General features: G+C 63.7%; 52 protein-coding genes, 1 tRNA gene and 1 pseudogene (1 of these 54 only partly in view). 15 read left to right on the forward strand and 39 right to left on the reverse strand.

Features of this window, described 5'->3' with window-relative positions; genetic code table 11:
* Window positions 1-356 (forward strand): annotated as a pseudogene (locus Q6D67_RS08140) (hypothetical protein); the annotation flags it as partial.
* Window positions 357-647: 291 nt separating this feature from the next.
* On the opposite strand, the gene Q6D67_RS08145 reads toward Q6D67_RS08140, so the two are convergent.
* The 16 genes from Q6D67_RS08145 to Q6D67_RS08220 form a co-directional block, all read right to left on the reverse strand.
* Window positions 648-723: transfer RNA gene (locus tag Q6D67_RS08145), tRNA-Lys, on the reverse strand.
* Window positions 724-799: 76 nt separating this feature from the next.
* Entirely contained in the window at window positions 800-1501 is a 702-nt protein-coding gene (queC, locus tag Q6D67_RS08150) for a 7-cyano-7-deazaguanine synthase QueC (protein ID WP_304705103.1), read from the reverse strand.
* Window positions 1485-2180: a 7-carboxy-7-deazaguanine synthase QueE gene (queE, locus tag Q6D67_RS08155; protein ID WP_304705104.1), complete on the reverse strand. Its 696-nt coding sequence runs from the start codon at window positions 2178-2180 to the stop codon at window positions 1485-1487. The genes queC and queE overlap by 17 nt, the downstream gene beginning before the upstream one ends.
* Before the next feature lie 18 nt (window positions 2181-2198).
* Entirely contained in the window at window positions 2199-3116 is a 918-nt protein-coding gene (gene ybgF / locus Q6D67_RS08160) for a tol-pal system protein YbgF (RefSeq protein ID WP_304705105.1), read from the reverse strand.
* 13 nt (window positions 3117-3129) lie between these two features.
* The gene (gene pal, locus Q6D67_RS08165; RefSeq protein WP_304705106.1) at window positions 3130-3663 is read right to left on the reverse strand and encodes a peptidoglycan-associated lipoprotein Pal; all 534 of its coding nucleotides are present in this window, start codon (window positions 3661-3663) and stop codon (window positions 3130-3132) included.
* A gap of 54 nt (window positions 3664-3717) precedes the next feature.
* Complete coding sequence (tolB, locus tag Q6D67_RS08170; protein ID WP_304705107.1) at window positions 3718-5019, reverse strand: Tol-Pal system beta propeller repeat protein TolB; 1302 nt, start codon at window positions 5017-5019, stop codon at window positions 3718-3720.
* Entirely contained in the window at window positions 5019-5855 is an 837-nt protein-coding gene (tolA, locus tag Q6D67_RS08175; RefSeq protein ID WP_304705108.1) for a cell envelope integrity protein TolA, read from the reverse strand. Before tolA ends, tolB begins: the two co-directional genes overlap by 1 nt.
* Window positions 5852-6244: a protein TolR gene (tolR, locus tag Q6D67_RS08180; protein ID WP_304705274.1), complete on the reverse strand. Its 393-nt coding sequence runs from the start codon at window positions 6242-6244 to the stop codon at window positions 5852-5854. Before tolR ends, tolA begins: the two co-directional genes overlap by 4 nt.
* A 38-nt stretch (window positions 6245-6282) precedes the next feature.
* Window positions 6283-6993 carry a protein TolQ gene (gene tolQ / locus Q6D67_RS08185; RefSeq protein ID WP_304705109.1) on the reverse strand — a complete coding sequence of 237 codons (711 nt, stop codon included), beginning with the start codon at window positions 6991-6993 and terminating at the stop codon, window positions 6283-6285.
* Window positions 6994-7009: 16 nt separating this feature from the next.
* A complete protein-coding gene (gene ybgC / locus Q6D67_RS08190) occupies window positions 7010-7423 on the reverse strand; it encodes a tol-pal system-associated acyl-CoA thioesterase (RefSeq protein ID WP_304705110.1) in 414 nt (137 codons plus the stop codon).
* The gene (ruvB, locus tag Q6D67_RS08195) at window positions 7420-8478 is read right to left on the reverse strand and encodes a Holliday junction branch migration DNA helicase RuvB (RefSeq protein WP_304705111.1); all 1059 of its coding nucleotides are present in this window, start codon (window positions 8476-8478) and stop codon (window positions 7420-7422) included. The genes ybgC and ruvB overlap by 4 nt, the downstream gene beginning before the upstream one ends.
* Entirely contained in the window at window positions 8478-9092 is a 615-nt protein-coding gene (gene ruvA, locus Q6D67_RS08200) for a Holliday junction branch migration protein RuvA (protein WP_304705112.1), read from the reverse strand. Before ruvA ends, ruvB begins: the two co-directional genes overlap by 1 nt.
* A gap of 18 nt (window positions 9093-9110) precedes the next feature.
* On the reverse strand, window positions 9111-9629 hold the full coding sequence (gene ruvC, locus Q6D67_RS08205) for a crossover junction endodeoxyribonuclease RuvC (protein WP_304705113.1): 519 nt from the start codon (window positions 9627-9629) through the stop codon (window positions 9111-9113).
* 95 nt (window positions 9630-9724) lie between these two features.
* Window positions 9725-11518, reverse strand: a complete 1794-nt coding sequence (aspS, locus tag Q6D67_RS08210; protein ID WP_304705114.1) for an aspartate--tRNA ligase — start codon at window positions 11516-11518, stop codon at window positions 9725-9727.
* 59 nt (window positions 11519-11577) lie between these two features.
* A complete protein-coding gene (locus tag Q6D67_RS08215) occupies window positions 11578-11898 on the reverse strand; it encodes a zinc ribbon domain-containing protein (protein ID WP_304705115.1) in 321 nt (106 codons plus the stop codon).
* Between the two features lie 191 nt (window positions 11899-12089).
* Window positions 12090-12542 carry an HU family DNA-binding protein gene (locus tag Q6D67_RS08220; RefSeq protein ID WP_304705116.1) on the reverse strand — a complete coding sequence of 151 codons (453 nt, stop codon included), beginning with the start codon at window positions 12540-12542 and terminating at the stop codon, window positions 12090-12092.
* A gap of 293 nt (window positions 12543-12835) precedes the next feature.
* Between Q6D67_RS08220 and Q6D67_RS08225 the strand changes: the two genes are divergently transcribed.
* Together Q6D67_RS08225 and Q6D67_RS08230 are read left to right on the forward strand one after the other, a co-directional pair.
* Complete coding sequence (locus tag Q6D67_RS08225; RefSeq protein WP_304705117.1) at window positions 12836-14548, forward strand: proline--tRNA ligase; 1713 nt, start codon at window positions 12836-12838, stop codon at window positions 14546-14548.
* 33 nt (window positions 14549-14581) lie between these two features.
* Window positions 14582-15175 carry a transglycosylase SLT domain-containing protein gene (locus Q6D67_RS08230; RefSeq protein ID WP_304705118.1) on the forward strand — a complete coding sequence of 198 codons (594 nt, stop codon included), beginning with the start codon at window positions 14582-14584 and terminating at the stop codon, window positions 15173-15175.
* 16 nt (window positions 15176-15191) lie between these two features.
* Here the strand turns inward: Q6D67_RS08230 and Q6D67_RS08235 are convergent, their stop codons facing one another.
* Window positions 15192-16244 carry an AraC family transcriptional regulator gene (locus tag Q6D67_RS08235; RefSeq protein WP_304705119.1) on the reverse strand — a complete coding sequence of 351 codons (1053 nt, stop codon included), beginning with the start codon at window positions 16242-16244 and terminating at the stop codon, window positions 15192-15194.
* A gap of 123 nt (window positions 16245-16367) precedes the next feature.
* Between Q6D67_RS08235 and Q6D67_RS08240 the strand changes: the two genes are divergently transcribed.
* From Q6D67_RS08240 to Q6D67_RS08255, 4 genes are all read left to right on the forward strand, one after another.
* A complete protein-coding gene (locus tag Q6D67_RS08240; RefSeq protein ID WP_304705120.1) occupies window positions 16368-17216 on the forward strand; it encodes a response regulator transcription factor in 849 nt (282 codons plus the stop codon).
* Window positions 17217-17317: 101 nt separating this feature from the next.
* Window positions 17318-18661, forward strand: a complete 1344-nt coding sequence (locus Q6D67_RS08245) for a glutamine synthetase family protein (RefSeq protein ID WP_304705121.1) — start codon at window positions 17318-17320, stop codon at window positions 18659-18661.
* Window positions 18662-18886: 225 nt separating this feature from the next.
* The gene (locus tag Q6D67_RS08250) at window positions 18887-20071 is read left to right on the forward strand and encodes a fatty acid desaturase (RefSeq protein WP_304705122.1); all 1185 of its coding nucleotides are present in this window, start codon (window positions 18887-18889) and stop codon (window positions 20069-20071) included.
* A gap of 89 nt (window positions 20072-20160) precedes the next feature.
* Window positions 20161-20646 (forward strand): glutathione peroxidase, encoded by a 486-nt coding sequence (locus Q6D67_RS08255; RefSeq protein WP_304705123.1) that lies wholly within the window; start codon window positions 20161-20163, stop codon window positions 20644-20646.
* Window positions 20647-20658: 12 nt separating this feature from the next.
* Here Q6D67_RS08255 and Q6D67_RS08260 read toward each other — a convergent pair whose 3' ends face one another.
* Entirely contained in the window at window positions 20659-22236 is a 1578-nt protein-coding gene (locus Q6D67_RS08260) for a peptide chain release factor 3 (RefSeq protein ID WP_304705124.1), read from the reverse strand.
* Window positions 22237-22423: 187 nt separating this feature from the next.
* On the opposite strand from Q6D67_RS08260, the gene Q6D67_RS08265 reads away from it, so the two are divergent.
* The 4 genes from Q6D67_RS08265 (at window position 22424) to egtD (ending at window position 28984) form a co-directional block, all read left to right on the forward strand.
* On the forward strand, window positions 22424-23491 hold the full coding sequence (locus tag Q6D67_RS08265) for an efflux RND transporter periplasmic adaptor subunit (RefSeq protein WP_304705125.1): 1068 nt from the start codon (window positions 22424-22426) through the stop codon (window positions 23489-23491).
* The gene (locus tag Q6D67_RS08270; protein ID WP_304705126.1) at window positions 23491-26556 is read left to right on the forward strand and encodes an efflux RND transporter permease subunit; all 3066 of its coding nucleotides are present in this window, start codon (window positions 23491-23493) and stop codon (window positions 26554-26556) included. Before Q6D67_RS08265 ends, Q6D67_RS08270 begins: the two co-directional genes overlap by 1 nt.
* Before the next feature lie 191 nt (window positions 26557-26747).
* Window positions 26748-28022, forward strand: a complete 1275-nt coding sequence (egtB, locus tag Q6D67_RS08275) for an ergothioneine biosynthesis protein EgtB (RefSeq protein WP_304705127.1) — start codon at window positions 26748-26750, stop codon at window positions 28020-28022.
* Window positions 28019-28984 carry an L-histidine N(alpha)-methyltransferase gene (egtD, locus tag Q6D67_RS08280; RefSeq protein ID WP_304705128.1) on the forward strand — a complete coding sequence of 322 codons (966 nt, stop codon included), beginning with the start codon at window positions 28019-28021 and terminating at the stop codon, window positions 28982-28984. Before egtB ends, egtD begins: the two co-directional genes overlap by 4 nt.
* Before the next feature lie 14 nt (window positions 28985-28998).
* Here the strand turns inward: egtD and Q6D67_RS08285 are convergent, their stop codons facing one another.
* The 18 genes from Q6D67_RS08285 to Q6D67_RS08370 all read right to left on the reverse strand — a co-directional run bounded on the left by Q6D67_RS08285 (window position 28999) and on the right by Q6D67_RS08370 (window position 52295).
* On the reverse strand, window positions 28999-30546 hold the full coding sequence (locus Q6D67_RS08285) for a glycogen synthase (RefSeq protein ID WP_304705129.1): 1548 nt from the start codon (window positions 30544-30546) through the stop codon (window positions 28999-29001).
* Between the two features lie 2 nt (window positions 30547-30548).
* Window positions 30549-32183: an alpha-D-glucose phosphate-specific phosphoglucomutase gene (locus Q6D67_RS08290; RefSeq protein ID WP_304705130.1), complete on the reverse strand. Its 1635-nt coding sequence runs from the start codon at window positions 32181-32183 to the stop codon at window positions 30549-30551.
* Between the two features lie 23 nt (window positions 32184-32206).
* On the reverse strand, window positions 32207-33478 hold the full coding sequence (gene glgC, locus Q6D67_RS08295) for a glucose-1-phosphate adenylyltransferase (RefSeq protein ID WP_304705131.1): 1272 nt from the start codon (window positions 33476-33478) through the stop codon (window positions 32207-32209).
* 43 nt (window positions 33479-33521) lie between these two features.
* Window positions 33522-35978, reverse strand: a complete 2457-nt coding sequence (locus tag Q6D67_RS08300) for a glycogen/starch/alpha-glucan phosphorylase (protein WP_304705132.1) — start codon at window positions 35976-35978, stop codon at window positions 33522-33524.
* Between the two features lie 22 nt (window positions 35979-36000).
* Entirely contained in the window at window positions 36001-38130 is a 2130-nt protein-coding gene (gene glgX, locus Q6D67_RS08305) for a glycogen debranching protein GlgX (RefSeq protein WP_304705133.1), read from the reverse strand.
* Entirely contained in the window at window positions 38127-40364 is a 2238-nt protein-coding gene (glgB, locus tag Q6D67_RS08310; RefSeq protein ID WP_304705134.1) for a 1,4-alpha-glucan branching protein GlgB, read from the reverse strand. Before glgB ends, glgX begins: the two co-directional genes overlap by 4 nt.
* Window positions 40361-42424, reverse strand: a complete 2064-nt coding sequence (gene malQ, locus Q6D67_RS08315) for a 4-alpha-glucanotransferase (protein WP_304705135.1) — start codon at window positions 42422-42424, stop codon at window positions 40361-40363. Before malQ ends, glgB begins: the two co-directional genes overlap by 4 nt.
* A gap of 112 nt (window positions 42425-42536) precedes the next feature.
* On the reverse strand, window positions 42537-43160 hold the full coding sequence (gene lipB, locus Q6D67_RS08320; RefSeq protein ID WP_304705136.1) for a lipoyl(octanoyl) transferase LipB: 624 nt from the start codon (window positions 43158-43160) through the stop codon (window positions 42537-42539).
* Between the two features lie 4 nt (window positions 43161-43164).
* Window positions 43165-43434, reverse strand: a complete 270-nt coding sequence (locus Q6D67_RS08325) for a YbeD family protein (RefSeq protein ID WP_304705137.1) — start codon at window positions 43432-43434, stop codon at window positions 43165-43167.
* A 9-nt stretch (window positions 43435-43443) separates the two neighbouring features.
* Window positions 43444-44616, reverse strand: a complete 1173-nt coding sequence (locus tag Q6D67_RS08330) for a D-alanyl-D-alanine carboxypeptidase family protein (protein WP_304705138.1) — start codon at window positions 44614-44616, stop codon at window positions 43444-43446.
* 49 nt (window positions 44617-44665) lie between these two features.
* Window positions 44666-45481, reverse strand: coding sequence for a septal ring lytic transglycosylase RlpA family protein (locus Q6D67_RS08335; RefSeq protein ID WP_304705139.1), 816 nt, complete (start codon window positions 45479-45481; stop codon window positions 44666-44668).
* The gene (gene mltB, locus Q6D67_RS08340; RefSeq protein WP_304705140.1) at window positions 45478-46470 is read right to left on the reverse strand and encodes a lytic murein transglycosylase B; all 993 of its coding nucleotides are present in this window, start codon (window positions 46468-46470) and stop codon (window positions 45478-45480) included. The genes Q6D67_RS08335 and mltB overlap by 4 nt, the downstream gene beginning before the upstream one ends.
* 35 nt (window positions 46471-46505) lie before the next feature.
* Entirely contained in the window at window positions 46506-47651 is a 1146-nt protein-coding gene (gene rodA / locus Q6D67_RS08345) for a rod shape-determining protein RodA (protein WP_304705141.1), read from the reverse strand.
* Window positions 47644-49497: a penicillin-binding protein 2 gene (gene mrdA / locus Q6D67_RS08350; RefSeq protein ID WP_304705142.1), complete on the reverse strand. Its 1854-nt coding sequence runs from the start codon at window positions 49495-49497 to the stop codon at window positions 47644-47646. Before mrdA ends, rodA begins: the two co-directional genes overlap by 8 nt.
* A 41-nt stretch (window positions 49498-49538) precedes the next feature.
* The gene (rlmH, locus tag Q6D67_RS08355; protein ID WP_304705143.1) at window positions 49539-50009 is read right to left on the reverse strand and encodes a 23S rRNA (pseudouridine(1915)-N(3))-methyltransferase RlmH; all 471 of its coding nucleotides are present in this window, start codon (window positions 50007-50009) and stop codon (window positions 49539-49541) included.
* Window positions 50009-50344, reverse strand: coding sequence for a ribosome silencing factor (gene rsfS, locus Q6D67_RS08360; protein WP_304705144.1), 336 nt, complete (start codon window positions 50342-50344; stop codon window positions 50009-50011). The genes rlmH and rsfS overlap by 1 nt, the downstream gene beginning before the upstream one ends.
* A 23-nt stretch (window positions 50345-50367) precedes the next feature.
* A complete protein-coding gene (gene nadD / locus Q6D67_RS08365) occupies window positions 50368-51042 on the reverse strand; it encodes a nicotinate-nucleotide adenylyltransferase (RefSeq protein ID WP_304705145.1) in 675 nt (224 codons plus the stop codon).
* Entirely contained in the window at window positions 51039-52295 is a 1257-nt protein-coding gene (locus Q6D67_RS08370) for a glutamate-5-semialdehyde dehydrogenase (protein ID WP_304705146.1), read from the reverse strand. The genes nadD and Q6D67_RS08370 overlap by 4 nt, the downstream gene beginning before the upstream one ends.
* Before the next feature lie 87 nt (window positions 52296-52382).
* Here Q6D67_RS08370 and Q6D67_RS08375 point away from each other — a divergent pair, with 87 nt between their 5' ends.
* From Q6D67_RS08375 to bfr, 3 genes are all read left to right on the forward strand, one after another.
* Window positions 52383-53024: a 2-hydroxychromene-2-carboxylate isomerase gene (locus Q6D67_RS08375; RefSeq protein ID WP_304705147.1), complete on the forward strand. Its 642-nt coding sequence runs from the start codon at window positions 52383-52385 to the stop codon at window positions 53022-53024.
* Window positions 53025-53100: 76 nt separating this feature from the next.
* On the forward strand, window positions 53101-53304 hold the full coding sequence (locus tag Q6D67_RS08380) for a bacterioferritin-associated ferredoxin (RefSeq protein ID WP_304705148.1): 204 nt from the start codon (window positions 53101-53103) through the stop codon (window positions 53302-53304).
* A 97-nt stretch (window positions 53305-53401) separates the two neighbouring features.
* Complete coding sequence (bfr, locus tag Q6D67_RS08385) at window positions 53402-53884, forward strand: bacterioferritin (RefSeq protein WP_304705149.1); 483 nt, start codon at window positions 53402-53404, stop codon at window positions 53882-53884.
* Window positions 53885-53958: 74 nt separating this feature from the next.
* Here bfr and grxD read toward each other — a convergent pair whose 3' ends face one another.
* The 3 genes from grxD to Q6D67_RS08400 form a co-directional block, all read right to left on the reverse strand.
* The gene (gene grxD, locus Q6D67_RS08390) at window positions 53959-54288 is read right to left on the reverse strand and encodes a Grx4 family monothiol glutaredoxin (protein WP_304705150.1); all 330 of its coding nucleotides are present in this window, start codon (window positions 54286-54288) and stop codon (window positions 53959-53961) included.
* Window positions 54289-54394: 106 nt separating this feature from the next.
* Window positions 54395-55708 carry a tetratricopeptide repeat-containing sulfotransferase family protein gene (locus tag Q6D67_RS08395; protein WP_304705151.1) on the reverse strand — a complete coding sequence of 438 codons (1314 nt, stop codon included), beginning with the start codon at window positions 55706-55708 and terminating at the stop codon, window positions 54395-54397.
* Entirely contained in the window at window positions 55705-56595 is an 891-nt protein-coding gene (locus tag Q6D67_RS08400; RefSeq protein WP_304705152.1) for a trigger factor, read from the reverse strand. Before Q6D67_RS08400 ends, Q6D67_RS08395 begins: the two co-directional genes overlap by 4 nt.
* A gap of 330 nt (window positions 56596-56925) precedes the next feature.
* Here Q6D67_RS08400 and Q6D67_RS08405 point away from each other — a divergent pair, with 330 nt between their 5' ends.
* Window positions 56926-57405, forward strand: the 5' end (the start) of a protein-coding gene (locus tag Q6D67_RS08405; protein ID WP_304705153.1) for a TonB-dependent siderophore receptor. 1833 nt of this gene lie beyond the right edge of the window; 480 of the gene's 2313 nt are visible here — the first part of the coding sequence; it begins with the start codon at window positions 56926-56928; its stop codon lies off the right edge, out of view.

Below are 57405 nucleotides of genomic sequence, written 5' to 3' on the forward strand. Positions count from 1 at the left end.
TATTCGGCATACGGCCGGTGCGCATTTTTCGCGAGGCAGCCACGCGCTTTCTCGAGGAGAATACCCACCTGGCTACCGGCTTGACCTCGCTGGAGTCGGCGCCGCTGATCCAGTTGCTGCCGCTACACGATGCCAGGCGCCCCTACCCGCTCAGTTGGGAGGAGCAACACCGCTTGTTCAAGGCGCTGCCGGATCACCTGAGCCGGATGTGTCTGTTCAAGGTGAATACCGGCTGCCGGGATGGCGAGGTCTGCAGCCTGCAGTGGGATTGGGAGATCGACGTGCCGGAACTGGGCACCTCGGTGTTTCTTATTCCGGGAGCAAAGGTCAAGGCTCTTCAGGCTCTTCATCATTAATAGGGTTTAGTGAAAACCGGCCCATCCCTCGTCAATTTGGTAGAGCCTGCGGCACCGGACCCAAGGCGTCGGTGCCGGGTAGGCAATTGATTTTGAAGGGGAAATTGGTGGGCCGTGCTGGATTGATCACAACAGCCTTTGGGCTGTTGTGACCCCTGCGGGGCGCCTCCGCTGCGCTGCGGCGTCCAAAATGCTCCGTTGGTCGCATTTTGTCGCAGGGGTTCTCTCCAGACGAACCCAACCCCACAAACGCAAAATGCCACCCTTTTGGGGTGGCATTTTGCGTTTGTATGGTGGGCCGTGCTGGATTCGAACCAGCGACCAATTGGTTAAAAGCCAACTGCTCTACCAACTGAGCTAACGGCCCCGAAAGAGCTGCGTATAGTACGGGTCTGGGTATAAAACTCAAGTGCTTTTTTACGTCATCGCCGCCTATTGTCCCGCTATGACCGGTAACGGGTGGGATCGGTGACGCCCGCCTGCCTGAAACCCTCGCTACGCAGGCGGCAGGAGTCACACTTGCCGCAGGCGAGGCCCTGCTCGGTGGCCTGGTAGCAGGAAACGGTGAGCGCATAGTCCACCCCCAGAGCCGCGCCCGCGCGGATGATATCGCCCTTGGAGAGGCGCATCAGGGGGGTATGGATGGTGAGTTTCTGGCCTTCGACGCCGGCGCGGGTCGCCAGGTTGGCCATGGTCTCGAATGCGGCGATGTACTCGGGGCGGCAGTCGGGGTAACCGGAGTAGTCCACGGCGTTCACGCCAATAAAGATGTCGTTGGCGCCCAGCACCTCGGCCCAGCCCAGCGCTATCGACAGGAATACGGTGTTGCGGGCGGGCACGTAGGTGATGGGAATGCCGGTGGTCTCCTGCTCCGGTACGGCAATGGCCATATCCGTCAGGGCGGAGCCGCCGATGCTGTCCAGGTTGAGGGTTACCACCTTGTGTTCGACATCGCCGAGGGCGGCGGATGCCCGCGCCGCCGCCAGCAGCTCCGCCCGGTGCCGTTGGCCGTAGTCAAAGCTGAGGGTATAGCACTGGTAGCCCTGCGCCCGGGCCATGGCCAACACGGTGGTGGAGTCCAGGCCGCCGGACACGAGGATGACCGCGCGCCTGCCCGACCCCACCTGTTCAGTGCCCGGGCTCATCGTTCCACAGCAGTTTGTGTAGCTGCAGTTGCAGCCGCACCGGCAGATTATCCGCCAGGATCCACTCCGCCAGTGTGCGGCCATGGAGCTGGCCGTGGCTGGGTGAAAACAGCACATCGCTCACCCGCTCCGCGAGCCGGTGCTCATCGAGCTTGAAGCGCGCCCATTCGTAGTCGGCGCGGTCACAGATGACGAACTTGACCTGGTCGCGAGGAGTGAGGTGGGCGATATTGGCGTAGTCGTTGCGGTGGGCCTCGGCGGAAGCCGGCGTCTTCAGATCCAGCACCTTGACCACCCGCGGGTCCACATCCGCGACCGGAAGCGCGCCGGAGGTCTCCAGCGACACTTCATAGCCCGCATCGCAGAGGGCCGCGAGCAAGGGCAGGCAGTTGGGCTGGGCCAGCGGCTCACCGCCGGTGACGGTGACATAACGCGGCCGGTGGTCGGCGACCTGCGCCAGCACCTGCTGCAGGCTCCACTGCTCGCCACCGCTGAAGGCGTAGGCCGTATCGCAGTAGACACAGCGCAGGGGGCAACCGGTAAGGCGTACGAATACGGTGGGCAGGCCCACGGTACGCGCTTCACCCTGCAGGGAATAGAAGATCTCGGTGATGCGCAAGGAGGAGTTCCCCGCGCCGGTGGAGGCCGCTGCGGGGGTTCGGTCGGGAGTGCTTGGCATGGCTGAACTGACCCGCGGTCAGTAGTTCTCGCTGATGAAATCCTGTGCCAGCTTGACCGCCGCACTGTTGGTGGAGCCGTATTCGCTGATCACGCGATCCAGAAACTCCCGGGCGCGCTCGCGATTGCCCTTGGTGTAGTGGATCCGGCCCAGCTTGAACAGGGCGTCGGGCACCTTGGAGTCGTCCGGGTACATGTCCAGCAACAGCATGAAGGACTGCCGCGCAGCCTCGGCGTCCGTCGGCGAGGCCACCAGGTACAACTCACCGAGCCAGTAGTGGGCGTTGGGGGTAAAACGCCCGGATGGATAGTCCTGCAGGAACTGCTGGAAGGCCGTAACCGCCTGATTGAACTGCTGGTTGCGCACCAGGGCATAGGCGGCCTGGTAAGCCTGCGCCTCGCCGGGCTGCGCGTCGGATGTCGCGGCGGCCGGCGACGAACGCGGCGCTGCCGCCTCGTCAGTGGGAGCAGAATCGGCTGGCTCTACCGCTGTTTCAGGTGAAAGTCCGCCGCTGCCACCGGCCAGCAAACCCAGGCGGCGATCGAGATCAATGTAGCGCTCCAGGCTTTGGGCCTTGAGGGTGCGCAGCTCGTGCGCCTGCTCTTCGACCATGCCGTTGAGGCGCATCACTTCCTGCTGCAGCTGCTGCACTTTCATCAGCAATTGGCCCGCGTTGCCACTGCCACCGCCGACCGGACTTGGAGGGCTCTCACCCTGGATTGCCGGAGCTGCAGGTGCAGAGCCGATGCCATAGCTGGTGACCGGATACGACTGGGCAGGCTGTACCGCAGAGGAAGACGAGGGATTGACAGCCTGGGCGGCACGCTCCGCTTCGACGTCAATATAATCCTGGGCTTGTGCGGCTGCCAGAAAGCAGAACGGGCCGACCGCGAGGGCCAACCCGTTTGCCAACAGCGCTTTGCTGACGTAACGCATGCGCTACCGCGACCTACTTGAGCTCAACGCGGCGGTTCTGCGACCAATTGGCTTCGCCGGAACCGTAAGCGATGGGCTGTTCTTCGCCGTAGCTGACCGTCTCAATGCGGTAGCTGGGAATGCCGTTGACGACCATGTAGTCGCGTACAGTATTGCCGCGGCGCTCGCCCAGCGCCATGTTGTACTCGCGGGTGCCGCGCTCGTCAGTGTGACCTTCAAGGCGCACGCTGCGATCGTTGGTCCGGAGCAGGGCAATATGGGCGTCCAGCGCTTCCTGAGCCTGGGGCTTCAGAGTGGAGCTGTCGTAGTCAAAGTAGAACACGTTACCCACGGCGGCAACGGCGTCCTGCAGGCGCTGCTGCTGCTGTGCACCAGAAGCCTCGGCATCAGCGGCAGCGGCGCGCTCGGCGGCGGAACGGGCAGCGGCTTCGGCAGCGGCGGCAGCAGCGGCGTCATCGTCTTTGGTGTCCTTGCTGGAACAGGCGACCAGAAAAGCTGCCGCGAAGAGCAGAGTCAGTGCCTTGCCAGCAACAGTCAGTTGTTTCATTACGTTTCTTTCCTTGCGAATGATGGTTAATGACCTGGGTTACGACCGCCGGGTTCAGCGACTTAAATAGGGTGACCATGCCGGTTCACGGACGTCGCCTTCGCGCACCGGTAAACGGAATTTCACTCCACCGTCCACGGATACAGCAGCAAGAATGCCACGGTCGCCGGATTTGGTGCCATACAATACCATAGAGCCATTGGGGGCGATACTGGGACTTTCGTCAAGCTCGGTGCTGGTAAGAACCTGCAGGCGGTTGCTGACCAGGTCCTGCAACGCGATGTGGAAGCGCCCGCCGGACTGATGCACCATCACCATATTGCGCCCATCCTGGGCGATGCGCGCCCTGGCATTGTAGCTGCCTTCGAAAGTGACCCGGTCGGTAGCGCCGCTGCGCAGGTCGTAGCGGTAGATCTGCGGGCGCCCGCCCCGGTCGGAGGTGAACATCAGGGACCTGCCGTCAGGCATCCAGGCAGGCTCCGTGTCGATGGCATAGTGGCGGGTAACCTGGGTCAACTGCTTGCTGCGCAGGTCCATCAGGTAGATATCGGGGTTGCCGTCCTTGGACAACACCATCGCCATGGTACTGCCATCCGGCGACCAGGCCGGCGCGCCGTTGAGGCCGCGGAAATTGGTCAGCTGCTCGCGCGCGCCGGTAGCCAGCTCCTGACGATAGATCGCCGGGCGGCTGGTTTCGAAGGATACGTAGGCAATGTGCTTGCCGTCGGGGGACCAGGTCGGCGCCATGATCGGCTCCCGGGACTCCAGCAGCACGATCGGGCGGGCACCGTCGGCGTCGGCCAGGGTCAGCCGGTAGTAATCCTTGCCGGCCGGGTTGCGGGTCACGGAGACGTACAACAGCCGGGTGGCAAAGGCGCCGGGGATGCCGGTCAGGGTCTCATAGACCTCATCCGCCACCCGGTGGGAGAGCATCCTGGCCTCATTGACATGGCCTTCCTCGTAGCCGTGCAGCACCCGCGCCTGGCGGTTGACGTCAAACAGCTCGTACTCGATCCGCATCTGCACCTGGCCGGTGACCGACACCCGGCCGATCAGCACGTAGTCAGAGTTGATGGCGCGCCAGTCGCGGTAGAACACCTGCTCCTGGGTACTGGGCCGGGCCAGCATGTCGCCCCGATCCACCGGATCGAACTGGCCGCTCCGGGCGAGGTCCGCGTCGATGACCTGGGCTGCATCTTCCGGCGGAGCCCCGGTGCCCTGCCATGCAAAGGGCACCACGGCGATGGGCGTGGGGTTATCCATCCCCTGGGTGATTTCGATGACCAGTTGCGCCCGGGCGCTCATCGCCGCCAGGGCAATCACGGCCCCCAGTATCACTGCTGTCAGGTGTTTCATCAGTAACGTAGATCCTCTGGTCTGAATAACAGGCGAAAGCGCCGGAAGTTCTGTTCGAATTCGCGCGGCGGCAGGTTCTTGAGCTCGGGAAAGTTGCCCGCACGCTCAACCGCGGCGAGCGCGGAACGGTCAAATGCGTTATCCCCGCTGCTGCGCAGCACGCTCACACTGACCACCTCGCCAGTGGGAATCAACTGTATGGACAGCAGAACCTCCATTCCGTTGCGGGCGCTGGGCGGGCGGCTCCAGCGCCGCTCCACCGTCTGCTGGATCAGGGAGGCATAGCTGGCCGCCAACTCTGCGGATGCGGCGGCAGCGCGCGCAGCCTGTTCCTCGGCGGCCTTGCGCGCTGCCTCCTGGCGCGCCGCCTCCGCCAGCTCCTGCGGGGTGGGGCCGGGGGGCTCGGGTTTCGGCTCGGGCTTCGGTGCCGGCTTGGGTTCGGGCTTCGGCGCGGGTTTGGGCTCCGGCTTGGGTGCTGGCTTCGGTTCCGGCTTGGGAGCCGGTTTCGGTTCCGGCTTGGGTTTGGGTTTGGGCTCAGGCTTCGGCTCGGGTTTGGGCTCAGGCTTCGGCTCGGGTTTGGGCTCAGGCTTCGGCTCGGGTTTGGGCTCAGGCTTCGGCTCGGGCTTCGGTTCCGGCTTGGGTTGGACCTGACCGAGATCCACCAGGGTCGCATTGATGACCTTCGGCATGGGCTTCGGCTGCAGCACCCGCTCCTCGGAGCTGGTCCAGTTGGCCGTCAGCAGATACACGACCAGCACGTGCAGCAGCACCGTCGCCAGCGCCGGGCGCAGGACAATGCGCGGCGTCACCGGCTTGACGTAGATGGGGAAATTCACTGGGGTGGCTCTGTCACCAGTCCGACGCTGGGGGCACCCGCTTCCTGCAGGGCAGCCATCAGGGTGACCACCTCACCGTAGGGTACGGCCCGGTCGCCCCACACCAGCACCGGCTTTTTCGGGCTGCGGCGCATGACCGCGCCCACGCGCTGGGTGATGGTCGCCAGCTCCAGCGCCTGCTTCTCGTCCTCGCCCAGGTTGAGGAAAAGCTGGCCGCTGCTGTCAATGGAGATGATCAGCGGCTCGCTGTCCTGATTGTCCACCGGGTCGGCATCGGCGGTGGGGAGCTCTACCTTCACCCCCTGCATCAACATAGGCGCGGTCACCATGAAGATGATGAGCAGTACCAGCATGACGTCTATATAAGGAACGACGTTGATGTCGGCCATGGGGCGGCGCTTGGTGCGGGATCTGGGCACGGCGGCGGTTACCCCGCTTTCCTGTCGCGGGCGCGCAGGGCGTAGGCCTGGCGGTAGAGGATGCTGGAGAACTCATCGACAAAGGTGTCGTAACGATTGAGGAACATGTCCATGCGGCTGGCAAAGCGATTGTAGGCGAGTACCGCGGGAATCGCGGCGAACAGGCCCATGGCGGTGGCGATCAGGGCCTCGGAAATACCCGGCGCCACCGTGGCCAGGGTCGCCTGGGTGGCATTGGCGAGGCCGCGGAAACTGTTCATGATCCCCCAGACCGTGCCGAACAGGCCGATATAGGGGCTGGTGGAGCCGACGGAGGCGAGGAAGGACAGGTGCTTCTCCAGACGCTCTTCCTCCCGCAGCATGGCAACGCGCATGGCCCGGCGCGAGCCCTCGATGACCGCCTCGGAATCCATCTCCGACTGCTTGGCCAGACGCGAGAACTCCTTGAACCCGGCGCGAAAGATGCTCTCCATGCCGACAATAATTGCGCCATCGGCGGCGCGGTCGTTGCCCTCGCGGTACAGCTGCGACAGGTCGATACCGGACCAGAAGCGCTCCTCGAACTGGAACATCTCCTCGCGACCGTTGCGGAAATAGATAAACCGCTGGACGATCATGTACCAGGAGGCCATGGAGGCCGCCAGCAGGGTCAGCATGACCAGCTGCACGGTGAATCCGGCCTCGAGAATCAGGTCGATAATACTCAGTTGCGCTTCCAAGTGTCGGGCTCCCCCCTCAGTGAATCTGCGCGGCGCGCAGAGTGTCCAGCATATCCCGTGGCAGGCGCCGCGGACGCAGCCCGGCGCGGTCGACGCAGGCAATGGTAACCTCGGCGGATGCCAGTTCTTGTCCGCCGCGGCGAATGGCCTGACGCATTACCAGGCTGGCGCCGCCCACATCCGCCAGGGTCAAGCCCGCTTCCAGCTCATCGTCCAGCAGCGCCGGGGCCTGATAGCGGACCACCACGTCCCGCACCACGAACATCAGGTCATGGTTGAAGATGTAATCCTTGCCAAAGCCCAGGCTGCGCATGAATTCGGTGCGGGCGCGTTCCATGAATTTCAGGTAATTGACGTAGTAGACAATGCCGCCGGCATCGGTGTCCTCAATGTAGACTCGCAGCTTAATTGAAAATTCCACTGCACTCACGCGTTGTCGTCCTGATCGGGCTGCAGTGGTAATTGTGCCGCTTCCGGTGCGGGCCCGGCGGGCAGGCCGAAATGCAGATAGGCGCTGCGGGTCACCATGCGTCCGCGCGGGGTTCGCACCATATAGCCCTGCTGGATCAGATAGGGTTCCAGTACATCCTCGATGGTGCCGCGCTCCTCGGAAATGGCAGCGGCGAGGCTGTCGACACCCACCGGGCCGCCGTCGAACTTCTCGATCATGGCCAGCAGCAGGCGCCGGTCCTGCTGGTCGAAACCCTGGTGGTCCACGCTCAGCATATCCAGGGCGCGGTCCGCCACCTCGGCGGTGATGTGGCCGTCGGCCTTGACCTCGGCGTAGTCGCGCACCCGCCGCAGCAGGCGGTTGGCGATGCGCGGCGTGCCGCGGGCGCGGCGGGCAATCTCCGCGGCGCCGTGACTGTCGATGCCAATGCCCAGGATGGCCGCCGAGCGAACGACTATGGTGGCCAGGTCCGCGACCTGATAAAACTCCAGCCGCTGCACGATGCCGAAGCGGTCCCGCAGGGGCGAAGTCAACAGTCCGGCGCGGGTAGTGGCGCCAACCAGGGTAAAAGGCGGCAGGTCCAGCTTGATGGAACGGGCCGCCGGCCCCTCGCCGATCATGATATCGAGCTGGTAGTCCTCCATCGCCGGGTACAGGATTTCCTCGACCACGGGGCTCAGGCGATGGATTTCATCTATAAAGAGGACATCTCCCGGTTCCAGGTTGGTCATCAGGGCGGCTATATCGCCAGCCTTTTCCAACACCGGGCCGGAGGTGGTCTTCAGGGACACCCCCATTTCGTTGGCGATGATACTGGCGAGCGTGGTCTTGCCCAGGCCGGGAGGGCCAAAGATCAGGGTGTGGTCCAGGGGCTCGCGGCGCCCGCGCGCGGCCTGCAGGAAAATAGCCATCTGGTCGCGCACCACCGGCTGGCCGATGTACTCCTCCAACGTCTTGGGGCGGATAGCACGGTCCAGCAGTTCCTCGCGATCACCCCTGGCCTCGGGCGCTATCAGGCGGTCGGTTTCAATCATCAGCGGCTCACCACGGCTTTCAGGGCGCGGCGGATCAGGTCCTCGCTACCGGCGCTGTGTTCATCGTTGACCGCGGCAATCATGCGCGCGGCCTCGGCGGGTTTGTAACCCAGCGCTACCAGTGCGCCCTCGGCATCCGCCACCTTGTCAGTGGCCGGCACGTAGCCGGCCGCAGGTACCGAAGTGCCAGCCTCCGCCCATTGGCCCAGCCAGTTTTTGAGCTTGTCGCGCATCTCCACCAGCAGGCGCTCGGCGGTTTTCTTGCCGACTCCCGGCAATGCCACCAGCGCGGAGAGGTCGTCCCGCTGGACGCAGCGCGCAAACTCGGTGGCATCCATGCCCGAGAGAATGGTCAGCGCCAGCTTGGGGCCCACCCCGCTGACCTTCACCAGCTGCCGGAACAGGGCGCGGTCGCGCTCATCAATAAAGCCGTACAGCAGCTGCGCGTCCTCGCGCACGACGAAATGGGTCAGCAGGGTAACGTCCGCGCCCAGTTCGGGGAGCTGGAACAGAGTGCTCATCGGCACCTGAAGGTCATACCCCACCCCCGCCACGTCGACGAGAATGTCCGGAGGCTGTTTGCACACCAGGGTGCCGCGTATCCTGCCTATCATTATCCTGTCACCGTTGCGCTAGCGCATCCGCCGCCGGCGCACGGAGGTGGCGCCGACAATGTTTATCATACTGTGTTGGGTATGGGCATGACACAGGGCGGCGGCCAGGGCATCCGCGGCGTCCTCCTGCGGCTCCGCCGGCAGCTTCAGCAACACCTTGACCATGTGCTGCACCTGGCTTTTGTCCGCAGCGCCCGTACCCACCACCGCCTGCTTGATCTGGCGCGCGGAATACTCGGCAACCGCCATGTTGTGCGCCACACAGGCAACGATGGCGGCGCCCCGCGCCTGCCCCAGCTTGAGCGCGGACCCCGCGCTCCTGGCCATGAATACCTGCTCGATGGCCAGCTGGTCGGGGCAGTGCAGCAGGACCAGTTCAGTCACGCTCGCATAGATCACCCCCAGCCGCTCGGGCAGCTCCCCTGCGGGCAGGCGGATCACGCCGCTGGTCAGGTATTCGCTGCGACCAGAAACATAATTGATAATGCCAAAACCCGTTTTGCGGGAACCGGGGTCGATCCCGAGGATGACCGCCATACTGTGCTCCGAGCGCTGCCTGGAATGCCTGATCTGTATAAATCTACAGTATTATGGCGGCGGCTCCAACTGCCGACCGAGGCCCCCTGCCGGGGCTACTCGTCGGCAGCGGCCGCGGGTGCAGATTGTCTGGCCTGGCGCAGGCGGATATTGAGTTCCTTGAGCTGCGCGTCGTTGACTTCCCCCGGCGCATCGGTGAGCACACAGTGGGCGGTCTGGGTTTTCGGGAAGGCGATGACATCGCGGATGGACTGCGACCCGGTCATCAGCATCACCAGCCGGTCGAGACCGAAAGCGAGGCCGCCGTGGGGCGGGGCGCCATACTGCAGCGCCTGCAGCAGGAAGCCGAACTTCTCCTCGGCTTCCTCGTCGCTGATCCCCAGAATGCGGAACACCGCCTGCTGCATCTCGCGCTGGTGGATACGGACGCTGCCACCGCCCAGCTCGGTGCCGTTCAGCACCATGTCGTAGGCCCGGGACAGGGCGCCCGCGGGGTCCGCGACCAGCGCTTCCGGCGAGCAGGAAGGCGCGGTGAAGGGGTGGTGCAGCGGGGTCAGGCCGCCATTGCCGTTGTCCTCGAACATGGGGAAGTCCACCACCCACAGCGGCGCCCAGCCGGCACGGACCAGCCCCTGATCCTGGGCCACCTTGAGACGCAGGGCACCCAGGGACTCGTTCACCACCGCGGTGCGGTCGGCACCGAAGAAGATGATATCGCCGTTCTGCGCCTCCAGGCGCTGCATCAGTTCCCCTACCACCGCTTCCGGCATGAACTTGAGGATGGGCGACTGCAGCCCCTCCACGCCTGCGGCCAGGTCGTTGACCTTGATCCAGGCCAACCCGCGGGCGCCATAAATACTGGCGAACCGGGTATAGTCATCGATTTCCTTGCGGCTGATGCCGGCGCCGCCCGGCACCTTCAGCGCGGCGACGCGGCCACCGGGATCATCGGCCGGACCCCGGAACACCTTGAATTCCACCTGCTGCATGAGGTCGTCGATGCTGACCAGCTCCAGGTCGATGCGCAGATCCGGCTTGTCGGAGCCGTAGCGCTCCATCGCCTCGGCCCAGGGCATGCGCGGGAAGTCACCCAGCTCCACCTCCAGCACCGTGCTGAACAGCTGCCGGATCATGCGCTCGGTGATTGCCATGATCTCTTCCTCGTTGAGGAAGGAGGTCTCGATGTCGATCTGGGTGAACTCGGGCTGGCGGTCGGCGCGCAAATCCTCGTCGCGGAAGCACTTGGCGACCTGGTAGTAGCGGTCGAAGCCGGACACCATCAGCAGCTGCTTGAACAGCTGCGGGGATTGCGGCAGCGCGAAGAAGTGCCCCGGGTGCGTGCGGCTGGGGACCAGGTAATCGCGCGCGCCCTCGGGGGTGGCCCGGGTCAGGATCGGCGTTTCGATATCGAGGAAACCCTCGGCGTCGAGGAAATTGCGCACCGCGGTGGTGATCTTCGCGCGCAGGATCAGGCGGTTCTGCATCTCGGGCCGGCGCAGATCCATATAGCGGTACTGCAGCCTGACATCCTCGCCGACGTTGGTGTATTCATCCAGCTGGAACGGCGGCGTAATGGCGCTGTTGAGGATCTCCAGTTCCTTGCCCAGGACCTCGATCTGGCCGGTCGCCATCGCGGGGTTCACTGTGCTCTCGGTACGGGCGCGCACCCGGCCCTTCACCTGCAGCACGAATTCGCTGCGCACCCGATCGGCGCGCTGGAAGTGCTCTTCGGTGTCCGGGTCAAACACCACCTGCACGATGCCCGCCCGGTCACGCAGATCAAGGAAGATGACACCACCGTGGTCGCGACGGCGATCCACCCAGCCACAGAGGGTTACCGTTTCGTCGATGCTGGCTGTGTCCAGGGCGCCACAATAATGACTGCGCATAATTCCGTTTCCGTCGGTTGTCGGGTTAGCCCCGGGGGGCAGAGTCCAGTGCCATGGCACTAGCTGGCGGTCTTCGCCTCGCCGCCCTTGGCGGAGCCCTTGGAGGAGCCACCGCTGTCGGCCACCGCCGCGGGGGCTGGAGCCGCCGCAGGTGCGGAGCTCTTGTCGTCGCCGCTGGCAGCCAGGTTCTTCTTGCCGCCGGTCTTGAAATCGGTCTCATACCAGCCGGCGCCCTTGAGGCGGAAACCGGCAGCGGAAATCTTCTTGCGGAGCTGGGGGGCGCCGCAGGCGGGGCAATCCACCAACGGCGCATCACTGATTTTCTGCAGCGCTTCATGCAGATGTTTGCAGGACTGACACTGGTACTCGTATATCGGCATGGAGTGTACTCGCCAGTAAGGGATGAGGGGCAGAAAAAATTCGAGGCGAGATTTTACCCCATGGCAGGGCGCAGGCCAATAAGGAAGAAGTCGGAGAAAGTGAGGGGGTGCGTGCCCCTGCACCAGACAGTGCCGAGGCGGGAGAAGCCTGAACCCTGCCCGTAACCGCGGGCAGGGCCTGCTACCGGCGTTCAGTCGGCGGCAAAGTCCTTCATCTTCTTCAGCGGACGCACTTTCACGGCCACGCTGGCAGGCTTCGCCTTGAAGGTGGTCTCTGCTCCGGTGAAGGGGTTGATGCCCTTGCGCGCCTTTTTGGCGGGCTTCTTCACGGTGGTGATCTTCATCAGACCAGGCAGGGTGAACTCACCCACCGCACGCTTCTTGAGGCTCCGCTCCATCAGCGACTCCAGCTCGTTCATCACGTCGCCGACCTGCTTCTTGCTGAGGCTGGTGGATTCCGCGATGGAAGCCACGATTTGGGTCTTGGTGAGTTTGTCCTTGATCATGGGTGCCGCCTTCTTGGCGGGTGCCGCCTTCTTGGCGGGCGCTGCCTTCTTGGCCGGCGCTGCCTTCTTGGCCGCTACTTTTGCTGTTGCCGTTTTCTTGGCAGGTGCCTTCTTCGCTGCTGCTTTTTTCGTAGCCATAGTCTTTCAACCTTCGTTGGTATGAGTTGGGACACGCATCCAAGCCAAACTGACCGCCACCACCTCTGCCGCCACCAGGCTCAAGCACGGATATTAACGATGAAACGCTGTAATACAAGGGTTTTCCTGTACCCGACTGCAAAAAAACCCTGTTTTTGCTGCATTTTCCCGTTTTCTCCCGGCAAATTTGCCGTTAACGCCGACAGATCGCCACCTCGCTGGCAACGCTGTACCGGCGCTGTGTTCGGACGTAAACTGAAGAGCTATCAAGCCAACCCTACGGATCCGAGCACATGCGCACCAGCACCTACCTGATCAGCACCCAGAAAGAGACTCCCGCCGACGCGGAGGTCATCAGCCACCAGCTGATGCTGCGCGCCGGGCTGATACGCAAGCTGGCCGCCGGACTCTACACCTGGCTGCCAATGGGCCTGCGTGTGCTGCGCAAAGTGGAGCAGATTGTGCGCGAAGAGATGGATGCCAGTGGCGCCATCGAAGTCAGCATGCCGGTGATCCAGCCGGCGGAGCTGTGGCAGGAATCCGGTCGCTGGGAACAGTACGGCCCGGAGCTGCTGCGGATACAGGATCGGCACCAGCGCGATTTCTGCCTGGGACCCACCCACGAAGAGGTCGTCACCGACCTGGTGCGCAACGAGATCAAGAGTTACAAGCAGCTGCCTCTGAACCTGTACCAGATCCAGACCAAGGTGCGGGATGAAATCCGGCCCCGCTTTGGCATCATGCGCGGCCGTGAATTCCTGATGAAAGACGCCTACTCCTTCCACGTCGACCAGGCCTCACTGGAAGCGACCTACCAGGTCATGCACCGCACTTACACCAACATTTTCACCCGCCTGGGGCTGGAATTCCGCCCGGTGATCGCCGATACCGGCAGCATCGGCGGCAGCGCTTCCCATGAATTCCACGTGCTGGCCAGCGCCGGCGAGGACGCCATCGCCTTCAGCGACAGCAGCGACTATGCCGCCAACGTGGAAATGGCCGAGGCCCGGGCACCGGCGGAGGCGCGCCCGGCGCCAGCCGCGAACATGGCGCAAATCGCCACTCCCGGCGTGCGCAGCATCGAAGAGCTGGCGACACTGCTTGACGTCCCCGCCGCCGCCACGGTCAAGACCCTGGTAGTAGAAGGCGAAGAACCCGGCACGCTGGTCGCCCTGGTGCTGCGCGGCGACCACCAGCTCAACAGTATCAAAGCCGAGAAACTGAGCGGCGTGACCAACCCCCTGACCATGGCGGGGGAGGATGCCGTGCGCGCAGCCTGCGGCGCCGGCTTCGGCTCCCTGGGACCGGTCGGCCTGCAACTGCCGGTAATTGTCGATCGCAGCGCCGCCCAGCTGGCAGATTTCATCTGCGGTGCGAATCGCGACGATACCCACCTCACCGGAGTGAACTGGGAGCGGGACTGCCCCCTCACCCGGGTGGAAGATCTGCGCAATGTGCAGGAGGGCGACCCCAGCCCCGACGGCCAGGGCACTCTGCTGATCCGGCGCGGCATTGAGGTAGGGCATATTTTCCAGCTCGGGTGCAAGTACAGCGAAGCCATGAACGCCAATGTGCTGGACGAAAACGGCAAGAGCGTCACCGTGGCCATGGGCTGCTACGGTATCGGGGTCAGCCGCATCGTGGCCGCGGCCATCGAACAGAACCACGATGAGCGCGGCATCATCTGGCCCGAGGCCATGGCGCCATTCCAGCTCGCAATTGTTCCGTTGAACATGCAGAAGTCGGAGGCCGTGGCCGCAAGCGCCCTGTCCCTGTATCAACAGTTCCGCGAAGCCGGCATCGAAGTACTGCTCGACGACCGCAATGAACGGCCCGGCGTGAAGTTCGCCGACATGGAGCTGCTGGGTATTCCCCACCGCCTGGTCATCGGCGACCGGGCCCTGGCCGAGGGGAATCTTGAGTACAAGGGCCGGTGCGATGCGGAGGCCACCCTGATCCCGGTGGCTGGCGCTGTCGCGGACATACTCGGCCGCCTGCGACGCTGACTTGAGATGACGGCTTGTGCAAGGAGGCCGCGGATGCGCTGGTCGGCGCTGACAACAGCGCTGCTGCTGACGTTTTTGGCACCGTTTGCTGCCAGCCAGCCAGAGGATCCGGAAGAGCGCGCGGCACTGCGGGCCTTCCTCGACCAGACCATCAACAGTGCCGACAGTTTTGCTGATCGCTACGATGCCGAGGTGTGGCTGGTGGACATGTCTGCCCGCCTTGAGCGCTATGTGAAAGATTCCGGGAAGCGACTGCTGCTGCTGCGCCAGGTCCACGCGGCCGCCGCCAGGGCATCACTGCCCCCGGAGCTGGTGCTGGCGGTTATCGAGGTGGAAAGCCACTTTGACCGTTTCGCCATATCCCGGGTCGGCGCCCAGGGCATGATGCAGGTGATGCCGTTCTGGAAGAACGAGATCGGCCGCGCCGACGACAACCTGACCATGAACCTGACCAACTTCGAGTATGGCTGCCGTATCCTGCAATTCTACCTGCAGCGGGAAGAGGGTGACCTGCACCGGGGGCTGGCGGCCTATAACGGCAGCCTGGGCAGCCGGCGCTACAGCAACAAGGTCTACCAGGCCTGGTCGCGACACTGGCGTACCGGGTCGCTGCCCTGGTCACGCTAGTACCCAGGGTACCAGATCAGCGAAACGCGCCCGGCGACTGTCCCGTCCACTTCTTGAACGAGCGGTGAAACGCGCTGGGATCACTGAAACCCAGGGCTTCGGCAACTTCGCACACCGACAGCCCCGGATGCCGCAACAGGCTGATGGCGCGATCCCGGCGGGCCTTGTCCTTGATCCGCTGATAAGAGGTGCCTTCGCTCTCCAGCCGCCGCCGCAGGGTTCGCGCCGACATGTTCAGCAGCCCGGTCAACTCCTCGAAACTCGGCAGCTCGCGCTGGAAGTCGTCGCCAATAATACCGCGAATACGCCGGGTGGTACTGTTGTGGCAGGCTTCGGGGGCGTGCAGCAAAAGGTAGGGCGCCAGCGCCATGAAGTCCCCCAGCTGCTGTTCATTGCGCAGTATCGCTGCTTCGAGATGGCGGACGCTGAAGGTCACCGCATTGACCCGCGCGGCATACTGCACCGGCCCAGGAAAGAAATAGCGCAGGGAATCATTGTTGGCGGGCTGCGGGCCGGCGCAGCTGGCACGGGTTACATCTATCTCCTGGCCAATCAGCCAGCTGCAAAAGCGCAGCCAGACAGCAAGCCCCGCCAGCACCCTATGCTGCTGCCGGGCAGTCACTCCGGTGCCGAGATAGGTCAAGGTCACCTCGCGGCCATCGGCGTGCACCAGCAGGCGGTTCTGGACCGGCGGCCGCCGCCGCGCCCTGCAGCAGGCATTGAACTCAATGGCGCGCTGCATCGCGACCCCCAGGGTGCCACCACCGAGCATGCTCAGGGCGGCCAGCCGCAGGGTGCCAGGAGGGGTCGGCGCATCCGGCATGGTGCCCAGGGTTTCATCGTCCAGGTGGCGGCAGAGGGCACTGCAGAGGCGACTGTACTGGGCGGGCGTGGCGGCATCGGTCAGGGCCCGGTCCAGCAGGGGGTCGTGGGCAAATCCCGCCTGGGCCAGCAGCCGGTCCCGCGGCAGGCCACTGGCTGCAATCGTCGCCAGCAGACTGTGGATGAGCGCCGCTGGCACCCGGGGCGACGTTGATTCACTCGCGTCAGTGGAACTGTGGCGGCTCACTCCCTGCTCCTGCGTGGTGGCTGGCTGCAGCAGCAGTATAGTACTGAGCCAGGCGAATTTGACAAGGCTGGTCGCGCTCCTCAATATGCTTGTATTAATGAAGCTTCTGACGCCCGCAATGCCATGAACGATATCAGTCAGCTAAGCAAATGGAACAGGGATCTGTCGCGTGCGATTTCCGCACTGGGCAGCGACCAGTTCTTCCCCTCGCTGATTGAGGCCATTCGCCGGCAGGTGCACTTTGAGTACCCCCAGATCTGGCTCTACCACCGGGATCTGCCACCGCAGGTTCTCTATCATGAGATTCCCACTGCGGCGATCGCCTCCCAGGTGGACACCTACCTCGATGGCCCCTACCGCGAAGACCCCTTCTATCAGGCATCGATGAATCAGCCGCGGTCCAAGTTCTACCGCCTGTCGCGGATTACTGCGGGCAGACTGCGCGAATCGCAGTATTACCGCGGCTACTACGCCGATACCGGAACAGTCGACGAAGCCATTTACCTGTCCCGGCTGCGTGCCGGCAACGTGATCAACCTGTGCATGATGCGCCTGCCCCGGCAGGGCGAATTCTCCGAGCAGGAGTACGAGACACTGTACCTGCTGGCAGAGCCGGTATCGGAGCTGATCAAGTCCCATAGCGAACACGACGACTTCGCTGTGACCCACCTGATCCAGCCCGGCATCAATCACCAGATCGATCTGGCATTCCGAACCTTCGGCTCGTCGCTGCTATCGCCGCGGGAAAAGGATGTGCTGGAGCTGATGCTGCGCGGCTATGGCACCGACATCTCCGCCACCCGGCTGGGTATTGCCCTGGAAACCGTCCGCCGCCACCGCAAGAGTATCTACCGCAAGCTGGATGTGAGCTCCCAGACCGACCTGTTTTCCCTGTTTATCAACTCCCTCGCCTGCCTCGGGGAAGCCGCCGGCGAGGATCCGCTGCTGGTCTACATGGCGCCCGCTAAATGACCCCTGTGATACAAGCCCCGGCGCTGCCCCGGTTGGGGCATTGAATCGCGTCTGCGAAATCCAGATAGTGCGCACTTACTGGCCTGAATCACGGTGTCCGAATGTCCCTTGAAGCCGACTGGTTCTTGCGGGCCCACCCGGAAATTACCACCGTCGAAGCCCTGCTACCTGACTGCAATGGCATCATGCGCGGCAAATGGCTGCCGCGGCACAAGCTCGCCAAAATTTTCGACGGCGAACTCAAGCTCCCGAAAACCGCCCTGAGCCTCGATATCTGGGGCCGGGACGTGGAGGAACTGGTGTTCGCGTCCGGCGATGCCGACGGTATTTGCCGCCCGGTGGAAGGGTCCCTGCTGCCGACACCCTGGTCCGCGGGTGGCCAGCACGGCCAGATCATGTTGTCCATGTTCGACGCCGATGGCACTCCCTATATGGGCGACCCCCGCCACGTACTGAAGCAGGTTGTGTCGCGCTTCCAGGACGCCGGCTGGACTCCGGTTGTGGCCGCTGAGCTTGAATTCAGCCTGGTGCGCTGGGACAACGTGGTCCCCATTCACACCTGCCCTTCCCCCGCCGGCAGCCAGCCGGTTGGCGGCAATATGTACGGCCTCGACGTGCTCAACCAGCACCAGCAGATGATGGAGGAGCTGCGGGTCGCCTGCGAACTTCAGGATCTTCCATTCGACGGCGTGGTCAAGGAGTCAGCCCCCTCCCAGTACGAAATCAATATGCAGCACGTACCCAGCCCGGTACTGGCGGCCAAGCAGATCCTGATGATGAAGCGGCTGATCAAGGGCGTTGCGCACAAGCACGGCCTGGTGGCGAGCTTCATGCCCAAGCCCTTCGAAGATAGTGCAGGTAACGGCATGCACGTGCACTGCAGCGTCCTCGACCAGCAGGGCAACAATGTCTTTGACGACGGCACCGAGCGCGGCACCCCTCTGCTGCACCAGGCCATCGCCGGCTGCCTGCAGCACATGGCCGACTCCATGATCATCTTCTCTCCGGGTTTCAACGGCTACCGCCGTTTCCAGCCCGGCACCCATGCCCCCACCTACCCGAGCTGGGGCTACGAGAACCGCACCGTTGCGGTGCGCGTGCCGGCCGGCTCCCACGCGGCCCGGCGGCTCGAGCACCGGGTCGCCGGCGCCGACTGCAATCCCTACCTGCAGTTCGCCGTGGTCCTGGCCGCCATGCTCGACGGCATCGAACAGCAGGCCTCGCCCGGCAACCCCACGAGAGGCGACGGTTATTCCCAGAAAACCGGCTCCCTGCCGGGATACATGCACGAGGCGCTGGATCGGTTCCGCGAGTCCGAATTCATCCGCGCTGCACTCGGGGGCGAGTTGCAGCGGATCTTCACCCTCACCAAGGAGCAGGAAGAGGCCGAATTCCGGCGCCGCATCTCCCTGCTGGAGTACCAGTCCTACCTCGAGCGCACCTGAGTAGTCGTTGGGCCGCGCAGGTCGGGCCGGGCCGCGTAGGCCGCGCAGGTCGGGACGCAGGGGAACCGAAGCCGCCGCAGATGTTCCAACAGGCGTTAGCACTGGCATCCGGGGACCCGGGATGCCACAACTTACCCCTGTCTACGTGCGGTGCCGATCATGACTTTTCCCCCTCGACCCGCTAACATCGCCCCTCATTCCTCATCTCCAGAGCTTCATGTCCATATGCCCAGCCCACCAGCCAAACCGCCGCTGATTCCGGCGAACGTCATCATATTTGTCGGTTTTCCAATCCTGGCCCTGATCCTGGTACCGCTGTGGGGGGTCTATCACGGTTTCTCCACGGCCCAGTGGCTGTGGGCGCTGGTATTTCTGTACCTCAATGGACTGTCTATCACCGGCGGCTATCACCGTTTGTGGGCGCACAATGCCTATGAAGCCCACCCGGCCCTGAAGTGGTTTTTTGCCCTCTGGGGCGCCGGCGCGCTGCAGAGCAGTATTCTGGTCTGGGCCTCCGACCACCGCCGCCACCATCGGCATGTTGACGACAACGAACAGGACCCGTATTCCGCCGGCCGCGGCCTCTGGTTCAGCCACATGGGCTGGATGCTGCGCCACTACCCCAGTGGCGACAATGACTTCAGCAACGCCAGGGATCTGCAGCGCGATCCGGTGGTGATGTTCCAGCACCGTCACTATGTGGCCCTGACCACCTTCATGAACCTGGGCCCGCCCCTGCTGCTGGGCATCGCCCTCGGCGATGTCATCGGCACGGTCCTGCTGGTGGGCCTGCTGCGGCTGGTGGTAAACCACCATGTGACGTTTTTCATCAACTCTCTCGCCCACTTCTGGGGCAGCCGCCCCTATACCGAGGACAACAGCGCCCGGGACAACGGTTTTCTCGCCTTCCTTACCTACGGTGAGGGCTACCACAACTACCACCATATCTTCCAGAATGACTATCGCAACGGCATCCGCTGGTGGCAGTGGGACCCGACCAAGTGGATGATCGGCCTCTGTGCCCGCCTTGGCCTCGCGAGCAATCTGAACCGTGTTCCGGGTTTCAGGATCCAGCGGGCCATGGTGGACGCCCAGTTCGCCAGGGCCCGCCGGGAACTGGCAGAACAGGCAGACAACGAGCCCTTGCGGGAACTCCTGGAGCGGGAATACCAGCTGTTCACGGAATCTGTCAACCAGTGGCGGGCACTGCAGTCCGCGCGCTATGACCGCAAGGTGGCGGAGTTCGAGGACGCACTGCAAGCCAGGCGCCTGCAAATGCTGGACAAGTGGGAGCATGCCGCCGTGCGCAGCAAGCTGCGGGAACTGGAGTATGCACTCAAGAACCAGCGCAAGCGTCTTGGCATGCTGTTGCGGCAGCTGCAGGCCCCGATGGAAATGACCGGGGCCTGACCGGGCTACCCCGGCTGATCCTGCCGCAGGCCCGGCGCGTAACAAGTATCTGACACGCAGCAATGACTGCTGACCAAGGAGAACGCGACATGGCCTCTACCGTTTACGACTTCAGCTGCCAGACACCGGCAGGCAAGAAACAATCGCTGGAGGAATACCGGGGCAAGGTCCTGCTGGTGGTCAACACCGCTTCCAAGTGCGGCTTTACGCCCCAGTTCGCCGGCCTGGAAAAGCTGTACGAGCAGTTTCGCGACCGCGGCTTCGCAATTCTGGGCTTCCCCTGCAACCAGTTCGGCAAGCAGGATCCGGGCAGCAATGACGAGATCACGGAGTTCTGCCAGCTCAACTACGGTGTCAGCTTCCCGATGTTTGGCAAGATTGATGTCAACGGCGGCAGTGCCGACCCGCTATTCAAACACCTGAAGAAGGCCGCTCCCGGCGCCCTGGGCTCACAGGGGATCAAGTGGAATTTTACCAAATTCCTCATCGACAGTGAGGGCAATGTGGTCAACCGCTACGCCCCCACCACCAAGCCCGAGGACATCGCCAGCGATATCGAGCGCCTGCTGTCGTAACCGTCGCCCGGGTCAGTGCTCCCGTGTGGCCCGGAATTCGATTTCGGGCCAGCGCTCTTCCATCAGCGCCAGGTTGACCCGCGTGGGTGCCAGGTAGGTCAGATACCCGCCACCGTCGATTGACAACTGATCCGCCGCTTTCTTGCGGAACTCCTCCAGCTTGCGCCCATCGCCACAGTGTACCCAGCGAGCGGTGTAGACGTTGACCGGCTCATATACCGCCTCCACCTTGTATTCGTCCGCCAGCCGGTAGACCACCACATCGAACTGCAGCTGGCCCACCGCGCCGACGATCAGGTCGGCATTGTTGAGGGGGGCAAAGACCTGGGTCGAACCCTCCTCTGACAGCTGCTGCAGGCCCTTCTGCAGCTGCTTGGCCTTCATCGGATCGCGCAGGCGGATACGGCGAAACAGCTCCGGCGCAAAGTGGGGTATACCGGTGAAGTTGAGGTCCTCTCCGGCGGTGAACGTATCGCCGATCTGGATGGTGCCGTGGTTGTGCAGGCCGATGATATCGCCGGCGACCGCGTCCTCCACCACCACCCGCTCCCCGGCCTTGAAGGTCACCGCGTCGGCGATGCGTACCTCCTTGCCGATGCGCACGTGGCGCATTTTCATACCCTTGTCATAGCGGCCCGAGCACAGGCGCAGGAAAGCGATGCGGTCCCGGTGCCGGGGGTCCATGTTGGCCTGGATCTTGAAAACAAAGCCGCTGAATGCGGGCTCCCCGGCACTGACCTCGCGCTCCTGCGCCTCCCGGCCCAGGGGCGGCGGCGCCCACTCGACAAAGTCGTCGAGCATCTCGCGAACCCCGAAATTGCCCAGCGCGGTGCCAAAAAACACCGGGCTCAGCTTGCCGGCCAGAAATGCCTCGGCGTCAAAGGGGTGACTGGCACCGCGCACCAGGTCGATCTCCTCGACCAGGGCCGTGTACTCCTCCCCCAGCAATTCCCGGGCCGCAGCGCTGGCCAGGCCCACAATGCGCCGGTCTTCCGGCAGCACGCTGCCCTGCCCGGGAGTGTAGAGATGGATCACATCGGTATAGAGGTTGTAGACGCCCTTGAAGTCGCGGCCCATGCCAATGGGCCAGTTGATGGGCGCGCCCTGGATCGCCAGGACCTCCTCGATCTCATCCAGCAGCTCAATCGGGTCGCGGATGTCCCGGTCCATCTTGTTGACGAAGCTGAAGATCGGCGTATCGCGCAGCCGGCAGACATTCATCAGCTTGATGGTGCGGTCTTCCACACCCTTGGCGCCGTCGATCACCATCAATGCCGAATCCACCGCGGTGAGCGTCCGGTAGGTATCCTCGGAAAAGTCCTCGTGCCCGGGCGTATCCAGCAGGTTGACGGTGCGACCGTGGTAGGGAAACTGCATGACCGAGGAGGTCACGGAAATGCCCCGCTCCTGCTCCATGCTCATCCAGTCGGAAGTGGCGTGGGGACCGCGCTTGCCCTTGACGCTGCCTGCCACCTGGATCGCATTGCCCAGCAACAGCAGTTTCTCGGTAATAGTCGTCTTGCCCGCGTCCGGGTGGGAGATAATGGCAAACGTGCGTCGTGCGGCAATCGCTTTGCTCAGCTCTGGCATGATGCAACCTGCTGGAAAAAGCGGGGATTATACGCGCTTTGCCCGCTCAGGGCATTGCCCCGCCGGGCGCGGAACCCGAAGGGGTTGCCGGGGTCCATTTCTGGTATCGATAAACGGTCCCCGGCATTTTGCCGTATAATTTAGCCGCCCGAGTCATCGGAGACCTCCCTGTCAACGTATGGAAGCCATGAAAAATTTCCTGTTGCCGGCGATAGCCGTCGCCGTCATTGCCGCAATTCTGGTGCCCCGCTTACTGCCCTCCTCCGACGGCGACGGACAGGGCACTGCTGCCCGCCCACCCGGTGGCGGGGCAGCGCCCGTGCGCACCCAGCGCATTCAGCCGGAACCCTTTGAGAGCCGCCTGACCTTCAACGGCACCCTGATGGCCGACCAGTCCATCCATATTCGCAGCGAACTGCGCGGCAAGGTCGAGCAAATTCATTTTACCGACAGCCAGGATGTACAGAAAGGCGACCTCATCGTGGTTATAGAGTCCGGCGAGATCGAGGCGGAGCTGCGCTCCCTGCAGGAGCAGCTGGCCCTGGCGAGCACCCAGGCCGACCGCCTGCAGAACCTGTTCAAAAGTGGCTCAGTGACCGCCAGCGAGCGCGATGACGCCGCCAGCCGGCAGCAGGTCTTGCGCGCGGAGGTCGAGCGGTTGCAGGTGCGCCTGGCCAAAACCCGCATCACCGCGCCCTTCGCCGGCACCCTGGGGCTGCGCAACATCAGCACCGGCGACCTCATCGAAGCCGATACCCTGATCACCACCCTGCAAACGGTCTCCAAGCTGATGGTGGATTTCAGCGTTCCCGAGCGCTTCCAGCGGCTGGTACAGCCGCAGACCGTACTCTCCTTGCGAGTGGCGGGCCACGAGCAGCCGTTTACCGCCGTCGTCCGGGCTGTCGACCCGCGCGTCGACGTCGCCACCCGCACCCTGACCGTGCGCGCGGACGTCGACAACCCCGACCGCAAGCTGCTCCCGGGCAACTATGCCCGGGTGGAACTGGTGAGCCGCAACGAAGCGGCTTTGGTGGTGCCTAACGTCGCCGTTCTGCAAAGCCTGGATCAGGTCTCCGTGTTCACGGTTGAGGACGGCATTGCAGTTCGCAACTCGGTGCAGACCGGCCACCGCGACGAAACCCGGGTGGAAATCCTGCAGGGGCTGGAACCCGGCGCCGAGATCATCACTTCGGGTATCCAGTCGGTTCGAGACGGCCAGCGAGTCAACATCCAGCGTCGTCTGGATCTCGGCTGATGCGCCTGCATGAACTGAGTATCCAGCGCCCGGTGCTGGCGGTGGTGATGTCCATCCTCATCATCGTATTTGGCCTGATCGGCCTGGGCGAATTGGGCGTGCGTGAATTTCCCATGGCCCAGCGCCCCATTATCTCGGTTCAGGCCGCCTACCCGGGCGCCAATGCCAGCGTGGTGGAGAGCCAGATCACCGAGCCCCTGGAGGAAGAGCTCAACACGGTTTCCGGCATCCGCACCATGACCTCGGTCAGTCGCGAGGGCCTGAGTACGGTGACCGCCGAGTTCAATCTCGGTGACGATCTCGACACCGCGGCCAACGACATCCGCGACCGGGTGGGCTCCGCCCAGCGTCGCCTGCCGAATGACGCCGAGGCGCCCACTGTTACCAAGGCCGACGCCGACGGCGACCCCATTATTTTCCTCAGCGTGCGCAGCCAGCAGCGCAGCCTGCTGGAGCTCAGCGCGCTGGCGGACGATCTGTTCAAGACCCGTCTGGAAACCATTTCCGGGGTGGGCCAGGTCGACATCTGGGGTTACAAGGAATACTCCATGCGCCTGTGGCTGGACCCGGACGCGCTGGCGGCGCACGGGCTCACCGCCATCGACGTGCGCGCAGCACTGCAGGCCGCCAACGTCGAGCTTCCGACCGGCCGTCTCGAGGGCGACACGATAGATCTCAATATCCGTACCCTGAGCCGTCTGGGTGAGGACCCGGAAGACTTCGAAAACCGGATCATCAAACGCAATGGGGACCGGGTGGTGAGGCTGCGGGACGTGGGCCGCGCCGAGCTCGGTGCCCTGAACGAGCGCACCGTGCTGCGCCGCGACGGGGTCACCAACGTCGGGGTGGTGCTGCGACCCCAGAGTGGCGCCAACGAGATTGCCATCGCCGATGAGTTCTACCGCCGCCTGGCGATCATCGAACGCGACCTGCCGGCGGATGTGGACGTAGCGGTAGGTTTCGACAACACCACTTTTATTCGCGCCAGCATAAAAGAAGTAATGCAGACGCTGCTTATCGCCCTGCTGCTGGTCTGCGCCACCATCTTCACCTTCCTGCGCGAGTGGCGCACCACCATCATTCCTGTCCTCACCATTCCCATTAGTCTGATCGGCACCTTCTTTGTACTGTACCTGGCCGGGTTCTCGATCAACGTGCTGACGCTGCTGGGCATGGTGCTGGCCATTGGCCTGGTGGTAGACGATGCCATCGTGGTGGTGGAAAACATCTACAAACGGATTGAACAGGGCCAAACCCCGGCGGTGGCGGGTGCCGAGGGCGTGCGCGAGATTTTTTTCGCGGTGATCGCCACCACGCTGGCCCTGACCGCGGTGTTCGCGCCGCTGATATTCCTCGGCGGTCTCACCGGCGTGCTGTTCCGGGAGTTCGGGGTAACCCTGGCGGCGGCAGTGATTATCTCCTCCTTCGTGGCGCTGACCCTGGCACCCATGCTCTGCTCCCGCTTTCTCAAGAACCGGGCCCGGCACCCGGCCCTGTACCGGGCCACGGAACCGTTTTTCGACGGCCTCGCGGATGGCTACCGCAGCTCACTGCGAGCTTTCCTGCACCATCGCAGCTGGGCGCCAGTGATTGTGCTGGCCTGTGTGGGGCTGGTCGTCATTCTGTACCGCAGCCTGCCCCAGGAGCTGGCGCCGCTGGAGGATCGGAGCCAGCTAATCGTATCTACGCGGGGGCCAGAGGGCGCCGGATTCGACTACATGTTCGACGCCATGACCCGCTTCGACGATGTCATCAGGGAGAGCATTGGCGATGATGTGAAGGCCCGCCTGACCGTGACCTCGCCTGGATTCGGCGCCTCGACCACCACCAACACCGGGTTTTCCCGCGTCGTACTCAAGAATCCCGAGGAGCGCGAGCACACCCAGGCCGAGGTTGCCTCCTTGCTTACCGCGGCGCTGGCGGGATTTCCCGATCTGCAGGCCTTCGTCCGCCAGTTCGACACCATCAACGTCGGCGGTCGCGGTCTGCCGGTGCAGTTTGTGGTGCAGAACACGGATATAGACAAGGTCAGGGAAGTTATCCCCCGTTTCATGGAGCTGGCCCAGCAACACCCGGCTTTCAGCTATGTCGACGTCAACCTCAAGTTCAACCAGCCGGAACTGGTGCTTGATATTGACCGCGACCGAGCCGAGGCACTCGGCGTCAGCACCCGGGAAATTGCCGATATCGTGCAGGCGTCCTTCAGCGGCCAGCGCTTCGGCTACTTTCTCAAGGACGGCCAGCAGTACGAGATCATAGGCCAGATGGTGCGCAGCGGGCGCGACGACCCCACCGACCTTGCGCGCCTGTCCGTGCGTGCGGCCGATGGTGCCATGGTGCCCCTGCAGAACCTGGTGACCGTGCGCGAGCAAAGCTCGGCGCCGGTGCTATATCGGTTCAACCGCTTCACCGCGGCAACATTTTCCGCCAACCTGGCGGATGGCGTGACGCTTGGGGCGGGTATCGATGCCATGCGCGAGGTGGCGACCGAGGTGCTCGATGACAGCTACAGCACCGAACTGGCCGGACAGTCGCGTGAGTTTGATGAAACCGGCAGCAGCCTGCTGTTCGTGTTTGTTCTCGCCCTGCTGCTGATCTACCTGGTGCTCGCCGCGCAGTTCGAGAGTTTCCGTGACCCGCTGGCGATCATGCTGACGGTGCCCATGGCGATTACCGGCGGCCTGGTCAGCCTGTGGTATTTCGGCCAGACCCTGAACATTTTCTCCCAGATCGGCCTGATCATGCTGATCGGCCTGGTGACCAAGAATGGCATTCTGATCGTGGAGTTTGCCAACCAGCGCCGGGAGGCCGGCCTGAGTATTGCAGATGCGGTCGAGGAGGCAGCAGCGGCGCGTTTCCGGCCCATCCTGATGACTACCCTGTCGACGGTCCTGGGCACCCTGCCGATCGCCCTGGCGCTGGGCGCCGGCTCCCAGAGCCGGGTGCCGCTGGGTCTGGCGGTCATCGGCGGTATGCTGCTGGGGTCGTTCCTGTCGCTGTATGTGGTGCCCGCCGCTTACCGCCTGCTGGCAAGCCGCACGGTTCGGGGCCAGGTCTCACCATGACTGCCGAACGAAGACCCGGTGACAGGATCGGCGATGCGGATTGCGGCTGAATACTGGCGGCGGCGCAGCGGCAATACTACATTTCAGGTTTGGCAGTGCTCGGCGGTCGGAGGAGTCGCCCGGCTGATCCTTGATCAGCAGTATTGCTGGCTCAGGGGTTCACATACATCCAGGTCATTTGCGGTAGCCGCATGAAGATAAATAGTCATCTGATCGATCAATATACGGCTGTGCGTCAAGCCTCGGAACAGTTTTGCGCGCCACTGGCAATTGAAGATTACGGGCTGCAGGCCGCCGCTGAAACCAGCCCGCCAAAATGGCATCTCGCCCATACCAGCTGGTTTTTTGAAACCTTTCTACTGGGCGTCTTCCTGCCTGATTACCAGTCGCCGTGGCCGGACTATGCTTACCTCTTCAATTCCTACTACAACGGCATCGGTGAACAATTTCCTCGCCCACAGCGCGGATTATTGTCCCGGCCCACCCTCGAACAGGTTTATGCCTACCGCCACTGGGTGGACGAGCACATGGTGGCGCTGCTGTCTGATAGCGAACGGACAAACCATGCCGAGGTGCTGCAGCGTACCTGTCTGGGAATCAATCATGAGCAGCAACATCAGGAATTGTTTTTCACAGACCTGAAATACAGTTTTTCCTGCAACCCCATGTATCCGGTTTACCGGGGCTGCGATGATCCCCAATACCGTGCTGAAGAGGCCTGTTGGCCTGCGGGCTGGCATGAATTCAGTGGCGGCGAGTGCGCCATCGGTCACCAGGGTGAGGGGTTTTGTTTCGACAATGAATTGCCGGTCCATCGAGTACTGTTGCAGCCCTTTATGCTGGCCACCCGGCCAGTTACAAATGCTGACTACCTGGCATTTATCAACGCAGGGGGCTACCAGCAACCGGAATGGTGGCTGGCGGATGGCTGGACCGAGGTGCAACAACAGCGCTGGCAGGCTCCCTTGTACTGGCGACAACAGGATGGCGAATGGCTCGAATATACCCTGCATGGCCTGCAACCCTTGCGCCTGCAGTCTCCGGTAGTCCATGTCAGCGCCTATGAAGCGGATGCGTTCGCCCGCTGGGCCGGTTGTCGTCTGCCTTCCGAGGCTGAATGGGAATATGCCGCCAGAACTTGTCCGGTTAGCGGGCAGTTTGTAGAGAGTGAAATCTATCAGCCGGTCGCTGTGAGTGGAAATACCGGTACGCAGGGGATGTTCGGATCAGTATGGGAGTGGACATCCAGCAGCTATTCGCCCTACCCGGGGTTTTCTGCAGCCGTTGGTGCCGTTGGTGAATACAACGGGAAGTTTATGTGCAATCAGTTGGTACTGCGTGGGGGGTCCTGTGTCAGCAGTCAGACGCATCTGCGCAGCAGCTACCGCAATTTCTTTTACCCCCGGGACCGCTGGCAGTTCAGCGGGATCCGGTTGGCCCGAAACGCCGCAAGGATGGCAGGATGAATCACGCAGAACACGCAATCAATGGTCAACCCCAACACTGTGCTTATGGCGAGCTGATTGCTGGTTTACAGTCGGAGCAAAAGACGATTGATCCAAAGTATTTCTACGATGCAGCAGGTTCCTGCCTGTTTGATCAGATTACATCGCTGCCGGAGTACTACCCGACGCGCACGGAAACAGCGATCCTGAAGCACCACGCCGAGGCTATAGCTAGGCATATTGGCACCCAGAGGACCATTATCGAACCCGGGGCGGGCAGTTGCGAAAAGATTCGGCATCTCATTCCTGCCCTGCAACCCAGCTGCTATGTTCCGGTAGACATTTCGCACGACTATCTTTCCGATGCAGTCACAAGCCTCAACCAAACCTATCCAGAGCTGTGCATTGAACCGGTTGCCGGGGATTTTTCCCGGGCGATTTCCCTGCCCGAATCCGTTAGTTATCAATCGGCGCTGATTTTTTATCCGGGTTCAACAATTGGCAATTTTGAACCCGCCGAAGCGGTGAAATTTTTGCAGGGAATGCGCGGCCTGATAGGGCCCGAAGGAATGATTCTCGTAGGGGTTGACCTGCATAAAGCAACGAAGACTCTAGCCGCCGCCTACAATGACCACGCCGGTGTCACGGCTGCGTTTAATCGCAACATACTCCGTCATCTGAATGGTCTGCTCGGGGCTGATTTCGAGCCGGATCTGTTCCAGCATCATGCGTTCTATAATGAAAATGAAAGACGTATCGAAATGCACCTGGTCAGTGCAGTTGAACAGATTGTCACCTGCAGGAATGATCAGCTGCATTTTGCGGCAGGTGAATCAATTCATACCGAGAATTCCTATAAATATACCCTGCGGGACTTTTCCTCTCTGGTCGAAAAGGCAGGCCTCAAGCTTGAGCAAAGCTGGACTGATGACGAGCACCTGTTCAGTGTCAACCTGTTGAGTGTAGTCAACTCCCGCGGCTGACCCCTGCCGCGGCCCTATTGGTACAGCAGAGCCTGATACGCCCGGGCCACGTCGGTCCACTTGAAACGGGCCGCCGCCGCAGCCTCACAGACACGGTCCCAGTTGGCCCCACCGGCTGCGCGCAGCGCCAGCACCTGGTCAAAGCGCTGCAACAGATGCCGCGCCTGATCCGCTTCGTCAACGCCGCTGAAGGCAAAACCATTCACCCCGTCGCGGACTGTATCCGCGAGCCCCCCCACAGCGTGCACCAGGCAGGGCTGGCCGGCGCGCATCGCCAGCATCTGGCTAATGCCGCAGGGTTCAAAGGAACTGGGCATGAGAAACAGGTCGCCGCCTGCATACAGTTTCTCCGACAGTGGTTCCGAGAAGCCGCGCAAGAACACGAAATTATCGGTGCGCGCGCTGACTGCGGCAAAAAAGGCCTCCAGTTCCGGGGCACCGCTGCCGAGCATCAGGAACAGGCCGCGGTGCCCGAGCCGGTCCAGCAGATGCTCCAGTACGCTGCGGCCATCAGGGCAGGGCAACCGCAACAGGCGGACCTTCTGGTCCGTCAGGCGCCCGACCGAGGTCACCAGTGTCGACGGACGCTTGCGCCGCCGCCAGCGGTCGACCTTGAGCACAGCCTGGGCCACGCAGTCGGCTGCGGCGCCCTGCTGCCAGCGCTTCAGTTCGGCACGGGTCGCCGCCAACAGCGCGTCGAACCCGACCGGCGCCGACCCTGGCTGCGGATACTCACAACCGTTGAGGATTCCTTCCAGCCGCCCTTCGCGCTGGGCCTGCTGCAGATCCTCCGCCAGCCCCTCCCCGGCGTCGCCCTGGATTTCGCGGGCGTAGGTTGGCGACACCGCGTGCACCTTGTGGCAGAGGCGTATCCCCGCGCGCATGGGATTGAAGCAGTCCGGATAGCGCGGATCGCCGACAAAGGCATAGTCGTAACGCATGCGGGGGAACCAGGCCTCCAGCGCCGAGTCATCGTCGCGCAGGGGACGGATACCCTGCAGCGCCAGATTGTGGATTGTGTAGACAAAGTTGAGCTCATCCAGGGCTGCAAACTCCGGTTCAAACCGCGCCAGCACGGGCACCAGAGCGGTGTGCCAGTCGTGCAGGTGAACCCGGTCAGGCCACGGCAGTACCCCGTCCCGCAGGGCCGTCGCAACCGCCGCGCAGAACAGGGCAAACTTGGAGGCATCGGTGGCAAAGGGACGCCCGGGGCCATCATCACAGTAGATCTGCCCGGGACCGCAGGGCGCCAGCAGCGGGTGCTCCAGCACCTGGCAGCGCACCCCCGGGTGCGCGGGGTCAGCTGGTAGCGACCAGAGTTCGACGCGCTCACTGCCATTGCGAAAAGCGACTTCCAGCACAGTCTCCAGTGTGGCACCGGGCAGATGCGAAAAGTGCTGGTAGCCGGGCACCAGCACCGAGACGTCGTGGCCCAGCGCGGCCAGGGCACGGGGTATATCCCGTATCACATCGCCCATACCGCCAACCTTGCCCCCTGGCAGGGCGCCGTTTTCGGCGGCCAGCAGTAACAGCTTGAGCGGACTGTTTTGCTTTCCCGCCACGCTCAGGTGATAACGTCGGGCTGGCTGCGGCCCAGCAGGCGGGTGATCCCGGCCAACTCATCCGCAGCTGCAAAAAGCGTTGCCAGCGCTCTTTGCGGCGCCAGTTCCAACAGCGCCGGGTCGCGCTGGTAGCTGTCATAGTAGACACGCAAGGTGGCGCCGGCGGTACCGGTACCCGAGAGCCGAAAGACAATGCGCGCGCCGTCCTCAAACAGGATGCGCAGGCCCTGGCCGGCGCTGACGGTTCCGTCCACGGGGTCGGTGTAGGAGAAGTCATCCGCGGCAGCGACCGTGTGGCCCGCCAGGCAGGTGCCCGCAAGGCCGGGCAGCCGTGCGCGCAGCGCGTCCATCAATGCTGTGGCCCGATCCTCGGCCACCGCCTCGTAGTCATGGCGGCTGAAATAGTCACGTCCGTAGCGGTGCCAGTGTTCCCGCAGAATGGTGCGGGCGGGCTTGCTCAGCCCCGCGATCAGGTTCAACCAGAACAGCACCGCCCAGAGGCCGTCCTTCTCGCGAATATGGCTGGAGCCGGTGCCAAAACTTTCCTCACCACACAGCGTAATCCTGCCAGCATCCATCAGGTTGCCAAAAAATTTCCAGCCGGTGGGGGTCTCGAACAAGGGGATGCCCAGCTCGGCCGCAACCCGGTCCGCGGCGCGACTGGTCGGCATCGAGCGGGCGATGCCCGCCAGCCCCGCCGCGTAGGCCGGAATCACGCTGGCGTTGGCTGCCAGAATTGCCAGGGAGTCACAGGGATTGATGAACACGCCGCTGCCCAGCACCATGTTGCGGTCGCCATCGCCATCGGAGGCGGCGCCAAAGGCCAGCGGCTCATCGCCGTTCATGCGCGCCACCAGTTCCCCGGCATGGGCCAGGTTGGGGTCCGGATGGCCGCCGCCGAAGTCCTCCAGCGGCACCGCGTTGATTACGGTACCGGCGGCGGCGCCGAGGCGCCGCTCGAGGATTTCCAGCGCATAGGGGCCGGTGATCGCGTGCATGGCATCAAAGCACATGTGAAACCGCCGGTGGCCCAGCAGGGAGGCGATTTTGGGAAAGTCGAACAGCGATGCCATCAAATCCGCGTAGTCCGCCACCGGGTCGATGATCTCGATTGCGGTACTGCCCAGAGTGACTGCTCCGGGCTGGTCCAGATCGATATCCGCCGTATCCAGGGTCAGGTAGTGGTCGATGCGGGCAGTGGCAGCGAAAATGGCCGCCGTTACCGACTCCGGCGCCGGCCCACCGTTGGCACCATTGAACTTGATCCCGAAGTCGCCCTCCGGCCCGCCGGGATTGTGACTGGCCGACAGCACGATGCCGCCATCGAGGCCGTATTTGCGAATGATGCAGGAGGCAGCGGGCGTCGACAGCAAAGCCCCCTGCCCCACCAGCACCCGGCTGCAACCATTGGCCGCCGCCATCCGCAGGATGACCTGCGCGGCGTGGCGGTTGTAATAGCGCCCGTCACCACCCACTACCAGCGATTTGCCGCTGCAATCGCCCAGGGCGTTAAAAATCGACTGGACGAAATTCTCCAGATAGTGGGGGCGGCTGAATTCCGCCACGGTCTTGCGCAGGCCGGAGGTGCCCGGCTTCTGCCCCGCGAGGGGCTGGGTATCAATCCTGATTACTGACATTCACCATCCTTGCAAAAAAACGATCAGGCGTAGCCCTCTGGCTGGCCCAGCATACCGCGGGTGACCAGTACCACGCCGCTGTCGGTTACCCGCAACCCGTTGGCACGATCCTGGGCGGCATCATGCCCAATAACCATGCCCTTGGGAATCACGCAGCCGCGATCGACAATGGCGTTGCGCATCCTGACACGGCGCCCCACCTCGGCCTGCGGCAGGAGGACCGACTTGTCGATTGTTGAGTAGGAGTTGATGCGGACGTTGGAAAACAGCACAGAATTGCTGACCAGGCTGCCGGAAACGATGCAGCCGCCGGAAACCATGGAGTCAACCGCGGTGCCACGGCGATCGTCCCGGTTGAACACAAACTTCGCCGGGGGCAGTTGTTCCTGGTAGGTCCACAGGGGCCAGTCCTTTTCGTACAGGTTCAAACTGGGCGACGTGCCGATCAACTCCATGTTGGCCAGCCAGAAGGAGTCCAGGGTGCCGACATCGCGCCAGTAGGCTTTGCCGCCAGTCTCGGGGTCGCGAAAGGGATAGGCGTGCAAATGGAAGTTCTGTATCAGCGCAGGGATGATGTCGTTGCCGAAATCGTGCGAGGACTGCAGGTTGGCGGCATCCTTGATCAGGCGGTCGAAAAGGAAATCGGTGTTGAAGATATAGTTGCCCATGGAGGCCAGGGTGAGGCCCGGTTTGCCGGGGATCTCCGCCGGGTGGGCCGGCTTTTCCTGAAAGGCGGTTACCCGGTTGTTCGAGTCCACCTGCATGACACCAAAGGCGCTGGCGGCCTCCGCCACCGGCACCTCCAGGCAGCAGACCGTCATCTCCGCGCCGGACTCGACATGGGCGACCAGCATCGGCCCGTAGTCCATTTTGTAGACATGGTCGCCGGAGAGGATCATCACATACTTGGGCATTTCCGCGCGGATGATATCCAGGTTCTGGTAGATGGCATCCGCCGTGCCCTGGTACCAGTCCTCCGAATAGCGCTGGGAGGCGGGCAGGATTTCCACATACTCCCCCAGCTCCTTCTTGAAATGGGACCAGCCCCGCACCAGGTGCCGCACCAGGGAGTGGGCTTTGTACTGGGTCAGTACGCCGATGCGGCGGATACCGGAATTGACACAATTGGACAGGGGAAAGTCGATAATGCGGTATTTGCCGCCAAAATACAGTGCCGGCTTGGCGCGCCAGTTGGTCAGCTCATACAAGCGTGAGCCGCGCCCCCCTGCGAGTACCAATGCCATGGTATCCCGGGTAAGCCGGCTGACATAGCGCGGGTTCTGGTCTTCTTCCATGGGCCCTCTCCTGTGCAAAAAAACTTCGGCAGGCGGCGCCTGCTCACCAAACGGGCCGATCCGCAAACCATATCTCATCGGCATATTCGCGGATAGTGCGATCACTGGAAAAGCGGCCGCTGCTGGCAGTATTGAGAATACTTTTGCGCGCCCACAGTGCAGTGTCGCGGTAGCAGGCATCAACCCGCTGCTGGGTATCCACATAGCTGCGAAAGTCCGCCGCGGTCATCCAGGGGTCGCTGCCGCTGCGGATCGCCGCCACGATCGGATCGAAGATACCGAACTCCAGCAGATTGAAGTGGCCGCTGTCGAGCAGCTGCATGACCCTGGCCAGATCCTGATCGGCGGCGATCAGGGCGTCCGGATCGTAGTCCTGACGCCGCGCCTCCACCTCCTCCGCGGTCAGGCCAAACAGGAAGAAGTTGTCTTCTCCCACTGCTTCGCGGATTTCGATGTTGGCGCCGTCCAGGGTACCAATGGTGATCGCGCCGTTCATCATGAACTTCATGTTGCCGGTGCCCGAGGCTTCCTTGCCCGCGGTGGATATCTGCTCCGACAGGTCGGTGCCCGCGCAGATGACTTCCATCGCCGTCACCCGATAGTCGGGCAGGAACGCCACCCGCAGCCAGTCATGTAGACGCGGGTCGCGGTTCACCACCGTGGCCACATTGTTGATCAGCTTGATAATCAGCTTGGCCATGGCATAGCCGGGTGCGGCCTTGCCGCCAAACAATACGCAGCGCGGCTGGATATCGGCGGTATTACCACTGAGCACGCGCGCGTAGAGATGGATCACATGCAGGATATTGAGCAGCTGGCGCTTGTACTCATGGATGCGCTTGACCTGCACATCGAACAGCATATCGGGCGCAAAGGACACATTGCAGCGCTCCTGCACCAGGCGCGCCAGGTCCAGCTTGTTGTCGCGCCTGATGGCCATGTAGCGCTCGGCAAAATTGCTGTCCCCAGCCAGCGGCGCCAACGCTTGCAACTGGTCCAGATCGGTCACCCAGCCGGACCCAAGGGTCTCGTTGAGCAGTTCCGCGAGGCCCGGGTTGCACTGCGCGAGCCAGCGCCTGGGGGTAACACCGTTGGTCTTGTTATTGAACTTATGCGGCATCAGTTGGTGGAAATCGCGGAACAGGCCCTCTGTCAGCAAGCGGGTATGCAAAGCCGCGACGCCGTTGACCGAATGGCTGCCGACGATGCCGAGGAAGGCCATGCGCAGCATCGGCTCCGGCCCCTCTTCCACCAGCGACATCCGCGCCTGGCGTTCCGTATCACCGGGCCAGTGGTCAGCGACCCGCGACAGGAAGCGGGCGTTGATCTCGTAGATGATTTCCAGCAAGCGTGGAAACAGCTCCCCGAACAGCTTTACCGACCACTTCTCCAGTGCCTCCGGTAGCAGGGTGTGGTTGGTATAGGCCATGGTGGCATTGGTAATGACCCAGGCCTCGTTCCAGCCCAGGCAGTGCTCGTCCAGCAACAGCCGCATCAGCTCGGCAATGGCGATTGTGGGGTGGGTATCATTGAGCTGAAAGCCATTGCCCCGGGCGAAGCCGCTGAAATCCTCACCGTGGACGGTCACCCAGCGCGCCAGCACATCCTGCAGGCTGGCAGATGCCAGAAAATACTGCTGCCGCAGGCGCAGAACCTTGCCCTGCTCACTGGCGTCGTTCGGATACAGCACCATGGTGATCTGCTCCGCCTCGTTCTTGGCGGCGACTGCATCGGTGTAGCTGCCGGCATTGAATTCGTTGAAATCGAACTCGTCCGTGGCTTCGGCCTTCCACAGGCGCAGGGTATTCACCGTGCCGTTGCGGTAACCGGGAACGGGTATGTCGTAGGGTACCGCCAACACATCCCGGGTATCTACCCAGCGCACCCGCTGGGCACCATCCGAGTCATGGTAGTGCTCGCTGCGGCCGAAAAACCGGATGCGCCGGGTTGCCTCCGGGCACTCGATTTCCCAGGGATTGCCGTGGCGCAGCCAGCGATCGGGGTACTCCACCTGGTAGCCGTTTTCAATGCGCTGGTGAAACATCCCGTACTGGTAGCGTATGCCGTAGCCGGTGACCGGCAGCTCCAGGGTGGCGCAGCTGTCCAGAAAACAGGCCGCCAGGCGACCGAGGCCGCCATTGCCGAGACCGGCATCAAGCTCCTCGTCTTCCAGCTGCTCCAGATCGCGGGCCCAGGACTGCAACGCCGCCCGCACCGGCTCCTCCAGATCGAGGTTGAGCAGCGCGTTGCCCAGGGTCCTGCCCATGAGGAATTCCAGCGACAGGTAGTTGATGGTCTTGCAGCCCTGCTCGCGGCAATGTTCACGGGTGTCCTGCCAGCGGGCTACCAGCCGGTCGCGCAAGGTCAGCGCCAGGGCCTGGTAGAGGTGGAAGTCCGTATCACCCCCGGTATCCTCTCGCCCCAGAGTCAGACTGTAGTGGCGCTGCAGGTCTTCTTCCAGGGTGGTGGCCTTGAGGGCGCGAGCCAGCGTCTGGTTCATGGGCAGTGTCGCTCCTTGAGCTTCATGGTGACGGTGAGACCAGCCCGGGGGCTGCGTCGATGGTGCAATTGGTGAGGATCTGCAGCGAACAGGGCGCCAGCATCACCGTGACGGGCGCCAGCAGGCAGGGCGCCTCGGCCCCGCTCACGGCCTCGGGGTCGGCGGTATCCACTACCAGCCGCCAGCCCGGAGTGGCAATCGCCGGCAGGGTGAAACTGTGCTCCTCGCGGGCGGCATTGAAGATCACCAGCAGGCAGCGGGATTCACCGGTGTCGTCATCGGGCTTTTCCGTCAGCAGGTAGCCCAGCAACTGGTTGCGATGCTCGTGCCAGTGCTCATCCCGCATCAGCCGGCCCTCCCCGTTCAGCCACTGGATACCATCATCGTAGGGGTCATTGGGACGGTGCCGATATTCAAAAGCCTGCAGCACGGGAAACTGCTGGCGCAGATCCAGCAGCTTGCGGGTAAAGGCCACCAGCTCGGCCGCGGAGCGGTCGCTATCGTCCCAGTTCATCCAGTTGAGTTCGCTGTCCTGGCAATAGGCGTTGTTGTTGCCCTGCTGACTGCGGCCGCGCTCATCCCCCGCCAGCAGCATCGGCACCCCCTGGGATACCGCCAGCGTGGCGAGGAAATTGCGCTGCAGGCGCCGCCGCAGCGCCTCCACCGCGGGGTCGTGGCTGGGCCCTTCAATGCCCTGGTTGTTGCTGTAGTTTTCCCGGTGGCCGTCGTTGTTGTCCTCGCCGTTGGCCTCGTTGTGGCGGCGGTTGTAGCTGACCAGATCGCGCAGGGAAAAGCCGTCGTGGCTGGTAATAAAGTTGATGCTGGCCCGCGGCCGGCGGCCGGCGTGCTCAAAGATGTCGCCGGAACCGTGCAGGCGCCGGGCCAGTTCCGGCAGCTGGCCGCTGTCACCCCGCCAGTAGCGCCGCACCGTATCCCGGTAGCGGTCGTTCCATTCACTCCAGCCCGCGGGAAAGCGTCCCAGCTGGTAGCCGCCGGGGCCCACATCCCAGGGCTCTGCAATCAGCTTGCAGGAGGACAGCAGCGGGTCCTGGGACACGACCTGGAAAAAGGTCGCGGCGCTGTCAAAACCGTGCTCGCTGCGCCCCAGCACCGTAGCCAGGTCAAAGCGAAAGCCATCGACGCCCATATTGCCAGCCCAATAGCGGAGGCTGTCGGTGACCAGCTGCATCACCCGCGGATGGCGAATGTTGAGCGTGTTGCCGCAGCCGGTGTCGTTGACATAGAAGCGGCGGTCAGCGGGCAGCAGTTGGTAATAGGACAGATTGTCGATCCCGCGAAAACTGAGGGTCGGCCCCAGATGGTTGCCCTCGCAGCTGTGGTTGAACACCACATCCAGAATGACTTCGAGCCCGGCCTGGTGAAACCGGTCCACCATCTGCCGGAATTCATCGGCGTCACCGCCACTCATGTAGGCCGGGTGGGGCGCAAAAAATGACAGCGTGTTGTAGCCCCAGTAGTTGCTCAGCCCCTTTTCGAACAGGTGGTATTCATCGATAAACGCGTGTACCGGCAACAGCTCGACCGAGGTGATGCCCAGCGCTTTCAGGTAGCGAATCACCGCGGGCTGGGACAGTCCGGCGAAGGTGCCGCGCAGGGACTCGGGCACCTCCGGGTGGCGCAGGGTAAAGCCGCGCACATGGGTTTCGTAGAGCACCGCCTTGCGCCAGGGCACCAGCGGGGTAAGGGCATTGTTGCACCAGTCACTGGGCTCGCAGACCACCGCCTTGGGGACCCAGGGCGCGTTGTCGCGGGTATCGAAAGCGAGGTCCTGCGCAGCGTCGTTGCGCGGGTAGGCAAAGTGCGCATCGTGCCAGCTGAAGCGGCCCGCGAGCCGCGGCGCATAGGGGTCCAGCAGCAATTTGTGAGGGTTGAAACGGTGGCCCGCATGGGGTTCAAAGGGGCCGTGCACGCGATAGCCGTAGCAGCTGCCGGGCCGCACCCCGGGAACATAGCCGTGCCAGATATCGTGGGTCCGCTCGGGCAGGGTCAGGCGCGCCACCTCGTGTTCCCCGGCCGGGTCATACAGGCACAGCTCCACCGCTTTGGCGTGGGCGCTGAACAGCGCAAAATTGGTGCCCTCGCCATCATAGGTCGCACCAAAGGGACGCGGCTCGCCCGCCAGGATCTTCATCGTCCGGACTCCGTATCATCCAGTAACAGCATAATGGTTGCCAGCGGCGGCAGGGTCAGGGTCAGGGTCCATGGGTGGCCATCGCAGGCGCCGGCTTGCGCCTCGACCCCGCCCATGTTGCCCTGGCCGCTGCCGCCGTATTCCCGGGCGTCGGTATTGATACACTCTCGATACCAGCCCGAATCCGGCACCCCGATCCGGTAGCGGCGGTGAACCTGTGGCGTCAGGTTCGCCACCACCAGAACCCGCTGGCCGTGAGCGTGCCCCCAGCGCAACCAGGCGTATACCGATACCGACTTGCGATCCGCCTGCAGCCACTGGAAACCGCCGGGCTCACAGTCTTTCTCGTAGAGGGCGGGGAGGCTGCGATAAAGCGCGTTCAAATCTCCCACCAGGCGCTGCATGCCCCGGTGCGGCGCCTGCTCCAGCAGCTCCCAATCCAGGCCGCGGTCGTGATTCCACTCCCGGCGCTGGGCGAACTCACTGCCCATGAACAGCAGCTTCTTGCCCGGGTGGCCCCACATGAAGCCCAGGTAGGCACGGAGGTTGGCAAACTGCTGCCACTGATCCCCGGGCATCTTGTCCAGCAACGCGCCCTTGCCGTGCACCACTTCGTCATGGCTCAGGCACAACACGAAGTTTTCATCCCAGGCATACACCATGCTGAAGGTGAGCTCATCGTGGTGATAGCGGCGGTGGATCGGGTCCCGCGCCATGTAGCGCAGGCTGTCGTTCATCCAGCCCATGTTCCACTTGAAGCCAAAGCCGAGGCCGCCATTGTGCACGGGCCGGGACACGCCGGGCCAGGCAGTGGACTCTTCCGCCACCATCATCACCCCGGGGTGGCGCGCGTGGACCCGCTCGTTCACCAGTTGCAACAGGCGAATCGCCTCCAGATTCTCGCGCCCACCGTATTTGTTGGGCAACCACTCACCGGACTTGCGGCTGTAATCCAGATACAGCATGGAGGCCACCGCGTCGACCCGGAGGCCGTCGAGGTGGTATTCCTCAAGCCAGTAATTGGCATTGCTGAGCAGGAAACTGACCACCTCGCGGCGACCGTAATTGTAGATCAGGGTATTCCAGTCCGGGTGAAAACCCTTGCGCGGATCGTCGTGTTCGTAGAGCGCGGTGCCATCAAAGCGGCCGAGGCCGTGCGGGTCCGTGGGAAAGTGTCCCGGCACCCAGTCCAGCAGCACCCCCACGCCGTGTTGATGACAGCGGTCGACAAAGGAGCGGAATTCGTTGGCCGTGCCAAAGCGGATCGAGGGCGCATAAAGGCCCACCGGCTGGTAGCCCCAGGAGCCGTCAAAGGGAAACTCGCTTATCGGCATCAGCTGAATGTGGCTGAAGCCCAGCTCCAGCACATAGGGAATCAGCTCGTCCGCCAGTTCCAGATAACTGAGGTAGCGGTTGCCTTCCTCTGTGCGCCGCCGCCAGGAGCCCGCGTGGATTTCGTAGATACTGACCGGCCGCTTCTGCTGGGCGCTGCGGGACGCCATCCAGGCCTCGTCGCCCCAGGCGTACTGGCCCTCGCGCAACAGCACCCTGCTCGCAGTTTCCGGCGGATGCTGCATCGAGTGGGCAAAAGGATCGGCTTTCAGCGGCAGCAGGGTGCCGTCTGCCGCCATTATCTGGTACTTGTACAGCGCCTGGTCGGCGACCCCGGGAATGAAGATCTCCCAGACGCCCGAGGCCGGGTGCCTGCGCAGTACGTGTTGCCGTCCATCCCAGCCATTGAAGTCGGCGACAATGGCCACTCGCCGCGCGGACGGGGCCCAGACCGTGAACAGGACGCCGTCGACACTCTCCACGGTGCGCGGGTGAGCGCCCAGACGTCGATAGGCGAATTCCTCGGTGCCCTCGCAAAAGAGGTAGAAATCCTGATCCGTGACCAGCGGCGGAAAACGATAGGGGTCTTCGAGCTCGATGACCCCGGTCTCCGTCTCCACCTGCCAGTGGTAGGCAATGCGCTGGCGCTGGCCCTCCAGGACCAGCTCGAACAAACCCGCGGGATGAATGCGTCGCAGCTGGCCGAGAACCTGCCCGCTGTGGCTGTCCAGCATGGCCACCGCCCGCGCCCAGGGCAACAGGGCTCGCGCCACCAGGCCCACACCTTCTGGATGTGCGTGCAGTCCCAGCACCGCGAAACTGTCGGTGTGCAGCCCGGCAGCCAGGGCATCGATCTGGCGCACATCCAGTACCGGGGGCAGAGGCTTGCCAGCGGCCTTCATGGGCGCCGCTCCACATCCACCGCTGCCAACAACGCCTGCACCCCGGCTGCGGCAAAAATATCCACCGTAGCCTGTGCCTGCTTGCGCTGCCAGTTGGGATACTCGCGCCAGGTGCCGGGAATGTTCACCGGTTCCACCAGCAGCTGCAGGTCTTCCAGCTGCAGCAGCAGCAGGCGCGATGCGCTGCGGGAACAGGCCTGGTGGATCGCACTGCACAAGGCCATATCCAGCTCGGGTCCTACCGCCGCCGGCAGCAGACCATTGCCATCCAGCCACGCTCGCAACTGCCCGCGATCAGCTTCACGCTGCTGCTTTTGCTGTGTCAATGCCGCCTCGTCGGGAATCAGCCCCAGTTCCCTGCGCCGCTGCAGATCGCTGCCCTGCCACCAATCGGCGAGGGTGGGGACATCGTGGTTGGTCACCATCAGCAGCGCCTCCTCGGCAAACTCTGCAGGGGCGCGATAACGGCCGTCGTGGTGCTGCTCAAAATAAAACAGGCGATTCCCGAGCAGGGCACTGCGCTGCATGGCCTGGCGAAACTCTTCGGGCACCACGCCGAGGTCCTCGCCGACCACCACGCAGCGGTGGCGCCAGCTCTCCAGGCGCAGCAGGGCCAGCATCTCATCCCGCGGATAGAACACATACAGGCCGGCATTGTCGTCCTCATCGTGCAGGCACCACCACAGGCGCATGAGCGCCATCACATGGTCCACCCGCAGCGCACCGCAGGCAATCATGTTCTGGTGCAACAGATCGATGAAAAAACGGAACCCGCTCTCCCGCAGCCTCAGCGGATGCGGCACCGGCAAGCCCCAATCCTGGCCGTGGGGGGCAAAGGGATCCGGGGGCGCGCCGATGCTGGCCTCGGTCAGATACAGACCCCGGGCCTGCTCCACTTCGCAACCGCGGCCCACCGCACCGACCGCCAGATCCCGCATCAGGCCGATGCGCATACCGCTGTCCAGCGCGACCTGCTGGCAGTGCTGCAACTGGCAGCTGGCCAGCCATTGCAGCCAGGCGAAGAACTGCGGCTCCGCCCCGTGCGTGCGGGCCCAGGCGTTGTGCCGCGTTTCGTAACGGGCAAAACCCTCCAGCACACTGCCGCCTGCGGCCACAAAACGGCGAAAGGCGCGGCCGCGTTCGGTACCGGCCCGGCGCTGCTGCTGGCGGAAGGCGTTGAACATGGCCTCCAGCGCTTCGTACTTGAGCTGGTTTACCCCTTCGTAGTCGACCAGGGGCGCGGCCTGCAGCCGGGCCCGGCGCTCCTGCCAGGCCGCGGTGGCCAGGGTCGCGGCCACCGCTTCCCACTCGGGCTCGCGCTCCGGGTCGATATACTGCGGATTCAGGAAGCGGCGATCAGAGGGACTATAGGGGCTCGCGATGGCGTCGCTGTCGCTGCAGGTCGCATGCAGCGGATTCAGGCCGAGAAGATCGGCTCCGGCAGCGGCCGCCAGCGGCAACAGCTCCAGCAGGTCGGTGAAATCACCCACCCCCCAGTTGCGCGCGGAGCGCAGGGTATACAGCTGGCAGCTGATTCCCCACAGGCGCTCCCTGTCAGGTGACTCCGGGGCGTAGAACCGGTCGGGGCAGGCCATCACCCGGGAACTCGCGGACTGGACGCCGTCTGCCACCCGCAGCGTATGGTAGCCGGGCGCCAGCGCCGGCAGGGGCAACTGGCGAGCGCTGTAGCGCGCGCCATCGGCGTGATAATCGCCAACCTCGGGCAGCGAGTCCGGGCGACACTCGCCCGCCAGCACCTCGCCGTCTTCCTGAGTCAACTCCCAGGTAAAGTTCGCAGCCAACTGAGCGGGATGCAGCCGCAGGGCGATCTCGGGCGCCCCCGCGGCGACAATACTGTAGTGAGGCACCCAGTGGCGCCAGAGGTCGGCGTCCAGCCGCTCCACGGCCGCCGCCAGCGCCGCCGGGTCCGCGGTTTCCATGCCCATCAGGCGCAATACCCGCTGTCGCAGTGCCAGGGGCACCTCCCGGCGCTGACCACCGTAGTCCAGGTAATCGCCAGAGATTCCGCAGAGGTAGAGCAGCTTGTCCAGTTCGGTCATGAACGGATCCGGTGGTGGCATCGGGTGCAGGTGCAACAGTGCGCTCGGCGCACGGCCTTCATCATACGTTAGATTGGTGCCGTGATGACAACTGCAGCTGACCCGCGAAGCGCTAGGGGGTAACCAATAACTGGCGTTCAACCACCGCCAGCAAGCGCTCCCCGATCTCCCCCATATCCAGCACGATGCCGGATAATTGCTCGGCCATGGAGGTGACCCGCAGCCCTTCGTGGCCGCAGGGATTGATGCGCTGAAATGGCTCCAGATCCAGGCTCACGTTGAGGGCGAGGCCGTGATAGCTGCAACCGCGGCGCACCCTGAGACCTAGCGAGGCGATCTTGGCGCCGTCGACGTAGACGCCCGGGGCGTCCGCCCGGGGCGCTGCGACAATGTCGTAAGCCGCCAGCAATTCGACCAGGCTCTCTTCAATCAGGGTTACCAGCTGGCGTACCCCGAGGTTGCGCCGGCGCAGGTCCACGAGCAGATACAGCACCCACTGGCCGGGGCCGTGGTAGGTTACCTGCCCGCCGCGGTCGACCTGGATCACGGGGATATCGCCAGGGGCCAAAACGTGCTCGGCCTTGCCGGCCTGGCCCTGGGTAAACACCCGTGGATGTTGCAGCAACCAGAGCTCATCCGGCGTAGTGCCGGTGCGGCTGTCGGTAAACTGCTTCATGGCCTCGAAGGTAGCGAGATAGTCGGCCGCACCGGGAAGCCGGCGGCAAAGCGGCGGCATGGGCTCAGATCACCATGTTGACCACGCCGGTCGCCATCAGGTCCTCGTGCAGGGCCTTGAGCTGCTCCGGCCCGGTCGCGGTGATGGTGATGGTCATGGAGGTAAACGTGCCCTTGCTGCTGCCCTTGATGGCGATCGTTTCCTGATCAAAGCCCGGAGCATGGCGCTCGAAAACCTCGATAATGAGGCTTTCGTAGCCGTCGCAACTGCGACCCAGCACCTTGATCGGGTAGTCACAGGGAAATTCGATTTTCGGCGGCTCTTCAGTGCTCACAGGGCCACCTCAGACGCTGAACAGTTTGCTGATCCACATCATGATGCTGTCCCAGATGCGGGCAAAGAAACCAGCCTGGTCCACCGGCTCCAGCGCCACCAGCGGAGTTTCAAACACTGTTTCACCCTTTAGGGTCAGGTGCACGGTGCCGAGCGCGTCCCCGCGGCTGATCGGCGCAACGACTGTCGGCTGCAGCTCAATATCGGTCTGCAACTGCTCGCGCTGACCCCGCGGCAATGTCGCTTTCGCGGCCTCCAGCACGCCGACAGCAATGCTGTCCTGTACGCCCTTCCACAGGCGCGGCTCGGCCAGTACCTGCTCCGGCTCGAACAGGTTTGCAGTCTCGTAGAAGCGGAAGCCGTAGTTCAACAGGCCGCGGCTTTCATTCTTGCGCGCGGTAGCACTGCGGGTGCCCAGTACTACCGAGATCAGGCGCATGCCATTGCGCTCGGCCGACGCAACCAACCCGTAACCTGACTCACTGGTGTAGCCGGTCTTGATGCCGTCTACCGATGGATCCTCGCCCAGCAGTGAATTGCGGTTGTACTGGCGGATGTTGTTGTAGGTGAACTCACGCTCCTTGTACAGCGCGTAGTGCTCGGGGAAATTATTGATCATGGCGGCCCCCAGCGTCGCCAGATCGCGCGCGGTCACTACCTGGCCGTCCGCTGGCAGGCCGTGGGAGTTCGCGAAATGGGAGCTGCTCATGCCCAGCGCCTGGGCGTGGCTGTTCATCATCTCGGCGAAGGCGGCCTCACTGCCGGCCAGGTGCTCGGCCACCGCCACGGTGGCGTCATTGCCCGAGGAAATGATGATGCCGTACTCCAGCTCGCGAATAGTGACTTCCTTGCCCGGCTCAATCCACATCAACGAGGAACCGGCGAACACCGGGTTCTGGGACCAGGCATTGCGGCTGACCGCAACCAGGTCATCCGCATTCACCCGGCCGGACTCTATTTCGCTGGCCAGTACGTAGGCCGTCATCATCTTGACCAGGCTGGCCGGGGGCCGGGGCATGTCGGCGTCGTGCTCTACCAGCACCGCGCCGGTGTCGGCGTCCACCAGCAGATAGGCTTCGGCGGCCACCTGGGGGGGCGCAGGGATTATTCCAGACTGTGCCGCGGTAGATTGCGCGGTGGCGGCGGACAGGACTAACAGGGTGGAGATCAACAAACGCTTCATAACTGCAATGGACTCAATGTGGTGGAACGTGAATCGGATCGGGGCTGCCTCACGGCAGCAACTGTGTGCCGGTGTAACCGCTGGCTTCCAGACGCTGCTGTACCAGCAAAATTTCCTCGTTGCTCTGCATCGGCCCTATCCGCACCCGGTATAGAAGGCCACTGCCGGTGTCGACCGGGCTGACCGCAACGGGAGGGGCCACCAGGGCCTCGAGCTCCGCGCGCAGGCGCTGGGCGGAAGACTCGGAGCCAAAGGCGCCCAGCTGCACAAAGCGATAGCTGCCGAGCGGAGTACCGCGACGATCGTCGATGCCGGCGAGATTGATGACTTCCACTTCCACCGGTGCCGTGCCCACCTCCATGAAGCCCAGCTTGACTGCGGCGCCGTAGGACAGGTCGATCAGGCGATCGCTGTGGAATGGGCCCCGGTCATTGACCCGCACCACGACGCTGCGGCCATTTTCGAGGTTGGTGACACGGGCATAACAGGGGATGGGCAGGGTCTTGTGCGCCGCGGACGCGGCGTAAAGATCGTAGATCTCGCCGTTGGAAGTCTTCTGGCCGTCGAACTTGGTGCCGTACCAGGAGGCGACACCGCGCTCCCGGTAATTGGCCAGGCTCGGCAGGATGTGGTAGGTCTCACCAAGGACCGTATAGGGGCTCAGGTTGCCGAGGGCAAGAATGGGATCCGGGCGAGGCACCGCGTCTGTGACGTCCTGCGGGCGAATATTCCGCAGGGGCGCGCCATCCCTGATCACATCGCGGTCCGCTACCGGCGGCTGCCCGGGCCCGACCGGCGGCCGGGTGGCACAACCCACTGCAACCAGTACCACGCCCACCAGCAGGATCGCACCGCGGACAATCACAGTTCCACCCCCGCTGCCAGGCGCTGGCTCAACTGGTGCACGCTCATGGCGTACATGGCACTGTGGTTGTAGCGGGTGATGACATAGAAATTGTGCAGCCCCAGCCAGTGCTCGTGGCCCTCCTCCAGTTCAAAGCGGATGGCCGTGGCCTTGGCTTCCGGGTCCAGGGGCTGCGCGCTGCGCAAGCCTGCCTCACTCAACTCGGCCACGGTGCGCTGCGGTACCAGGCCAGCGTTGAACCAGTCCTGCGGCACATCGGGGCCGGCCTCGGCGGCGGCGACAATAGTTTCACCACTGCGCCAACCGTGGCGGCGGAGATAGTTGGCCACGCTGCCAATGGCGTCTACCGGATTGTTCCAGATATCGATAACGCCATCGTCGTCAAAATCCACCGCGTAGGCGCGATAGCTGCTGGGCATGAACTGACCGTAGCCCATGGCTCCGGCATAGGACCCCTTTATGGCCAGCGGGTCCAGCTGCTGCTCCCCGGTGAGGAGCAGGTAGTTCTTGAGCTCCTTGCTGAAAAATGCAGCGCGGCGGGGATAGTCAAAGGCCAGGGTCGCCAGCGCGTCGATGACCCGGTAGCTGCCCGCGATGCGCCCGTAGAAGGTTTCCACACCGATAATCGCGAGGATGATTTCCGCCGGCACACCGAATACAGCTTCGGCCCGGGCAAAGGTCTCGCGGTGAGCTGCGAAGAATACCAGCCCTTCCTCCTCGCGCTGCTCGGTGAGGAAAATCCGTCGGTATTCATACCAGGGCTTGACCCGCTCCGCGGGCCGTGAAATGGCCTCCAGGATGGCCTCCTGGCGTTCGGCCTGGGCCAGCACCACCAGCAGGCGCTCCCGGTCCAGCCCTCGCTGCTCGGCCACGAGTTCATCGACCAGGGCCCGGGCTCCCGCGTGCTCACCGTAGCTGGCCGCGGCCGAGGCCGCCACAGACCACAGGCACAGTGCCGCCAGACTCCCCTTGAACGCTGCTGTCATCATGCCCTGACTCTCATGGAAATCACTGAATCTACCTGTTACCGGCGGGAGCCGGTATCCGCTGTGGCCACGGCCATCAGCACGCCAAAACCGGCCATCAGGGTCACCACCGAGGTGCCGCCGGCACTCACCAGCGGCAGCGGCACCCCGACCACCGGCAGCAGGCCCGCAACCATACCCATGTTAACAAAGATGTAGACGAAAAACGTCAGCGTCAGGCTGCCTGCGACCATGCGCCCGAAATTGCTGCTGGCGTTCACCGCGATCCAGAAACCGCGCAGGATGATCAGCAGGTAGATTGCCAGCAAGACCAGCACCCCGCGCAAACCGAATTCTTCCGCCAGTACCGCGATGATGAAGTCGGTGTGGCTCTCCGGCAGGAAATCCAGCTGCGATTGCGTGCCGTTGAGCCAGCCCTTGCCGTCCCAGCCACCGGAGCCGATAGCGGTCTTGGACTGGATGATATTCCAGCCCGCCCCGAGCTTGTCGCTTTCCGGGTTGAGCAGGGTCAGGATACGCTGCTTCTGGTAGTCCTTCAGCCCGTACATCCACACCGGCCAGGCGGACATGACAGCCAGTACCACGGCGCCGGCGATGTAACGCCAGCCGATCCCCGCCATGAACAGCACGAACAGGCCGCTGGCGGCAATCAGCAGGGCCGTGCCCAGGTCCGGTTGCAACAGGATCAGGGCCGAGGGCAGGCTCACCAGCACCAGGCAGGCCAGTACATACTTGAACCGCGGTGGCAGGGACCGGGCGGCCAGGTACCAGGCCACCGTCAGCGGCATCACCAGCTTCAGGATCTCCGATGGCTGGAACCGGAACCCCGCCACCTCCAGCCAGCGCTGGGCGCCCTTGGCGCCCACCCCGACAAACATGACCGCGACCAGCAGGGCCACGGCCAGCGGATAGAGCCACGGCGTCCAGCGCTGGTAGCGCTGCAAATCGACCTGGGCGGCGGCAAACATCACCCCGTAGGCCAGCAGGAAGTACTGTCCCTGGCGGATAACGGTTCCCAACTGCTTGCCGGAAGCGCTGTAGAGCACCACCAGACCAAAACCGGTCAGGGCCAGCAACAGCAGCAGCAGCGGGATGTCCATGTGCAGCCGCAGGGCGAGTGGAGTGCGGCGTGCCAGGTCGGCGCTGCCCCCTGGCAGCTGCAGCCGGCGGACGTAATCACCCATCGCCAACCTCGTCATCCGCCACCAGCCAGGCGTCGAGCACGGCGCGGGCGATGGGGGACGCCGCCGAGGCGCCGCCCCCGTTTTCCACAATGACCGCCACCGCGATAGTCGGCGCCTCATACGGGGCGAAGGCGATGAACAGGCCATGATTGCGGTGACGCTCGGCGACCTCGGCTTCGACATACACGGCACCCTGGGCGATGCCGATCACCTGCGAGGTGCCGGTCTTGCTGGCCATTTCATAGCGCATCCCCTCACCGACCTTGCGTGCGGTGCCGCGAGCGCTGTGTACGACCGCGCGCATTGACTCGTGCACCGCGTCCCAGTGCGCGGGCGCGGCGTCCATATTGCCCAGCAGTGGCGCCTCCTGCGGCTCATCGCCGATCGCGCGGATCAGGCGCGGCGCCCGCTGTTGACCCCGGGTCGCCAGCACCGTCGCGGCTACTGCCAGCTGCATCGGCGTCGCCAGCATATAGCCCTGGCCGATGCCCGCGCTCAGGGTCTCGCCCGGGTACCAGGGCTGGTTCAGGGCTTTCCGCTTCCAGCGAGTGGAGGGCAGGACGCCGGGGCGCTCATTGGTGGTATCGAGACCGGTGCGGGTTCCGAGCCCGTAGGCCGAAAGGTGCTCGTGCATGCCATCGATAGTCAGGCGCCTGGCCAGGTCGTAGAAGTAGACATCGCAGGACTGCGCCACCGCCATGTGCAGGTCGACCCGTGGCGCGTGTCCGGTACCGCGAATTTTCAGGATCCAGTCCCGGTAGCGGCGCGAATCCCCGGGCAGGCGATACCAGCCCGGATCGGGCACGGTGCTCTCGGTGGTAACCAGCCCCGACTCCAGCCCGGCCATCGCCATCATCGGCTTGATAGTGGACCCCGGGGGATACTGGCCCTGCACCGCGCGGTTGAACAGGGGCACGTCCAGGGAGTCGCGCAGGGCGCTGTAATCAGTGCCGCTGATGCCGTTTACAAAGAGGTTGGTGTCGAAGCCGGGCTTGGACACCAGCGCCAGCACACCGCCCGTCAGGGGATCAATGGCCACCACCGCGCCACGCTGGTCACCCAGGGCCTCGAAGGCAGTCTGCTGCAGCTTGAAGTCCAGGTGCAGGCTGATATCGCCCCCGGGAACCGGGTCGAAACGCTCCAGTACCCGCAGCACACGCCCGTGGGCATTGGTTTCCACGTTCTGGTAGCCCACTTCACCGTGCAGCAGGTCTTCGTAGAACTTTTCCACGCCGACCTTGCCGACATGGAAAGTGCCGCGGTAGTTGCGCTCGTCCAGCTCCTGCGCCTCCCGTTCATTGATCCGCCCGACATAGCCCACCGCGTGCGAGAACAGCTCGCCGTGAGGGTAATGGCGCACCAGCTGCGCATCCACTGTGACACCTGGCATGCGGTGCCGGTTCACCGCCAGCAGCGCCCTTTCCTCTTCAGTCAGGCGTAAGCGCAGCGGCACCGCCTCATAGGGGCGTCGGCGCTGCAGTTTCAGCTGGAAATTCTCCAGGTCGGCGCCGGAGATCGGCACCAGGGACTGCAGCTCCGCCAGGGTGGCGTCGAGATCGTCGACCCGCTCGCGGACGATGGATAGGATGTGGCTGGAACGGTTGTCCGCCAGCAACACGCCGTTGCGGTCATATATCAGGCCACGCTTGGGCGGCAGGGGTTGCAGTTGCACCCGGTTGCGCTCGGACTGGGTGCGGTAGATCTCGTAGTCGTTGATCTGCAGGTCATAGTAGCGGGCCAGTATCGTGGCCAGCAGCACGAGCACCACCAGCACAGCGAACACCGCGCGGGCGCCGAAGATCCGGATATCACCGCTGGGATCCTTAAGGGGTATATGTTGTGGCATGTAGTCCTGTCGTGTGCGCGGTTACCGACCTGGAGCGCGCCTCAGGCCCGATGATACGGGTGCCCGGCAGTGATTGTCCAAGCGCGATAGAGCTGTTCCGCAAGTAATACCCGCACCAGTGGATGCGGCAGGGTCAGGGCACTGAGGGACCAGCGCTGCCGGGCCAGCGCCAGGCAGGAGCGGGAGAGCCCGTCCGGCCCGCCGATCAGCAGGCTGACATTGTCGCCGGACATCTGCCAGTCCGCGAGCCGCGCCGCCAGCTGCTCGGTGCTCCAGCTGTCGCCGCGGACCTCCAGGGCGACGACCCGGTCACCATTGGGCACCGCCTTGATGATCTGCTCGCCCTCCCGCTCCCGCAGCTGTTCCGGTTTGCTGTCCCGGCCGCGGTGGGCGAGCGGCAGTTCGCGCCACTGCAGGCGTATTTCCCGGGGCAGGCGTTTGCTGTATTCAGCCACGCCCTGGTCGACCCAGGCCGGCATCTTGCCGCCAACGGTGATAACCGTCAGCCGCATCAGGACTCAGGCCGAGTATCGACCCAGAGCCGCTCCAGATCGTAGAAGTCGCGGGTCGCCGGCAGCATGACGTGCGCCACCACATCGCCAAAGTCCACCAGCACCCATTCGCCGGGGTTCTCACCCTCGACACCCAGCGGGCGCACGCCTTCCTTCTTGGCGTCCATGCAGACATTGTCAGCCAGCGACTTGACGTGCCGGTTCGAGGTACCGCTGGCTATTACCAGGTAGTCCATGACATCAGTCAATTCGCGGACATCGAGGGTTACGATGTTGACCGCCTTCATATCTTCAAGGGCGGCTACAACAATTTCTTTCAGGGCTTCGGCTTGCATCCGGTCGGGTTCTCTCCAGGGGATCAGTTGTCGTCAGCAGTACCGCGGTACAGCTCATGGGTTTCAATATAGTCCAGTACGGGCTCCGGCAGCAGGTAACGCGCGGAACGCCCCGCGCGGCAGAGGGCCCGGATCTCGGTGGAGGAGATCGCCAGGGGCCGCAGCTCCAGCACCAACACCCCTCCCGCGGGCCGCGCTCGGAGGGCATCGGGATCCGCCATCCGGTGCTGTGCCAGCCATTCGGCCACCGTGCCCGCCCCGGGCAAATGCCAGCCCGGGCGCGCAATCACGATGATATGGGCGTAGTCCAACAACGCCTGCCAGCGGTGCCAGCGCTCCAGCCCGAGCAGGGCGTCGCAGCCCATGACCAGACCCAGGCTGCGCTCGGGACCGTACTCGTCGCGCAAACCTGCCAGACTGTCGACCGTCCAGGAGGGGCCGCTGCGCGCGAGTTCGCGGCGGTCGCAGACCAGCCGCGCCTCACCCGCCACCGCCCGTTCCACCATATCCGCCCGGGACTCAGCGGGACAGCCCGGCGCCTGCCTGTGCGGCGGGTTGGCACAGGGCATCAGGTGCAGGCGCTCGAGCCCCAACAGCTCCACCAGCTCCAGCGCCGAGCGCAGGTGGCCGTTGTGGATGGGGTTGAAGGTGCCGCCAAGGACCGCCACGGGGCTGGCGTTTGCCGCGGTCGCAGTCAACGGCGAACCTGCCCCTCGCCAAAGACAACATACTTGCGGGAAGTAAGTCCTTCAAGTCCTACCGGGCCGCGGGCGTGAAGCTTGTCCGTGGAGATGCCGATTTCCGCTCCGAGGCCGTACTCGAAACCGTCGGCGAAACGGGTGGACGCGTTGACCATGACCGAGCTGGAATCCACTTCCCGCAGGAACCGCATGGCATTGCCGTGGTCCCGGGTCACGATACTGTCGGTGTGCTGCGAGCCATAGTGGTTGATGTGCCCTATGGCAGCGTCCAGGTCAGCGACCACCCGCAGGGCGAGCACCGGCGCCAGGTATTCTTCGTGCCAGTCCTGTTCCGTGGCCGCGGTAATCGCCGGCAGCAGCTCCCGGCTGCGCTCACAGCCGCGCAGTTCAACCCCTTTGCCCGCAAACGCCGCTGCCAGCTGCGGCAGCAAACCATCCGCCTCCGCGGCCGCCACCAACAGGGTTTCCATGGTGTTGCAGGTGCCGTAGCGCTGGGTCTTGGCGTTGACCGCAATCTCCAGCGCCATGGCGTGGTCGGCACCGGCATCGATATAGACGTGGCAGACGCCGTCCAGGTGCTTGATCACCGGCACCCGGGCGTCCCGGCTGATGCGCTCGATCAGGCCCTTGCCCCCGCGGGGGACAATGACGTCGACAAACTCGGGCATGGTGATCAGGGCCCCGACCGCGGCGCGGTCAGCGGTAGCGACCACCTGCACCGCAGCGGCGGGCAGGCCGGCGGATTCAAGGCCCCGGGTGATACAGGCGGCGATGGCCGCATTGGAGGCCAGGGCCTCGGAACCGCCGCGCAAAATGGTGGCATTGCCCGACTTCAGACACAGGCTGGCCGCTTCCACCGTCACATTGGGACGGGACTCATAGATGATACCGATGACACCCAGGGGCACCCGCATCCTGCCGACGCGGATGCCGCTGGGCATGGTGTTGACGTCGCTGATACTGCCTACCGGATCCGCCAGCTCCGCAACCTGGCGCAGGCCCGTCAACATGGCGTCGATGGTCGCCGGCGTCAGTTCCAGCCGGTCCAGCAGGGCGGCCTCGAGGCCGCGCTCCCGACCGCGGGCGAGGTCTTCGGCATTGGCGGCGGCCAGCTCCGCACGAGACTCATCGAGCGCGGCGCAGGTCGCCAGCAGGGCGGCATTGCGCTGGGCCGTGGACGCCGCCGCAACCTGCCGGGAGGCGGCGCGGGCGGCGCGGCCCAGATCCTGCATGTACTGCTCAACACTCATTCCCGCTTACCGGACCCAAGACAAAGCGCGATTATACCTGAAGGCCGCCGGACGTGTGCTACTCTCACCCAAAACCCCGGAGCCGCCATGCCTGACACCCCCGAACTCGAATGCTTCTACGACTGTTCCAGCCCCTGGACCTACTTGGCGTTCAGCCGCCTGCAGTCCTTGAGCGCCCGGCAAGGCGTGCCCGTACAATGGCGCCCTATTCTGGTCGGCGGGGTTTTCAATGCGGTCAACCAGGATCTGTACGCCGCCCGGGAAGGGATGTTCAACAATCCGCGGCGCCTGCGGCACTATCAGAAGGATCTCGCGGACTGGGCTGAATTCTGTGGCCTGCGCATCAGCCACCCGGACGTATTTCCGGTCAACTCCGCCCGGGCCATGCGCGGCGCGCTGTTTGCCGGGGACCAGGGCCTGCTGGTGCCCTGGTCGGAGGCGGTGTTTGCGGCCTACTGGGGCGATAACCGGGATATTTCCCAGGCAAAGGAGCTGGCGGCAATCGCGACATCGGTGGGGCTGGACCCCGAGGCCCTGCTGGCAGCGACCACGGACCAGGCCTACAAGGACCGCCTGCGGGCCAATACCGACGAGCTGGTGGCGCGGGGTGGCTACGGCTCCCCCACCCTGTTTATCAACGGCGACGACATGTACTTCGGCAATGACCGTTTGCCGCTGGTGGAGTACCGGCTGCAGCAGCTACTGGCACCGGCAGTCCGACAGGAATAATCGGGCCACCATTTGTTGACAACAATTCTCATTAGCATTAAGGTGACTGGCAGTATCAAGCGCAGGTGACCAAACCATGTATGTATGTGTCTGCAAGGGAATTACCGACCATCAGATTCGAGCTGCAGCGCACGAAGGCGTGAGTTCTGTCGATGAGCTGCGCGACTGCCTGGGCGTCGCCAGCCGCTGCGGCAAGTGCAGCGCTCTGGCGGCGGACGTGCTGCACGAGTCATTGCTGGAACGCCCACCAGAGCAAGTCCTGTTTTACGCAGCCGGCTAACGCCGTCCGGCGATCTGCGCAGTGACGGTGGTTGACCGGGTTGCGGGATCACTGCAAGCTCGCCACATCGGTCCCACTGTTTCCGCGGAGGTTTAACGTGAAAGGCGATCCCCAGGTAATCGAACACCTCAACAAAATTCTCGGCAATGAACTCGTTGCCATCAACCAGTACTTTCTGCATTCCCGCATGTACCGCGACTGGGGCCTGCAGGAGCTGGCGGACCACGAGTACAACGAATCCATCGACGAGATGAAGCACGCCGACAGGCTGGTGCAGCGCATCCTGTTCCTGGAGGGTCTGCCCAATCTGCAGGACCTCGGGAAACTCCTTATCGGGGAGAACACGGCGGAAGTTCTGCGCTGCGACCTGAAACTGGAGCACCTCGGTCACAAGGACCTCAAGGAGGCCATTGCCCACTGTGAGGCCGTGAGTGACTACGCTTCCAGGGACCTGTTGGCGGACATTCTGGCGGGCGAGGAAGAGCACATTGACTGGCTGGAAACGCAGCTGGGCCTGATCGAAAGGATCGGCCTCGAAAACTACCTGCAGACCGCTATGCACACGGTCAAACCCGACTGACAGGCAGCCCTGCCGGGCCCGCTACCCTCAGAGCGGGGCTGCCTTCAGCGGGGCTGCCTTCAGCGGGGCTGCCTTCAGCTGGTGCTCTGTGCGGCTCCGGCTTCCTTTACCAGGGTCTGCAACTCGCCACTCTCGAACATCTCGCTAACGATATCGCAGCCGCCAATCAGCTCGCCATTGACCCACAGCTGGGGAAAGGTCGGCCAGTTGGCATACTTCGGCAAGTTGGCGCGGATATCCGGGTTGGAGAGTATGTCGACATAGGCAAAGCGCTCACCGCAGGCCATCAGCGCCTGTACGGTCTGCGCGGAAAAGCCACACTGGGGCTGATTTGGCGAGCCCTTCATATACAGCAGAATGCTGTTGCTTGCGATCTGTTCTTTGATGGTGTCGATGATATCCATGCAATTTTCGGCCTCTGTCTTGGTTGGTCGTTGGACCAGAAGTGTGTTGCGAAGTTTAACTGATTCGGCGACAAATTGCTGTTGCTGCCAGCCGCGGCACGTCCCGCTAATTCGGCTCGAAACGCCTCAGGTGGCTCGCATACGGTCGCCAGCGCTCGATGGCATTGGTGTGTATCGCCTGCCGCACCTGGGCGTGACTGGCGGTAAACACCGGACGCTCAAGAGCCTCCGGCTTCAGCGTGGCGGGGTCGAAGGGGATTTCGCAGGCAGCGAGCAATTCGGGAATCCGCGCTTCAGGTGCCCGCACCAGGTCCTCGTAGCTGATCTCGGTAAAGAGTGGCGGTAGCACCACCCGCCAGTGCGCCAGCAATCGGTCGTGGCGCCGGAACACACCCACCATAGCGTCCAGGTCGTGATACCAGGCCTCGTGGGCGGCGAAGTTCGCGGTGTAAAGGGACCAGGCCAGGGCCCGGGGGTCGCGCCGGCAGTGAACCATGGGGGCATCCGGGAAGAGTAGCCGCAAAAAGCCCGCGATTCGCGAGTTGGCCGGCAGTTTGTCCACGACCCAGCGGGCGTCAAGTCCGCGCTCGAACAGTCCGTCCAGATACCGTTCCCGGGCACGCTCCAGCTCCTCGCGCAGCCGCGAATCCGCAGGCAAGGGCAGCGGATCCCCCGGTCCGAGGCCCAGTCGCTGGCGGCAGGCATGCTCCACCTCTGGCCCCAGGGTCAGCTCGCCGCCAGCGGCCACCAGTGGGTGGGAGGCGAGAATCTGCTCCACCAGTGTGGTCCCCGAGCGCGGCAGACCGATCACGAATACCGGCGTCAGGTCGATACCGGAAGGCGGCAGCGAAGCCTCGAACACAGTGGGTTGCCAGTTGGCCAGATCGGCTTCCAGCTGGCGTTCGGCAGTATCCGCATCGTACCGGATACCGTGCTCGGCCAGCGTCGTCCGGGCCAGGTCGTTGGCGGCCCGGTAATGGGCCAAGGCAGCGTCCGCGTCGCCAGACTGCTCGAGCAGTCGCGCCCTGGCGAAGCGAATGTTGATGCGGTCCGCCGCGGGCAGCTCTTCGTGTCCGGTGAGTTCGGCAATATGACGACTCTCGGCTTCGTTGACGCGGCCACCGTCCAGGTCCACCAGGTTGTAAAGCGCCTCGCCCGAGTTCGGTTGCACGGCCAGCGCCCGGCGATAGCGCTGCGCCGCGGCCTCCACATCACCCCGCGCCTTGCTCGCATGGCCGGCCACCAGATGGGTGAAGGGCCGATCGGCAAACCGGTCATCCAGCAGGGCTTGCAACGCCGAAAGAGCCGCCAGGTCCTGCTCTGCCAGCAGGGTCCGGGCCAGGCGCTCGTGGATGGCTGGATCCTTCGGCTGCCGTGCCGCTTCCTGCTGCAGTGCGCGCCGGCCTGGCACGACGCTCACGAGGCGTCTGCGACCTCGCCCAGGACTACCGCCCGAAGGCGGTTCGCATCCACCGTTTCCTCGGTGATGCGACAGCGCTCGAGAAGAAACCGGACCACCCTTTCTTCCAGCAGCGGTGACTGCAGCTCGGCCATCGCGGTCGGGTGGTCCAGATAGTAGTCGATGATCTCGTCCTCGTGCTCGGGGTCCCGGCCGGCGACTCGCTCCACCAGCTGCTCGACCTCTGCCCGCGGCACCTCGATGCTGTTGCGACAGGCTATTTCGGACAAGAGCAGGGCCAGCCGGATACGGCGCTCGGCAATGGCCGCAAGCTCCTGGTCAGTCGCCGGATCCGGTTCCTCGCCTACCGCATCGCGGTAGCCGGCGACGACCCGGGTGTGCTCGGAGTCGACCATCTCCTCCGGCACCGGAAATCCGTACTGCTCAAGCAGTGCGTCGAACAGTTGGCGCCGAACATATTCGTCGGCAAGAGCGGCGCATTGCTCATCGCCATCGGTGGCCCGGAGCCGATGGATGGGGATTTCTGCCATGTCTCCCAGCTCAATCTCGGGGGTGACATCGACCGTCAACACGAACGCCCCCGGGGCTTCAGTGTCGATTCGTATCGATGGGCGGGAGCGGGGAGAGAGGCCCCGCTCTGCTATCAGGCCACGGGTGACACTGATGGCCAGCGAGTCGACGACGCCCTCGCGCAGCCGTTTGCCGTGATGGGTACGCAAAGCCGACAGTGGGGCACGGCCGGGCCGGAAACCCGGTACGGTCAGTTTGCGTCCGCCCCGGCGCAGCCGCTCGTCGACGGCCTCGCGGACGCGCTCCGGGTCGAGTTCAATCCTGTATTCGTGGCGCAGTCCGTCCACCTGTTCGGCGATAATTCGGGCGGGCTCCATGGTGGTTTCCAGCTGGTTGGTGGTTTCGCCGCGCAGTATAGCAGTGGCCGTACGCGCGGCGAATCGTCTCTGGCGTCGCCCAGCGCCGGGACGACTCGCCCAATTTGGCTCTGACACCCCAATAGGGTAGAATCCACTTATTCGCGCACGGAGCAGCTCGCTACGAAACCTGGTTATCGTAGTTGCAACTATTGTTTCTGCGGCCACAAGGCCGGTGCGAAACCCGGCAAGAATTTCAGCTTACACGCCGCCTTCCAGGCGCCGAGACAACAACCGGCGTCTGTCTAGTATTTTGTGTCTATTTATTTCGCAACAAAGGGTTCTCAGGCCATGTCCAGCAAATCGAGTTTACGTAACCGCTATTTTCAGTCGCTACTCACCTCCACCGCGCTCATTTCCGCCAGCACTGTCAGCACCGGGGTGTCTGCCCAGGAGCCGGTTCAACAGGCCAACCAGAGCGGTGCCCTTGAAGAGATCGTTGTCCGCGGCGTTGCTCGCAAGTTTCGCCCGGAAGAGCAGAACTCCGCAACCGGCCTGAACATGGCGCTGATTGACACGCCGCAGTCGGTCACGGTCATTACTCCGGAAATGATGAACACCATCAATGCCAAATCCGCCTACGAGGCCACCGATATGGTCCCCGGCGTGCAGCGCTCCGGTTTCGGCTTCGGTTTCGAGCAGATCGTGATGCGAGGAATTTTCAACAGCACTCATCGCGTGAACAACATCCTCCTCGGCAACGACCTGACCTCAATTGACTCCTACGCTGCCGAGCGTCTGGAGATCGTTCGCGGCCCGGCGACCGTCCTC

This window comes from Haliea sp. E1-2-M8 (genome assembly GCF_030649675.1).
Lineage (GTDB): Bacteria > Pseudomonadota > Gammaproteobacteria > Pseudomonadales > Halieaceae > Haliea.

Bases quoted from the DNA above. Each gene is read 5' to 3' on its own strand.
- queC (WP_304705103.1), bottom strand. From the start codon at position 1,501: ATGAGCCCGGGCACTGAACAGGTGGGGTCGGGCAGGCGCGCGGTCATC.
- queE (WP_304705104.1), bottom strand. From the start codon at position 2,180: ATGCCAAGCACTCCCGACCGAACCCCCGCAGCGGCCTCCACCGGCGCG.
- ybgF (WP_304705105.1), bottom strand. From the start codon at position 3,116: ATGCGTTACGTCAGCAAAGCGCTGTTGGCAAACGGGTTGGCCCTCGCG.
- pal (WP_304705106.1), bottom strand. From the start codon at position 3,663: ATGAAACAACTGACTGTTGCTGGCAAGGCACTGACTCTGCTCTTCGCG.
- tolB (WP_304705107.1), bottom strand. From the start codon at position 5,019: ATGAAACACCTGACAGCAGTGATACTGGGGGCCGTGATTGCCCTGGCG.
- tolR (WP_304705274.1), bottom strand. From the start codon at position 6,244: ATGGCCGACATCAACGTCGTTCCTTATATAGACGTCATGCTGGTACTG.
- ruvB (WP_304705111.1), bottom strand. From the start codon at position 8,478: ATGATTGAAACCGACCGCCTGATAGCGCCCGAGGCCAGGGGTGATCGC.
- ruvA (WP_304705112.1), bottom strand. From the start codon at position 9,092: ATGATAGGCAGGATACGCGGCACCCTGGTGTGCAAACAGCCTCCGGAC.
- ruvC (WP_304705113.1), bottom strand. From the start codon at position 9,629: ATGGCGGTCATCCTCGGGATCGACCCCGGTTCCCGCAAAACGGGTTTT.
- aspS (WP_304705114.1), bottom strand. From the start codon at position 11,518: ATGCGCAGTCATTATTGTGGCGCCCTGGACACAGCCAGCATCGACGAA.
- Q6D67_RS08215 (WP_304705115.1), bottom strand. From the start codon at position 11,898: ATGCCGATATACGAGTACCAGTGTCAGTCCTGCAAACATCTGCATGAA.
- Q6D67_RS08220 (WP_304705116.1), bottom strand. From the start codon at position 12,542: ATGGCTACGAAAAAAGCAGCAGCGAAGAAGGCACCTGCCAAGAAAACG.
- Q6D67_RS08225 (WP_304705117.1), top strand. From the start codon at position 12,836: ATGCGCACCAGCACCTACCTGATCAGCACCCAGAAAGAGACTCCCGCC.
- Q6D67_RS08230 (WP_304705118.1), top strand. From the start codon at position 14,582: ATGCGCTGGTCGGCGCTGACAACAGCGCTGCTGCTGACGTTTTTGGCA.
- Q6D67_RS08240 (WP_304705120.1), top strand. From the start codon at position 16,368: ATGAACGATATCAGTCAGCTAAGCAAATGGAACAGGGATCTGTCGCGT.
- Q6D67_RS08245 (WP_304705121.1), top strand. From the start codon at position 17,318: ATGTCCCTTGAAGCCGACTGGTTCTTGCGGGCCCACCCGGAAATTACC.
- Q6D67_RS08250 (WP_304705122.1), top strand. From the start codon at position 18,887: ATGCCCAGCCCACCAGCCAAACCGCCGCTGATTCCGGCGAACGTCATC.
- Q6D67_RS08255 (WP_304705123.1), top strand. From the start codon at position 20,161: ATGGCCTCTACCGTTTACGACTTCAGCTGCCAGACACCGGCAGGCAAG.
- Q6D67_RS08260 (WP_304705124.1), bottom strand. From the start codon at position 22,236: ATGCCAGAGCTGAGCAAAGCGATTGCCGCACGACGCACGTTTGCCATT.
- Q6D67_RS08265 (WP_304705125.1), top strand. From the start codon at position 22,424: ATGAAAAATTTCCTGTTGCCGGCGATAGCCGTCGCCGTCATTGCCGCA.
- Q6D67_RS08270 (WP_304705126.1), top strand. From the start codon at position 23,491: ATGCGCCTGCATGAACTGAGTATCCAGCGCCCGGTGCTGGCGGTGGTG.
- egtB (WP_304705127.1), top strand. From the start codon at position 26,748: ATGAAGATAAATAGTCATCTGATCGATCAATATACGGCTGTGCGTCAA.
- egtD (WP_304705128.1), top strand. From the start codon at position 28,019: ATGAATCACGCAGAACACGCAATCAATGGTCAACCCCAACACTGTGCT.
- Q6D67_RS08290 (WP_304705130.1), bottom strand. From the start codon at position 32,183: ATGTCAGTAATCAGGATTGATACCCAGCCCCTCGCGGGGCAGAAGCCG.
- glgC (WP_304705131.1), bottom strand. From the start codon at position 33,478: ATGGAAGAAGACCAGAACCCGCGCTATGTCAGCCGGCTTACCCGGGAT.
- Q6D67_RS08300 (WP_304705132.1), bottom strand. From the start codon at position 35,978: ATGAACCAGACGCTGGCTCGCGCCCTCAAGGCCACCACCCTGGAAGAA.
- glgX (WP_304705133.1), bottom strand. From the start codon at position 38,130: ATGAAGATCCTGGCGGGCGAGCCGCGTCCCTTTGGTGCGACCTATGAT.
- glgB (WP_304705134.1), bottom strand. From the start codon at position 40,364: ATGAAGGCCGCTGGCAAGCCTCTGCCCCCGGTACTGGATGTGCGCCAG.
- malQ (WP_304705135.1), bottom strand. From the start codon at position 42,424: ATGACCGAACTGGACAAGCTGCTCTACCTCTGCGGAATCTCTGGCGAT.
- lipB (WP_304705136.1), bottom strand. From the start codon at position 43,160: ATGCCGCCGCTTTGCCGCCGGCTTCCCGGTGCGGCCGACTATCTCGCT.
- Q6D67_RS08330 (WP_304705138.1), bottom strand. From the start codon at position 44,616: ATGAAGCGTTTGTTGATCTCCACCCTGTTAGTCCTGTCCGCCGCCACC.
- mltB (WP_304705140.1), bottom strand. From the start codon at position 46,470: ATGATGACAGCAGCGTTCAAGGGGAGTCTGGCGGCACTGTGCCTGTGG.
- rodA (WP_304705141.1), bottom strand. From the start codon at position 47,651: ATGGGTGATTACGTCCGCCGGCTGCAGCTGCCAGGGGGCAGCGCCGAC.
- mrdA (WP_304705142.1), bottom strand. From the start codon at position 49,497: ATGCCACAACATATACCCCTTAAGGATCCCAGCGGTGATATCCGGATC.
- rlmH (WP_304705143.1), bottom strand. From the start codon at position 50,009: ATGCGGCTGACGGTTATCACCGTTGGCGGCAAGATGCCGGCCTGGGTC.
- rsfS (WP_304705144.1), bottom strand. From the start codon at position 50,344: ATGCAAGCCGAAGCCCTGAAAGAAATTGTTGTAGCCGCCCTTGAAGAT.
- Q6D67_RS08370 (WP_304705146.1), bottom strand. From the start codon at position 52,295: ATGAGTGTTGAGCAGTACATGCAGGATCTGGGCCGCGCCGCCCGCGCC.
- Q6D67_RS08375 (WP_304705147.1), top strand. From the start codon at position 52,383: ATGCCTGACACCCCCGAACTCGAATGCTTCTACGACTGTTCCAGCCCC.
- Q6D67_RS08380 (WP_304705148.1), top strand. From the start codon at position 53,101: ATGTATGTATGTGTCTGCAAGGGAATTACCGACCATCAGATTCGAGCT.
- grxD (WP_304705150.1), bottom strand. From the start codon at position 54,288: ATGGATATCATCGACACCATCAAAGAACAGATCGCAAGCAACAGCATT.
- Q6D67_RS08400 (WP_304705152.1), bottom strand. From the start codon at position 56,595: ATGGAGCCCGCCCGAATTATCGCCGAACAGGTGGACGGACTGCGCCAC.